General features: G+C 52.4%; 59 protein-coding genes. 27 read left to right on the plus strand and 32 right to left on the minus strand.

Annotated elements, in window-relative coordinates; all coding sequences use genetic code 11:
* Positions 1-455: 455 nt before the first annotated feature.
* Genes FYJ85_RS20300 through FYJ85_RS20370 form a run of 15 tightly spaced genes read right to left on the minus strand, consistent with a single transcriptional unit; the run spans position 456 to position 16,349 of the window.
* On the minus strand, positions 456-893 hold the full coding sequence (locus FYJ85_RS20300) for a hypothetical protein (protein ID WP_154420545.1): 438 nt from the start codon (positions 891-893) through the stop codon (positions 456-458).
* A 56-nt stretch (positions 894-949) separates the two neighbouring features.
* Positions 950-1,516, minus strand: coding sequence for a hypothetical protein (locus FYJ85_RS20305; protein ID WP_154420546.1), 567 nt, complete (start codon positions 1,514-1,516; stop codon positions 950-952).
* 28 nt (positions 1,517-1,544) lie between these two features.
* Positions 1,545-1,916, minus strand: a complete 372-nt coding sequence (locus FYJ85_RS20310; RefSeq protein ID WP_154420547.1) for a DUF2190 family protein — start codon at positions 1,914-1,916, stop codon at positions 1,545-1,547.
* A 10-nt stretch (positions 1,917-1,926) separates the two neighbouring features.
* Entirely contained in the window at positions 1,927-2,286 is a 360-nt protein-coding gene (locus FYJ85_RS20315) for a hypothetical protein (RefSeq protein ID WP_154420548.1), read from the minus strand.
* Complete coding sequence (locus FYJ85_RS20320; protein ID WP_154420549.1) at positions 2,287-3,099, minus strand: hypothetical protein; 813 nt, start codon at positions 3,097-3,099, stop codon at positions 2,287-2,289. It lies immediately after the preceding gene.
* Positions 3,099-3,590, minus strand: a complete 492-nt coding sequence (locus FYJ85_RS20325) for a phage upper tail fiber protein (RefSeq protein ID WP_154420550.1) — start codon at positions 3,588-3,590, stop codon at positions 3,099-3,101. Before FYJ85_RS20325 ends, FYJ85_RS20320 begins: the two co-directional genes overlap by 1 nt.
* The gene (locus tag FYJ85_RS20330) at positions 3,587-4,831 is read right to left on the minus strand and encodes an autotransporter strand-loop-strand O-heptosyltransferase (protein ID WP_206213352.1); all 1,245 of its coding nucleotides are present in this window, start codon (positions 4,829-4,831) and stop codon (positions 3,587-3,589) included. The genes FYJ85_RS20325 and FYJ85_RS20330 overlap by 4 nt, the downstream gene beginning before the upstream one ends.
* Entirely contained in the window at positions 4,831-6,774 is a 1,944-nt protein-coding gene (locus FYJ85_RS20335; protein WP_154420551.1) for an AIDA repeat-containing protein, read from the minus strand. Before FYJ85_RS20335 ends, FYJ85_RS20330 begins: the two co-directional genes overlap by 1 nt.
* A gap of 2 nt (positions 6,775-6,776) precedes the next feature.
* Positions 6,777-8,225 carry a hypothetical protein gene (locus FYJ85_RS20340; RefSeq protein ID WP_154420552.1) on the minus strand — a complete coding sequence of 483 codons (1,449 nt, stop codon included), beginning with the start codon at positions 8,223-8,225 and terminating at the stop codon, positions 6,777-6,779.
* On the minus strand, positions 8,225-8,596 hold the full coding sequence (locus FYJ85_RS20345) for a hypothetical protein (RefSeq protein WP_154420553.1): 372 nt from the start codon (positions 8,594-8,596) through the stop codon (positions 8,225-8,227). The genes FYJ85_RS20340 and FYJ85_RS20345 overlap by 1 nt, the downstream gene beginning before the upstream one ends.
* Entirely contained in the window at positions 8,586-9,326 is a 741-nt protein-coding gene (locus tag FYJ85_RS20350) for a hypothetical protein (RefSeq protein WP_154420554.1), read from the minus strand. Before FYJ85_RS20350 ends, FYJ85_RS20345 begins: the two co-directional genes overlap by 11 nt.
* Before the next feature lie 16 nt (positions 9,327-9,342).
* Positions 9,343-9,777 (minus strand): hypothetical protein, encoded by a 435-nt coding sequence (locus FYJ85_RS20355; RefSeq protein WP_154420555.1) that lies wholly within the window; start codon positions 9,775-9,777, stop codon positions 9,343-9,345.
* 5 nt (positions 9,778-9,782) lie between these two features.
* Positions 9,783-10,574: a hypothetical protein gene (locus FYJ85_RS20360; RefSeq protein ID WP_154420556.1), complete on the minus strand. Its 792-nt coding sequence runs from the start codon at positions 10,572-10,574 to the stop codon at positions 9,783-9,785.
* Positions 10,575-10,576: 2 nt separating this feature from the next.
* Complete coding sequence (locus FYJ85_RS20365) at positions 10,577-11,398, minus strand: hypothetical protein (protein WP_154420557.1); 822 nt, start codon at positions 11,396-11,398, stop codon at positions 10,577-10,579.
* Between the two features lie 13 nt (positions 11,399-11,411).
* Entirely contained in the window at positions 11,412-16,349 is a 4,938-nt protein-coding gene (locus tag FYJ85_RS20370) for a phage tail tape measure protein (RefSeq protein WP_154420558.1), read from the minus strand.
* A gap of 80 nt (positions 16,350-16,429) precedes the next feature.
* Here FYJ85_RS20370 and FYJ85_RS20375 point away from each other — a divergent pair, with 80 nt between their 5' ends.
* A complete protein-coding gene (locus FYJ85_RS20375; protein ID WP_154420559.1) occupies positions 16,430-16,708 on the plus strand; it encodes a type II toxin-antitoxin system RelE/ParE family toxin in 279 nt (92 codons plus the stop codon).
* A gap of 11 nt (positions 16,709-16,719) precedes the next feature.
* Positions 16,720-17,016, plus strand: a complete 297-nt coding sequence (locus tag FYJ85_RS20380; protein ID WP_154420560.1) for a HigA family addiction module antitoxin — start codon at positions 16,720-16,722, stop codon at positions 17,014-17,016.
* Between the two features lie 59 nt (positions 17,017-17,075).
* On the opposite strand, the gene FYJ85_RS20385 is transcribed toward FYJ85_RS20380, so the two are convergent.
* From FYJ85_RS20385 to FYJ85_RS20445, 13 genes are all read right to left on the minus strand, one after another.
* Positions 17,076-17,219 carry a hypothetical protein gene (locus tag FYJ85_RS20385; protein ID WP_154420561.1) on the minus strand — a complete coding sequence of 48 codons (144 nt, stop codon included), beginning with the start codon at positions 17,217-17,219 and terminating at the stop codon, positions 17,076-17,078.
* Positions 17,220-17,287: 68 nt separating this feature from the next.
* The gene (locus FYJ85_RS20390; protein ID WP_154420562.1) at positions 17,288-17,794 is read right to left on the minus strand and encodes a hypothetical protein; all 507 of its coding nucleotides are present in this window, start codon (positions 17,792-17,794) and stop codon (positions 17,288-17,290) included.
* Between the two features lie 54 nt (positions 17,795-17,848).
* On the minus strand, positions 17,849-18,286 hold the full coding sequence (locus FYJ85_RS20395) for a phage tail tube protein (protein WP_154420563.1): 438 nt from the start codon (positions 18,284-18,286) through the stop codon (positions 17,849-17,851).
* Between the two features lie 397 nt (positions 18,287-18,683).
* On the minus strand, positions 18,684-19,079 hold the full coding sequence (locus tag FYJ85_RS20400) for a hypothetical protein (RefSeq protein ID WP_154420564.1): 396 nt from the start codon (positions 19,077-19,079) through the stop codon (positions 18,684-18,686).
* 3 nt (positions 19,080-19,082) lie between these two features.
* Positions 19,083-19,319: a hypothetical protein gene (locus FYJ85_RS20405; protein WP_154420565.1), complete on the minus strand. Its 237-nt coding sequence runs from the start codon at positions 19,317-19,319 to the stop codon at positions 19,083-19,085.
* On the minus strand, positions 19,316-19,666 hold the full coding sequence (locus FYJ85_RS20410; RefSeq protein WP_154420566.1) for a hypothetical protein: 351 nt from the start codon (positions 19,664-19,666) through the stop codon (positions 19,316-19,318). The genes FYJ85_RS20405 and FYJ85_RS20410 overlap by 4 nt, the downstream gene beginning before the upstream one ends.
* Positions 19,666-20,190 (minus strand): DUF2190 family protein, encoded by a 525-nt coding sequence (locus FYJ85_RS20415; protein WP_154420567.1) that lies wholly within the window; start codon positions 20,188-20,190, stop codon positions 19,666-19,668. Before FYJ85_RS20415 ends, FYJ85_RS20410 begins: the two co-directional genes overlap by 1 nt.
* Before the next feature lie 41 nt (positions 20,191-20,231).
* Positions 20,232-22,304, minus strand: a complete 2,073-nt coding sequence (locus tag FYJ85_RS20420) for a phage major capsid protein (RefSeq protein WP_154420568.1) — start codon at positions 22,302-22,304, stop codon at positions 20,232-20,234.
* Positions 22,301-23,731 carry a phage portal protein gene (locus FYJ85_RS20425; protein ID WP_154420569.1) on the minus strand — a complete coding sequence of 477 codons (1,431 nt, stop codon included), beginning with the start codon at positions 23,729-23,731 and terminating at the stop codon, positions 22,301-22,303. The genes FYJ85_RS20420 and FYJ85_RS20425 overlap by 4 nt, the downstream gene beginning before the upstream one ends.
* 10 nt (positions 23,732-23,741) lie before the next feature.
* Complete coding sequence (locus FYJ85_RS20430) at positions 23,742-23,942, minus strand: hypothetical protein (protein ID WP_154420570.1); 201 nt, start codon at positions 23,940-23,942, stop codon at positions 23,742-23,744.
* The gene (locus FYJ85_RS20435; RefSeq protein ID WP_154420571.1) at positions 23,929-24,153 is read right to left on the minus strand and encodes a hypothetical protein; all 225 of its coding nucleotides are present in this window, start codon (positions 24,151-24,153) and stop codon (positions 23,929-23,931) included. The genes FYJ85_RS20430 and FYJ85_RS20435 overlap by 14 nt, the downstream gene beginning before the upstream one ends.
* The gene (locus FYJ85_RS20440; protein ID WP_154420572.1) at positions 24,146-25,864 is read right to left on the minus strand and encodes a DNA cytosine methyltransferase; all 1,719 of its coding nucleotides are present in this window, start codon (positions 25,862-25,864) and stop codon (positions 24,146-24,148) included. Before FYJ85_RS20440 ends, FYJ85_RS20435 begins: the two co-directional genes overlap by 8 nt.
* 148 nt (positions 25,865-26,012) lie before the next feature.
* A complete protein-coding gene (locus tag FYJ85_RS20445; RefSeq protein WP_154420573.1) occupies positions 26,013-27,005 on the minus strand; it encodes a helix-turn-helix transcriptional regulator in 993 nt (330 codons plus the stop codon).
* Between the two features lie 133 nt (positions 27,006-27,138).
* Here FYJ85_RS20445 and FYJ85_RS20450 point away from each other — a divergent pair, with 133 nt between their 5' ends.
* The 13 genes from FYJ85_RS20450 to FYJ85_RS20510 all read left to right on the plus strand — a co-directional run bounded on the left by FYJ85_RS20450 (position 27,139) and on the right by FYJ85_RS20510 (position 37,712).
* Positions 27,139-28,317, plus strand: coding sequence for a hypothetical protein (locus FYJ85_RS20450; protein WP_154420574.1), 1,179 nt, complete (start codon positions 27,139-27,141; stop codon positions 28,315-28,317).
* Complete coding sequence (locus tag FYJ85_RS20455) at positions 28,295-29,242, plus strand: hypothetical protein (RefSeq protein ID WP_154420575.1); 948 nt, start codon at positions 28,295-28,297, stop codon at positions 29,240-29,242. The genes FYJ85_RS20450 and FYJ85_RS20455 overlap by 23 nt, the downstream gene beginning before the upstream one ends.
* Before the next feature lie 257 nt (positions 29,243-29,499).
* Positions 29,500-30,024: an RNA polymerase sigma factor gene (locus tag FYJ85_RS20460; protein ID WP_154420576.1), complete on the plus strand. Its 525-nt coding sequence runs from the start codon at positions 29,500-29,502 to the stop codon at positions 30,022-30,024.
* Between the two features lie 73 nt (positions 30,025-30,097).
* Entirely contained in the window at positions 30,098-30,904 is an 807-nt protein-coding gene (locus FYJ85_RS20465) for a PD-(D/E)XK nuclease-like domain-containing protein (RefSeq protein ID WP_154420577.1), read from the plus strand.
* A 34-nt stretch (positions 30,905-30,938) separates the two neighbouring features.
* Positions 30,939-31,739: a ParB N-terminal domain-containing protein gene (locus FYJ85_RS20470; protein WP_154420578.1), complete on the plus strand. Its 801-nt coding sequence runs from the start codon at positions 30,939-30,941 to the stop codon at positions 31,737-31,739.
* Positions 31,736-32,554, plus strand: a complete 819-nt coding sequence (locus FYJ85_RS20475) for a ParB/RepB/Spo0J family partition protein (RefSeq protein ID WP_154420579.1) — start codon at positions 31,736-31,738, stop codon at positions 32,552-32,554. The genes FYJ85_RS20470 and FYJ85_RS20475 overlap by 4 nt, the downstream gene beginning before the upstream one ends.
* Positions 32,547-32,717 (plus strand): hypothetical protein, encoded by a 171-nt coding sequence (locus tag FYJ85_RS20480; protein ID WP_154420580.1) that lies wholly within the window; start codon positions 32,547-32,549, stop codon positions 32,715-32,717. Before FYJ85_RS20475 ends, FYJ85_RS20480 begins: the two co-directional genes overlap by 8 nt.
* Before the next feature lie 21 nt (positions 32,718-32,738).
* Positions 32,739-33,515 (plus strand): ATP-binding protein, encoded by a 777-nt coding sequence (locus FYJ85_RS20485; protein ID WP_206213353.1) that lies wholly within the window; start codon positions 32,739-32,741, stop codon positions 33,513-33,515.
* Positions 33,475-33,678, plus strand: a complete 204-nt coding sequence (gene nrdD / locus FYJ85_RS23380; protein ID WP_235903250.1) for an anaerobic ribonucleoside-triphosphate reductase — start codon at positions 33,475-33,477, stop codon at positions 33,676-33,678. Before FYJ85_RS20485 ends, nrdD begins: the two co-directional genes overlap by 41 nt.
* Positions 33,679-33,876: 198 nt before the next feature.
* Positions 33,877-34,353, plus strand: a complete 477-nt coding sequence (locus FYJ85_RS20495; RefSeq protein ID WP_154420582.1) for a DUF669 domain-containing protein — start codon at positions 33,877-33,879, stop codon at positions 34,351-34,353.
* A complete protein-coding gene (locus FYJ85_RS20500) occupies positions 34,350-34,751 on the plus strand; it encodes a RusA family crossover junction endodeoxyribonuclease (protein ID WP_154420583.1) in 402 nt (133 codons plus the stop codon). The genes FYJ85_RS20495 and FYJ85_RS20500 overlap by 4 nt, the downstream gene beginning before the upstream one ends.
* A complete protein-coding gene (locus tag FYJ85_RS20505) occupies positions 34,748-34,921 on the plus strand; it encodes a hypothetical protein (protein ID WP_154420584.1) in 174 nt (57 codons plus the stop codon). Before FYJ85_RS20500 ends, FYJ85_RS20505 begins: the two co-directional genes overlap by 4 nt.
* Before the next feature lies 1 nt (position 34,922).
* A complete protein-coding gene (locus FYJ85_RS20510) occupies positions 34,923-37,712 on the plus strand; it encodes a DEAD/DEAH box helicase family protein (RefSeq protein ID WP_154420585.1) in 2,790 nt (929 codons plus the stop codon).
* Between the two features lie 56 nt (positions 37,713-37,768).
* On the opposite strand, the gene add is transcribed toward FYJ85_RS20510, so the two are convergent.
* Positions 37,769-38,788, minus strand: coding sequence for an adenosine deaminase (gene add / locus FYJ85_RS20515; protein WP_154420586.1), 1,020 nt, complete (start codon positions 38,786-38,788; stop codon positions 37,769-37,771).
* 109 nt (positions 38,789-38,897) lie between these two features.
* On the opposite strand from add, the gene FYJ85_RS20520 reads away from it, so the two are divergent.
* The 7 genes from FYJ85_RS20520 (at position 38,898) to FYJ85_RS20550 (ending at position 43,504) form a co-directional block, all read left to right on the plus strand.
* On the plus strand, positions 38,898-39,038 hold the full coding sequence (locus FYJ85_RS20520) for a hypothetical protein (RefSeq protein WP_154420587.1): 141 nt from the start codon (positions 38,898-38,900) through the stop codon (positions 39,036-39,038).
* Positions 39,039-39,053: 15 nt separating this feature from the next.
* Positions 39,054-39,479 (plus strand): hypothetical protein, encoded by a 426-nt coding sequence (locus FYJ85_RS20525; RefSeq protein ID WP_154420588.1) that lies wholly within the window; start codon positions 39,054-39,056, stop codon positions 39,477-39,479.
* Positions 39,472-39,792 carry a hypothetical protein gene (locus tag FYJ85_RS20530; RefSeq protein WP_154420589.1) on the plus strand — a complete coding sequence of 107 codons (321 nt, stop codon included), beginning with the start codon at positions 39,472-39,474 and terminating at the stop codon, positions 39,790-39,792. Before FYJ85_RS20525 ends, FYJ85_RS20530 begins: the two co-directional genes overlap by 8 nt.
* Positions 39,782-40,057, plus strand: a complete 276-nt coding sequence (locus FYJ85_RS20535) for a hypothetical protein (RefSeq protein ID WP_154420590.1) — start codon at positions 39,782-39,784, stop codon at positions 40,055-40,057. The genes FYJ85_RS20530 and FYJ85_RS20535 overlap by 11 nt, the downstream gene beginning before the upstream one ends.
* On the plus strand, positions 40,026-40,457 hold the full coding sequence (locus tag FYJ85_RS20540; protein ID WP_206213354.1) for a BRO-N domain-containing protein: 432 nt from the start codon (positions 40,026-40,028) through the stop codon (positions 40,455-40,457). The genes FYJ85_RS20535 and FYJ85_RS20540 overlap by 32 nt, the downstream gene beginning before the upstream one ends.
* On the plus strand, positions 40,441-42,801 hold the full coding sequence (locus FYJ85_RS20545) for a hypothetical protein (RefSeq protein WP_154420592.1): 2,361 nt from the start codon (positions 40,441-40,443) through the stop codon (positions 42,799-42,801). The genes FYJ85_RS20540 and FYJ85_RS20545 overlap by 17 nt, the downstream gene beginning before the upstream one ends.
* 472 nt (positions 42,802-43,273) lie before the next feature.
* Complete coding sequence (locus tag FYJ85_RS20550) at positions 43,274-43,504, plus strand: helix-turn-helix domain-containing protein (RefSeq protein WP_154420593.1); 231 nt, start codon at positions 43,274-43,276, stop codon at positions 43,502-43,504.
* A 407-nt stretch (positions 43,505-43,911) separates the two neighbouring features.
* Here the strand turns inward: FYJ85_RS20550 and FYJ85_RS20555 are convergent, their stop codons facing one another.
* Positions 43,912-44,826 (minus strand): nucleotidyl transferase AbiEii/AbiGii toxin family protein, encoded by a 915-nt coding sequence (locus FYJ85_RS20555; protein WP_154420594.1) that lies wholly within the window; start codon positions 44,824-44,826, stop codon positions 43,912-43,914.
* Complete coding sequence (locus FYJ85_RS20560; protein ID WP_154420595.1) at positions 44,823-45,422, minus strand: type IV toxin-antitoxin system AbiEi family antitoxin domain-containing protein; 600 nt, start codon at positions 45,420-45,422, stop codon at positions 44,823-44,825. The genes FYJ85_RS20555 and FYJ85_RS20560 overlap by 4 nt, the downstream gene beginning before the upstream one ends.
* 87 nt (positions 45,423-45,509) lie before the next feature.
* Between FYJ85_RS20560 and FYJ85_RS20565 the strand changes: the two genes are divergently transcribed.
* Positions 45,510-46,742 carry a DNA modification methylase gene (locus tag FYJ85_RS20565; protein WP_154420596.1) on the plus strand — a complete coding sequence of 411 codons (1,233 nt, stop codon included), beginning with the start codon at positions 45,510-45,512 and terminating at the stop codon, positions 46,740-46,742.
* A gap of 186 nt (positions 46,743-46,928) precedes the next feature.
* Here FYJ85_RS20565 and FYJ85_RS20570 read toward each other — a convergent pair whose 3' ends face one another.
* Positions 46,929-47,504, minus strand: a complete 576-nt coding sequence (locus FYJ85_RS20570) for a winged helix-turn-helix domain-containing protein (RefSeq protein ID WP_206213355.1) — start codon at positions 47,502-47,504, stop codon at positions 46,929-46,931.
* Between the two features lie 110 nt (positions 47,505-47,614).
* On the opposite strand from FYJ85_RS20570, the gene FYJ85_RS20575 reads away from it, so the two are divergent.
* The 4 genes from FYJ85_RS20575 to FYJ85_RS20590 all read left to right on the plus strand — a co-directional run bounded on the left by FYJ85_RS20575 (position 47,615) and on the right by FYJ85_RS20590 (position 52,757).
* Positions 47,615-47,812, plus strand: a complete 198-nt coding sequence (locus tag FYJ85_RS20575; RefSeq protein ID WP_154420598.1) for a hypothetical protein — start codon at positions 47,615-47,617, stop codon at positions 47,810-47,812.
* Positions 47,813-47,947: 135 nt separating this feature from the next.
* Positions 47,948-50,269 carry a terminase gpA endonuclease subunit gene (locus tag FYJ85_RS20580; protein WP_154420599.1) on the plus strand — a complete coding sequence of 774 codons (2,322 nt, stop codon included), beginning with the start codon at positions 47,948-47,950 and terminating at the stop codon, positions 50,267-50,269.
* Positions 50,270-50,418: 149 nt separating this feature from the next.
* Positions 50,419-50,841, plus strand: coding sequence for a DUF2924 domain-containing protein (locus FYJ85_RS20585; RefSeq protein WP_154420600.1), 423 nt, complete (start codon positions 50,419-50,421; stop codon positions 50,839-50,841).
* Complete coding sequence (locus FYJ85_RS20590; protein ID WP_206213356.1) at positions 50,841-52,757, plus strand: recombinase family protein; 1,917 nt, start codon at positions 50,841-50,843, stop codon at positions 52,755-52,757. The genes FYJ85_RS20585 and FYJ85_RS20590 overlap by 1 nt, the downstream gene beginning before the upstream one ends.
* Positions 52,758-53,588: the final 831 nt, after the last annotated feature.

Here is a 53,588-nt window from a genome sequence, read left to right on the forward strand (position 1 = left end):
TATCTTACTCTTATTGACAGAATATGATGCATTGTTGCATCATATTGACTGTCAATTTATTAACAGGGAGAAAAGTGTCACCTGTTTTTTACTGAAAAACAGAACCATTTATTCCCGCACATGACAATCCGCACATCACCGCCATGCCGAGACCGAAGGCGATTGCGAGCGCGAGAACTGCAGTGATTTTCTGTTTTTTCGTGGTCATGGAAAAATCCTTTCTGTTAGTTAAAGCCCCATGAATGACACGGAGAGAGTTTTATGGTCGCTCCAGTTGGGAACGCCATGCCGAGTGGCTTCGATTTTTACGGCTCCCGCCGTTGAACCGTCTTCGCGGACAAGTTTGACATCGTCAGTCGGTGCGAAAAATTCCCGATAGACAATTTCCTGAGAACATCCGGCGGTCATTGCAAGAACGACCGCCCCGGCGATTGCGGCTGTGAACCGCCCAATTTTCACTCTTCACCCCTTTTCTTTTTGCACACGGCACACTCGCAGGGAGAACACCAGGCGGCCCAGCCGAACAGCTGGCAGATGTTCCCGAATCTGCGGGCATGGTTCATGACGATGTAGCGGAGCGGATTCCACCAGCTGTAATTTGCTTTCGCCACCGTGTAGCCGTTGGTTTTGAAGCGGTTGTTGGATTCGGTGAATTTCTCTTTCGAACCGTCCGACTCATGCCACTCGATGTCGTGTATAAAGGCCACGACAGCGAGGCTCGGATGCAGGGCGGAAATAAGCCCTCGCAGCCATTCGGGAAAGGAATCCGGCCCGATTCCATTGTAGATGCTGGCAAGTTCGGTGATTTTGTACTTGCGGATGATCTCGCGGTTTTCGAGCTGAAGTTCCTCCGCCAGAGCCTTCAGTTCCTTGATTTCTTTGAGACGATTCATATTCCTCCTGTGTTTTGTACTCCGCCACGATGGTCGGAGTTGCATCCCGGAATCCTTTATTCGACGGTTTGCCATTCCAGCGGCGGAACGAACACCCCATCGTCCTTGAGTTCGGCGAGATTCCCGCTTTCAGCGGAGAGATTTACTTCTGCCGCGATCTTGTAACCAGTGACCGTGACAGCCACACCTTTGCTTGCGGAATTGTCTGCTGTATAAGTGTCAACCAGATCGGTCAGGCGAACGAAAAGTTCATCTCCGTTGTTCATCGTGAAAAGAATCCCGATGTCCCCTTCAGACATTCCGGTGTAAATTCCATTGCCGGCTTCTTCCGCGCTGACCTCATGACGAACTGCCGCAGAGAGGAATTTATCTGTGAGATTTCCTCCGATGGTGATATAGGAGGAACCAGCCCAGATCCTTGCCTCGCCGGAGGCGTTCACATAGATGACTCCCGCTTCACCGGTTGCGGGAAAATCGGCGACCTGTCGAACGGGGAAGCTGAAGCGGATTGTCCCCTTATAAAGCTCTCCCGTATCGGTCAGGAAATAAAGGGCGTTTTCGTCTTTGGCTTCGAGAGCGGCATACTGAGCCGCCGTCGCGGTAAAAAAGAGAACTTTTGCCATGGTGATTCCTTTTGTTATGGCGTTGAAGTTAAAGCGGAAGCCATTCGGCATCCGCTCCGGACGATTCTTTTTGTGAATTTGCGTTGCAGTTCAAAAGCACTCGGACGTGTTCGGAGTCAGCGCTGGATTTTTCAATGGCAAGGCCAAGAACAACTCCAGTATGCGCGGCAGATCCGGAAGAAGAGTTCCAACAGACACTGTCGCCAGTGGAGAAAGTGACTCCCGCCTGTTTGATGATATCGAAAACCCCGGAAAGGGTAAGAGTTCCAAGTGTTCCTGCCTTGATCGGAATTCGTGTGATCCCAATCAGGTTGCCAAGGCACACGATTTCTCCCGCATCCATGTCTTGATTTGGGATATAATCCACCGCATCGCCTTTTTGAATATATTTTGCTTTCATGAGCACCTCTTCAGCTCAGGACACATTCCCGGAGCAGTTCTTCAACGTCCGGAATCTGGGATTTGAGTTGGCTGTAAATTGCTGCGAAATTCGGATCGGCAAGAGAAAAATCCTGTGCGAGATAAAGGAAATCCCTTTGCTCGTCACTCAATCCGGATTTTATGTTTTCCCACAATCCAAGTTCCATAAGTTTTTTTGCCACCTGATATTTGCTGAATACGAGCGAATCAAGCGGAGGCGTTTCCGGCGTGACAACCGGAAGCGTTTCAACCCGCACATATCCCATTGCAGTCATGGCGGCAACACCGATACTAGGGCCATGCCAGATTTCATAGGATGTCTGCGCTTCGTTCCATTTGATGTAATGCATTTACTCCTCCGAAAGGAATTTGATTTCTTCGGCACTCAAAACCGAACTGAAAGTCGCTGCCCATGCGACTCGTGATGTGATTCCATAAAATTCCTTTGTCGCATAGCTATGCCCTAGCCAGCAGGAATTGTAATCGGAAGTACAGGAGAACATGTTTCTATCCGAAGTCCAGGACGCACGGCTTTCTGACAGGATTTCTTCACCATTAAGATAAAGGCGGTGAATCCGCGTTGTCTGATCTACGCTTGTTGCAACAGTCAGCCATCGACCGGAAAGTGATTCCCGGGCATAAGCCTTCTTAATATTGCCGGCAGATCGCGTTACCGTACTCCCTGAGCCGAATTCTGAAGAGTTCTGAAAACAAGCATAAGACTTGATTCCATAAAATCGATTTTGCCCATCAATTTCAATGCTGCATGAGAGATTGGCATGATCCAGATAAGAAGTTCCTCCGTTGTGGCAGAATATAACGCGATAAGAAAAAGGATATTCTGTCACATTGGTCGTATCCGTCAGAAATGCCCGCATCATGAGCGTATGATGAGGTGTCCGGCCGCTGAGATTCGCCTTCAGATAGAATCGGGAACCGTAATTGCCACTGATAAAATCAAACGCATCTGACGTTGCCAGCGAATTGTAAGTCAGTGTCGCCATTCCATCGTCAATATCCCGACATCCAGTTTGTGCAGAATTAGGAACAGGAAAAATCTTGTCATTCATTGGGCTGAGTATGGAAAATCCATCTTCTGGGAAAATTGCAATGAAACAATCTTTTTCCCGAACTCGTGCCCGAATTCGATCCAGTAACGGCATCAGTAACACCTCCAGTCGACGACCAGCGCGGTAACCGCATCAGTTCCATCATTGAGTGTATCGTCCGGATCGGCTGTATCTCTGGCAATAGCGATCCGCCCGCTCAAGGGGGAAGATGGTGCGAGTGAACAGCGTGTTGCAGTTGCATTGACCGGAACCGTGAAACGTTCGGAGCCATGCGTCAGGACAACATTGCCGGTTATATCAGGATTGGCGGAAACAAGCCACAGCTCAATTCGGGAGATTTCTTCGGCAAAGTATCCGGAAAGCTCCATGGTATTGTTTGTATCAAGATACGCAACGACACCGTAAGTATCATGAGCAAACACACGTTTTACCAGGAATCGGTCAGCTTTCTCCCTGCTGACGTATGTCCGGGAACCGAGGCAGATGGCATTGGCATCTGTCAGGAAATAAACAGTTTCAGGATTCGGGGTTTCGATGGCATCATACTGGGCTTGCGTCAGTTTACAAAAAGTAATTCTGCTCATTGTGCAAGTCTCCTGATTTTATCAATGACCATTTTTGATGTAATGGCTTTCGAGCATTCGAATTTGTCCTTTGCCTCCTTTTTCCGGGGGCACCAGAGAAAATCGAAGTGGTTGAATTCACACCGCATGTCATTCCAGCATCCGTGACATACGGAAGGATTCAGCACCCGATACGGCGTGTAAAACTCATTGACCGGATCAGTAAATCCGGAAATCAGGATGACCGGGACATGGCAACACCACGCCAGCCAGGAAAGACCGGATGACAGGCCGATAAAAAATTCAGCGTCTTTGAGGAGGTTGATGCGTTCCTGCAATGGTCTGTCTCCTGTGAAATCTTCGCTTCCGTAGGGGATGTGATTCCAAACATAGTCCGATCCATACTCCGGCATTCTGTCAATGCAGAGGACGCGATACCCCTGTTCCTTCAGAAAGGCAACGACTTCGCGCCAGCCGGAAGGGTTGTTCCAGTATTTGCACTGGCTGGAAGCCTGTGACGCAATGCAGACATACTTCTCCCTGATCTGCCGGGGCGCGGAAAGATTCACTCGAGGAGGATCATCTCCGAGTTCATCATCCTCCAGACCGAGCAGAAGTCCCGCTGTCCGATGCAGTCCAACCGCTCTGAAATCAAACGGCTGATGATCACTATCTCCTCCAAAGAAAAGGCCGAGGTTGTAAGTCGCATAGGGCTTGAGCTTCGCGGCTTCCTCCTTTGTAATGAACGAGATTTCCGGATACTGATCTTTGAAAAGTTCCGCCATGCGAGGTTCCATTGAGCAGAACAGCTTACATCTGTGTTTATTCAGAAAGCGTTCAACATATGAGAACCAGGCAATACTGTCGCCCAGCGCCCCCGCCGGAAGCTGAATGAGGACATCTTTTCCGGATAGATTCAGATCATGCCGGAAGATCGGCTGCCCCAATTCCCCTTTACGGTAAATTTCAAGCGAAAAGCGAATGAAAAACTTTTTGACGCTTTCGATTGTACATCCGGGTTTAACATCCATACAGTAAAGCAGACAATCTGTGTCTAAATCCCGGAATACACATCGGAATTCACCGGTATCGGGGAATCTGACACGAAGTCCGTTGTTAAAATCAAAGAGGATGCCATCCACAGCCGGAACGGTTGGATTCTCCGGCGGAGGAATGAATGGCATATCAAGCATTTTCCGCTGAGGAAGCTCTACAACCGAAAAATCCGCATTGGGTTTGCATTGAATGGAAAAATCCTGCATTATTCACCTTCGTTGTTTGCATATTGGATGTATGCACCGTTTTCGGTGCTGATAACGGCCCCGGCGGCACTCGTTACAGCCAGTGCGCTGGCTCCGCTCGCAACAAAAAAGAGACCATTCGACTCAACTGAAACACTGGTCGCATAATTGTTGCGCGAAAGATAAAAGCTCGCGCCGCCTGCGACGGATACGGATGTGACATGACATTGACTTGAATGCAGAATCATGACAGCCCCTTCAGCAAGCTGGACATTTTCCAGATTGATGAAAGTCGACCCTGCAAGCAGAGCGCCGTTTCCAAGTGTTACGTTTGCAGCTTCACATGAACTCCATATCCACGCAGTTCCTCCTTCCGTAACATTCAAGCCTAACACCGAACAGTTCTGTCCGACAAAGAGGCTGCCAGAACTTCCGACGGAAACATTTGTGAGCGCACAGCTCTGATTAACACTTACCAGAGCGTTTTCCGTAACAGTGAGATTTTCTGCGCTGCAATAGTTTGAAATCCATGCTCTTGCGCTGGAGCCGACAATTCCGGAAATCAGATCGCAATATGCGACGATGAACATGCTGCAAAGCTCTGCTTTCACATTGGAAACCTGACACATGGAGTAAACCTCCAGACGTCCTCCAGTGGAAACAGTCACATTTTCAAATTCGCACCCGGAAGAGAGATTGAAACCGCCACCGCCAGACACAACAGCATTTCTTCCTGAACACCCGTATCGCATATAGCACCATGCGTTGGATGCCACAGAGATGTTCGTTCCGGCACATCCATTGGTAAACATCAGCCATCCGGAAACCAGCGTGGAGGTCATATTCCCGCGATTGGTGCAATAGCAAGACCCTCCGCGTTCCACCAGTGTGCTGAGAGCACGGCCGAAATTGGTAACGTATAACCATGCACTGCTTTTGACTGTGGTGCGGATAGCGGTTCCAAAAAAATCTGCAAACTGGCTTCCGCCAGACGAGATGACGGTATCCAATGCACTGCCGTAGGAATAAATAAACTGGCGACCGGAACTCATGATCGTGTTGTATTGTGCAACGGCTCCAAACGAAACATACTGGCTTCCGCCGGAGCTCATAATGGTGCTGATCGCAGAGGCATAATAATAGAGCTGCTGATCCTGACCTGAAACCAGAACATAGTTGCATGCGGTTCCGTTTGATGTGTAAAACGAACCAAACATGTTTGATCCTGTGACAAGCGTTTCGGAATCGTGCCCCCATACATGGTGGTAAATTCGCGCCCCTGAAGCAACGGTCACATCATAGCATTGCCCACCGGAGGATACCCCGAGAAACGCCCCCGGCATGACGGTGGTATGCGACAGATTCACACCACTGTAACACCAGAAGCTGGCGTTTTGCGTAATAGTGGTGTGCTGCACCTCAACTCCGACGGACTGTCCTGCATTGAAGTCTGCTCCGCTGGAAACTACGATGCTTTCAAAAGTCGCGCTTGTTCCTTGCCCGTAAAGTCCGCCGCCATAGGAAACGTGTGCATTGCAGACGCTCGCGTTGGAACAGACATAGACATATCCCCGTGAATGAATATTCATTCCGCTTCCCCAGCCACCCGGACTCACGGAACAGTATCCCTGCGAGTTCAGAATGGTTTCAAGCGCTGTTCCACCAGAGGATACAGCCAAAACGCCGTTGCTGTTTACCGTGGTGCTGGAAACGACTCCGCCGTGCTTTACATTTACAGACGCACCATAATTCACAGTCGTCCGGATTGCCGTTCCAGCTGATGAGACCTCCATTCGGCTGATTGCGCTGGAAACAAGATAACGGCCCTCCATGACCATTCCGCTTTGATTGCAGGAGCCGTTTCGGAGGAAGGTGAAGACACCTCTGGTGCCAAACACAGCTTGATTCGGATCATTGACTGTAGCTCCGGCTGCCATTTTATTATACTGATAAGGAATAATCATAATTACCCCTCATAGGAATAGGCATAATTTGCCTGAAAGCAGACGTTGTTGATCGCGCCGTCCTTGCGTAGAGCGCGAATGACAAACACATGATATGTCCGATTATTGTTGGAAAGTTCCAGCGTTTCGGGAATATGAATTCCTACCATGGAACAGTTCAGGCTTCCAAGCGAAACTCCGGTTACTCGAACACTGCATGGAACATGGTACTCCCACGTCAACATTTCATTCATTCCGATCGAATATGCCGATCCACCGACTTTCGTCTGGATCGCGGTAAATTCCAGTTCGATAGTACCGGAGCCGTTCACGCTGGTATTCTTCACAATAGGAGAATCCAGATAAAGAGTTTTGGGATTTGCCACGAGATACACCTTCTGAAATACGGGATCGGAGATTCCGCTCATTGTGTGTTCGTGCGCGGCAGGCGTGTAAGTCGACGGTTTATCTGTGATTCCGCTCCATGGTACAGAATCCGCCTTTGCTGAATGATCAGCTTCTTGTGAGGCATTTACTTTCCCGTCGTCATCAGTGTCGTAGACCGTTTTTACCATGTCGCCGACCCCTTGACCATCATCCCCAAGATATTTTACCCAGACAGCATTGCCGAAATCTTCTGCTCCGGGTTCTGGAATCTCTTCTGCGACGTGAATTTCCGCGCGGAATTTCAAGGCGTTGGATGGGGTGAGACTGAATCCTGTTCCTGCCGCGTCCGATGCATAGGCAACATAACAAAAGGAATCCTTTCCGGGATCGCCTTTAGGCCCCGTAAGCAGCTGGATCGGATCGCTCCAAACTCCCGCGTCATTTCCCCGACTTCGCAAACGGAGAAAAAGATCCGACGCACTTTGTTTATCGTGCCATTCGTCACCGGAAACGCTGAACTGACATTCTAAGCCGGCAGCGATCAGAGCGCGCACCTGTGCTTCTGTCAGATATTCTGTCGCAAGGTCAAGAGGATCGGATAAGCTCGTGATCCGGTTGCGAATCGTGAACGATTTCACCTGCAGGATAAAAATCAGCTCACCGGAAGCGTCATATCCGCAGAGTTCACCAGCAAGAGTGTTCTGGCTTTCGCGGGTTCCGAGCCATTCCGCCAGTTCTGCCGTGTTCATATGCGTCATCGGGATTGAGATCTCTGTATAAGAAAGTACCTCTCCGTCAATCTCTCCCTCGATCGAAGCAAGGGTGATTTTTTCATTGTCTCCGACAAGTTTATACGCAGTCGCCGCATCGAAGTCAGAGTCCATGGCCCAGCTCCAGCTTACCACCGAACTGAGATCTTCCATTGGGTAAGGTTCCGTGCCGTCGGAATTCGCGAAGAGGCGCATTTTCAAGCAGCAGGCTGCCCCTCGGACAAGTGTCGGGGCTGTGGCATTTTTCGCGTTGGCATAATCCCGGACTGCAGCAAGAGTTTCATTTGCCGCAACATAAAAAATGATGTTCTGCATCAACTTGTCTCCTTCTGATTTTCAAGCTGCACCAGACGATCCGCACACTCTGGATGGTCATTGCGGAATGCACTGCGGACAGCCTCCAGAAGTTCATTCCATCCTTCGCCGATTTCAGCATCACGGTTCTCCTCAATCAGAATTGCCAGATTTCGTGCAAGCAATGCTGTGTCACGATGTTCAAACATGAGATGGTCTGCCGCAAGTCGGAGTTGACCGGAAATAACGTCACGGTTATCGTCGGTGTATGTAAATTCGTGAAACAGGTTCCATGCCTTCACCGTGTGTTTTTTTGCGCAGGCGCTGCATTGATCGTAGGGCGAAGTGCGTGAAACGGAAATCCCGGATTTCCCATGGCAGTTACAACTCATTGAAATCTCCATTCCCCGACATTGAATAAGTCAGTTCTTCTGTTTCGGTAATGAAATGCTCCGCAGGAAGAGGAGACAGATTCACATCTGAGGCAGAAATTATTTTCCTTTCTTCAAAGCCAGCAACCCGTTTCGCGTAATAACAGTCATGGAAAAACGCACACTTATAGGCGGGGACGCCATCTGCAATGATTTCATGCAGCTGATGAAGTCCAGGCTTGTAGCTCCAGGAAAAAATTTCTCCACCTGGATATTGACCTGAAATCAACAGGCGGTTCGGTTCGAATGGATCATAGGAGACGCGATAGAGAAATTCAACGCCATGAAACGTGAGAATTATTCTGCGACATGGTTCCACGAGAAAAAGAGGTCCGCGACGACTTGCATAAGCAACGCAGTTCTTGTGAACAAAACCGACATCGGCAAATTGCTGGGCCATCACTTCCCCATGAAGCCCATACATCCTGTAAAGGCGGAAGCGCCGATCTCCCTTCCAGCCTCCGGCAATAAATGAGATTTTCCAAATTCCATCTTCAAAATCAGCACAAGGAGCACATTCCGTTGCATCTTCCGGAAGTCCGGTCCGGATTCGTTTCCATTTTTTTCCAGTGAAATGATAGAGTTTCCAGAGTCCGCCCACCGGAATGCAGCAGAACTCTTCCGCGCCGCCATCCGGTCGCACGGCGGCGAACGGCATGTGTGTAAAACGTGAATCCGTAAATTGAAACATGCTTCCTCCATGATGATTATCCGTTGGGGCAAGGCCATTCAATGCTTCCGTCTTCCCGGACGCATCCTTGCTGCAATTCCATGTATCCGTTATAGTTGTAGCCGGATACGAATTCGGCGGGCAGTCCGGTCAACTTACCGTTCCGGTCAATTGTCCCGCTGTTATAGATTGTGCCGGAACATGAGGCATCGGAATTGTTATGATGGGATTCTCCAACATCACGGATGCGCCAACGGCCGCCTGGCAGACCGACACGGTCCCCCTGATAGGCTCTCAAATCCCAGCGCTCTGTTCCATTGCTTTTGTTTGTAATTTTAGATGCGATGACTCGGGGACGGCAGCAGGGACAGACCCAGCAAACGATCAAACGTCCGTTTTTTCGTTTTTTGATGATTGTGCCGCTGTTCCGATTTTTCCATAGATACACGGCAACTGTTTGATTCTCCGCCATATCACTTACTCCGTTGTATCGCAGACTTCCACACTGAGAAGAATTGCCACGGGTACACGGAAAGAACAGATCGTTACAGAATCTCCACTGACCTCGCAACTCCCGATCGGGTAGTTGTATTGCCCCGGAGTGGCAAATTTGATTTCCGGGGTTGACCATTTCCCGCTGCTGTCAATCGTACTGCAGACGCACACAATCCCATTCTGTGCAGAGAGCTTCTTTTCTGCAACCTCAAGAAACTCCCCGTTACGTAAGAGATAGCCTGCGTTGACTGTCAGTTGACGATTTTCCGTATCATAGGATAGTGCAAAGGGCCCATCATAATTGTCCTGGCTGCTTGCGCCCAGAAGTACAATGCCTTTCCCACTGGATGCGAAGATAACTGGAGCTCCGGTCGTTCCCCGGGTGAAAACCTCCGGATTGGATTTGCTTGGACTTGCATACGCTCCACTTCCGGAAAGAGAAACCCGGGCGGGACCGCACAGAATGCAACTCCCCACTGCTTTCGATTCCAGATCATTGACGATTACTCCCCATGGTTTCAATGGATCGCTGAATGCTTCTGCTGGAACCGCGTCATCGCAGAGTTGACCGTTCTCGGAGAAGTTTACTGCACAACCGCTCTTCAAGACCGATGAAGAATTGTTGTAAACTTGAATCCGGATCATACCACCTGTGGCAAGCATCGGTTTGGCATTGAAACCGTTCAGCGTATTGACCAGACGGCGGACATTGTTGCTCAGGAGCGCATTGGGAATGAATGTGTCTCCTGCGCTGACATCAGGAAAATAAGCCATGATCACAACCCCAGTGCGCTGAACGAGGCGTATTCACAGACCTGATCGACGTAGATGCCCTCAACCTCGATTTTCGGGGCTCCGCCTGCTGCGACACTTTTACTGATTGCCCAGGCATACTCAAACCCTTTTTTGCTGACGCTGTGTTCACCGATTTTCACATTGGATTCATTGGGCTGAATGGCAAAATTGAATGTCACTGTCACTTTGCTGGCCTTTTTTGCGGGCGTCGAATAACTCATGCCGAGAAACATCACTTCTCCAGCCGACCAGCCCTTGAATGAGCCGGAATTGACCTTTCCGACCAGCGAAGCGACGCTTCGTTTGTAGGAGGTTGTCAGACGGCTGATCCGCATTTGCTTTGTGTAGGTCTCGCGCAGCTGAGCTGTGGGAATATCAACCCCCGCGATTTCACAGTCGTCACCGGATTTGCCGTTCCATCCGATCGCGCCGCCGGCATCCTTGTCGCCATACACTTTTTTCTGGGCAAGGCTGTAAAGGAGATGTTTTGTTCCGCCTCCGCAATCAAAGCTCAGCGTGGGGGATTCATCGTCATCATCGTCACTGTCAGGAACTGCTGAAACCTCTTCTTCCCGGTAGATGGCATTCACCCGGTAGGTCGTTTCATTTGCGCGCTCGTCAATTTCGATGCTTTCAAGGGGCAATTCCCGGCAGCTTGCCGGGGCGCTTGCCAGCACAGCGGCAAGAGCTTCGTCCTCATCCGCCGCATCAAAAACCAGATAGGGAATTTCCGCGCTTGTGTATTTCCCGTTTTTATCTATGCTTTTGGAATGTTCCGTATAACTTTGCTCCACTCTTGCCATGGAATCCGTCTCCTTATTTGTATGCCAGTGTCGTTGTGCCGGATGCGTTGTCCATTCGTTTCAGAAGCTTGTTCGTCTCTTTGCTCTGGCGCACCATCTGTTCTGTGGCGTTCGCTGTCCGTTCCGCCTCTGTCCCGCCTCCACCGAGCATCGCCTGCAATGCCGAAGCAAGAAAACTTCCGCTTACCTGAGTCCGTTCCGCAGCTCCGGCTGTTCCTTCCTGAGCCGAGCGCAGACGGTCGGAATATTTGTCCACCATCGACTCCGCACGGGTGTATGCGCTGTGAGCGTCATCGAGTTTTTTACGCTCGTTATCATCGATTTTGCCGTCCGCCTGCGTATCCTGAAGTTCCTTTTCAAACTGCGCTTTTGCCGCAGCCGCTTCTTTCTGATATTGAGCAATCAATCCTTCCAGCATCTGCTGTCCGGCGGCAGGATCGTTTTTCAGCGTTTCATCGATTTTTCGATCCTGCGCCGCTTCGGCCCGCCGATCCTGAATGCTCTGTTCGGACTCCTGAAAGCGCTCCTGATAGGAGGCAACATCATCCTTCATTTTCTGAGCGGCTTTTTCCCGCGCTTTGGCGATGCGGTCTTCCGCTGTCTGATCCGCTCCGGCGAGTTTCCCCTCCAGTTCCGCGATCTTCGCCTTGTCCTGTTCTTTTTCCGGCTTGGATTTTTCATAATCCAGCATCGTCTGAATCAGCTGTTTGTATTCGTCGCGAAGCGCAATGATGTCGTCGATCTCGTTTTCAAGTTCAGTTTTGCGTTCCCGTGCAAGCTGTTTGTCAATTTCGGCGACACGTTTTGCGGCTGCGTCCGCGTTGTCGGATGCCGCCTGGCGGCGTTGTTTTTCCGCCTCAACTTTTTCCTCCGTGGTCGCTGTTTTCCCTTCTTCTCCGGTTGTTGCGCCGGGCTTGCCTTCCTGAACCGCCTGACGGCGTTTCTGCAATGCCCAGATTTTCTGCCGATAAGCGGATGCTCGTTCTCCGTTGGCTTCGATTTTCTTCTGCGCTTCTTCCTGCCTGCCGGAGATCTGCGACCAGAGGTTGTGATTCCAGTAAGAGAGCAGTGCCTCATCTTCCGCCTGGAGCTCTTTGAGGTTGGCTTCCAGTTCGGCGATTTCCGCATCCAGCTCTCCAAGTGTCGCAGCTTTCATGGCTTCATTGAACTTGTCCTGCGCCGAAGCGGCAAGATTCAGTTTCCCGGTGATCGTATCGATTCCGAGCCCGAGGTCGTTGTAGGCTCCGTTCAGCGCATTGACGATGGTTTGCGCTTCCTGCTGTTCCGCTGCGGTCAGCTTTTCCTGTTCCGCCAACTGCTTGAGCCGTTCCAGCTGAGCAAGATGCGTCTCCTTCTGCGGATCGTTTCCGGTTTGAATGATTTGTGCGGCTGCGGTAAATTGCCTCTGTGCTTCCGTCAAGGCGACGATACGTCCCCTGGCCGTATCCACGGAAAGTCCGAGGTCGCCGTATTTTGCTCTGAGCTGTTCCAGCAGGGTGTTTGCCTCCGCAATGCCGGACGCGTCCAGCTTCGGCATTTGAGAAAGTGTCTGCAGACGGCTGACCTTGTCCGCATCCTCCGTCCCGGAGACTTTGATGGAAATCTCCCGGAGACTTGCAGCGACGCTGTTGAGCTTGACGATCTTTCCCGCAGTCCGGTCGACCGCAACTCCGAGATCGCCGTATTTCTTCGACAGTTCACCGATCAGTCGTTCCGCGTCATTCTGCTGATCCACATCCAGTGTGACTTCCAGTGACAACGCTTTCAATTCCCGCAACTTGTCAAGGTCGCCGCTGTCCTTGACAGAAAGCTCCATGGCTCCGATGCGGGCACTCTCCGCATTCATGGCTGCAATCTTTCCAGAGACCTTGTCCACAGTCATTCCCAATGAGCCGTATTTCGCTTCCAGCTCGGAAATCAGTCGCTCCGCCTCTTCCTGCCCCTGCACATCCAATTTTGCCTGAATGGAGAGGGCTTTCAGACGATTGAGCTTTTCGATATCCTCACTTCCGCGAACTTTGAATGAGAGGTCACTGATCGCTCCGGCTACGGTGTTCAGACGTTCAATCTGTCCCGTTGTCCGGTTTACAACCAATCCGAGATCGCCGTATTTTTTTGACAGTTCTCCGATCAGGCGTTCCGCATCATTCTGTTGCGGAATCGTCAGATCCAGCTCCATGGAAAGAGCTTTCAGCTGATCGAACTTCGGCAGGTCGCCTGCGTCAATTTTCGTTGAGAGTCTGATTCCCTCCAGACGCTCGGCTTCTTCCGATAATGCACGAATCCTTCCCCGTGCACGATCCACTTCCAGTCCAAGTGCGCCGTATTTGGCGGAGAGGTCTTCGATCAGAGCAGCCGCTTCATTCTGTTCGTCCAATTCAAGGCTGACTTTGACGGAGAGTTCCTCCAGGCGCGCCATCTTTTCCAGATCATCGGCGTTGCTCACTTTGAACTTCAGCTCGCCAAGTTTTGCCGCAGCACTGGAAAGAGCCGTAATTCGCATGGCGTTGTCGCTGATCGTGATCCCGAGGTCGCCGTATTTTTTCTGCAGCTTGGATGCCAGCATACGGGCTTCCGCCATCTCGGCATTCGTCAGTTTCTGCTTTGCCGCCAGCTGCTGGAGCCGTTCCATGCGGATTTCATCCGTTTTGCGGAGCTGGTCTCCCTTTTCCCGAAGCGTGCTCATCTTGTCCGAAAGCTGCGCGGTATAGGATCCGGCGCGTGAGAGATAGATGCACACACCAGCCAGAACCGCCCCCAGCGCAATCAGCGCAACCGCCACCGGGTGAGCGGCAATAAAGCTCATGACCGCTCCCAGAGCCAGCATTGCCGCAGCCGCGACCTTGGCTGCCGCCGCCAGCAGGAAGTTTCCCGCAGCAACTGCGGAAACCGAAACCACAGCTTTCAGATTCGCCGCCGTGAAAAGCGCGGTCACGGCAATTCCGGCTTTGCGGACCTGATTCAATGCCACAGTTCCCGCTGTGCAGAGCGCTTCCGCAACTGTTTGTGCTTTCACTGCGACAGTTGCCGCAATCGATGCGGCCGTATAGGACTTCAGAGCACTTGCCATGGCCGTCCATGCTGTTGCCAGTGCGCGTCCCGCCGCCATGGCTCCTTCTGCGACAGCCTGTGCCTTGAGTGCCGCTGCTGCCGCGATGGAAGAGAGTGTCAATCCCTTCAGGGCGTTCGCCATGGCCGTCCAGCCCGAGACCAACGCCGTTTTCACCGCTGCCGCCGCTTCTGCCGCCGCCTGTGCTTTCGTTGCAGCGGTTGCCGCGACGGCGGCGAGACTGAAGTTTTTCAGCGCACTTGTCATTGCGGTCCACTTTGCCGCCAGCGTCGACTGCGCGGCAGCCAGAACTTCGGCCGCCGCCTGTGCTTTGGTCGCAACGGCTGCCGCCAGCGCCGTGTTCCGGAATGAGGCAAGGGTTTTCGTTACGGCCTGCCATTTGGCTGCCAGTGCTGACTTCGCTGCCGCGGCGGCTTCGGCATTGCTCATCAGAATGATGCTTGCCCGCGCACGGTTCGCAGATGTCGAGGCAAGCCCCAAAGCCGCACAGAACTTTTCCGTACCGACCAGTGCCGGAATCGCCGTGTTGCGGTAGTCCGCGAACGACTGCGTCAACAGCGTAAAGGAGGTCTTGAGTGCTGTCCCCTGCGCAATGGCCACCCCCTGAAGGAAAGTGAAACCCTTGATCGCCGTCTGAACTACGGCGATTCCGGCAGCCGCCCCTTTGGCGGCGACTCCGATGGCAATCAGGACCACGGCAAGGCCGGCCGCGCCCACCACCGTCACGGCAAAGGCTGTCACCAGCCCCTGATTCGCCTCAATCCATTGGGTGAAGGCGTTGATGACCGCCGTCACCTTGACCACCAGCGGCTGGAGTGTCGAATTCATCGCATCGGCAATCGCATTCATCGCACCTTCCACTGCGGAAAGCAGAAGGCGGAATGCGCCGCCAAGCCCGGCATCCATCTTTTTGGCGGTGTCTGCCGCAACTCCTTCCACATCCTGGAGCTTGGCCAGCATCGCATCCAGTTCATCGGTATTCGCCGTCAGCGTCAGTCCGGCAAGTGATCCGCGAATATCAAAGATATCTTCCGCAAATGCCAGCTTTTCTGCGGTGGGCATGGTGCTCATTGCCTTGGCGATGTCCCGCATGATCTCCGCCATTTTGCGGAGATTTCCGTTTGCGTCGACTGTTTCCACACCCACGGAACGGAGCTGATCCTGAACTTTCACTTTGGCAAACTGCGAGAAACTCTTGCGCAGAGCCGTTCCGGCGAGAGATCCTTTGATGCCCATGTTCGCAAGAACCGCGATCGCCGCACTGGTTTCCCGAATCGACTCCCCGGCGGCGGCCGCCTGCGGTCCGCCCATTTTCAACGCCTCAAAGAGGTCAATCAGTGTCTGTGCCGAACTGTTCGCAGTGACCGTGAGAACATCGGCAACGTCACTCATCTGTGACGCTTCAATGCCGAAGATCCGCATGCTGTTCGCGGCGATGTCGCCAGCTTCCGCAAGTTCCGTTCCCGTTGACCGGGCAAGATTCAGCACCGCATCGATGGATGCCTGGATTTCCGTCGGGGAGAAACCCATTCGTCCCAGCGACACCATTGCATCCGCGGCCTGCTGCGCGGTATAGGAGGTGTCACGTCCGAGACGCTGCGCGGTCTTGGTCAATGCTTTGAAATCGGCGTCGGTCGCCTGGGTAACCGCCTGCACAAGACGCATGCTGTCATCGAAACCGGCGAATGACCGGGCCGCCATCACCAGCGGTGCGGCCATTGCGCCCGAGAGCATCAGGAGATCTTTCCCGACATTCGTACAGGTTCTTCCAAAGTTTTGCAGCTGAGCCTGGGCGCTCGTCAGATTCCGCTGAAGTTTGCTGGTCTCGGCGGTTACCTCGACATATGCCCGGCCTGCTCGGATATTGCTCGATAGGGACATTTTTTCTGCCTTTTTTGATTTTACGCCTTGCGTTTAACGCGAAAAGATATATATTGTGCCATGAAGAAAGGGGTTTCCACATGATAAAAAGTTTCAAATGCAAAGAGACGGAACAGTTGAAAGCAAGCGGGCGAAGCCGCAGATTCAAAGCATTTGAACGGATTGCATTGCGGAAACTGGATATGCTTGACGCAGTTGTCGTACTGGAGACTTTGCGGATTCCTCCAAGCAATCATTTTGAAGCATTGCATGGGGACCGCGAAGGACAATACAGCATCCGAATCAATCTTCAATGGCGTATCTGTTTCACGTGGCATGACGGCCATGCGTATGATGTGGAAATCGTTGATTACCATTAAGGAGGTGAATCATGATCCGAACAGAAAATCTTATTCATCCCGGCGAGATTCTCGCGGAAGAGTTCTTGAAACCGATGAACATCAGCCAGAACAAGCTGGCGATGGACATTCATGTTCCGACTCCAAGGATCAATGCCATTGTCAAGGGATCCCGGGCAATTACTGCGGATACCGCATTGCGGCTCGGCAAGTATTTCGGGACTGGTCCGGAGTTCTGGATCAATCTTCAGGCCAATTACGATCTCTGTGTCGCGGCGGCACAATCAGAAAAGGAAATCGCCGCTATTCCACAACTGGCTCTTGCCTGATTGTTTCTGCCCACTCGACAGATTTTCTGCCTATTTTTGCCGGAAGAACAGGCAGAAAATCACTTTTTGACAAAGACGTCCCGCAGAACGGAAAGTGGCGCTTTCAGGAAGGCCTTTTCTTTCACTGTATACGGGTTGAAATCTTCCGCCTTTACCGCCTTGTTCTTCTTCGGATCGCGCATCAGGTTGACGATGAGCGCCATCAGGCTTGCAGTCTGCTCCCATTCAAAGCGCCCCCGCGCATCCGCGAGGGCGGCGAGTTCCCGAAGCGTCAGGGGGTCGGGATTGACTCCGGCGATTCCGGCGAGACGGAGGATAAGATCGTCAATTGATTGAGGGCCTGATCGATTTTTTCGTCGAATGCCGGATCCTCGAGAAGTTCCGTCAGCGCCTGCTTGCTTCGCGCCTCGAAGCGGCGGCTTGCATCGAGGATCTTCCGGAACACCTTTCGCTTCGCCTCGGGGAAAAAATCAATGATCTCGTCCAGCAGAGCCGTCGCGGCAAGCTCAATGGCGTCGCCTGCCATGGCACGGCCGAATTCCTCATCGGTAATTCCTTTTGCATCCGCCTCGGGCTTGCAAACCGCAAAAAGCACATCGACCAGAAGAACGGGATCGGCCGCAAGACGTTCCAGCAGTCCGACGTTCGGCGTTTTCCCGCTCTCCATGGTGATGATGTTTGCCAGATCCACACCGCAGAGGGCGCGCACCCGTTTGATCGTGCCGACCGTGACCGAGAGCGTCCAGGTTCGGCCGGTATTGTCCGTGAATGTTTTCATGTGTCAGTTGCTCCTTGGATGATTGATTGCCTGCATACGGGGAAACGGATGCTCTTATCCGCCGACACCGCCTCCGCTTCCCTTGGTCCACTGGGGCGCACGTTCCGAGGCGGTCGGTTTGGCGGTGACGCTCACCGAAAGCGCTTCCTCCAGAGGCTGTTCAATCGAAAATCCGGTGATGGAGAAGTCCGCGTCAAGACCGGTTCCGTTGCCGTCCGTGACAAACAACGCCATCGGTGTGTTGTTGAAGTAGGCGTCGGCAAAGGCGTTGTAGTCCTCATCCTCCGTGTCATAGAGAATGTTGAACTCAAGCGACGCCTCTTTCAAAGTCGCGACCGAAGCACGCCACCCCTTCGTGGCCCGCGTCGTGACATCAGCCTCGCCTGACTCAAGATTCAAAGTCAAATCCTTGACGTTTTTGACCTCGGTCGAGCCGGTCGAACCGGCGGGGCCGCGCATCAGAATTGCATCAAGGCCCAGTACAATAGCCATAAAAAATCTCCTCTTTATTTTTTGACAGAATTTTCCCAGAGTGCCGGGAGTTTCGGAAGCGTCTTTTCCAGAGTCGGACCCATGAGCGGCCGTCTGGGATAGCGCCGTTTGCGGTAAATTCCGCCGAATTCATGCGCAGTCATCGCTGTTCCGATGAAGGATTCCGCCGGTCCGATTACAACGGACTGACGCTGTTTTTCCACACCGAACAGCAGCGATTGCTTCAGAAGTCCGCGCCGGGTGTTCGGCGGTGTGCCGGGCATGGATGCCTTCTGACTCTGTGAAACCCGGTTGCGGGCGGATTTCCGGATGTAAGCTCCCGCGCGCCGCAGTGCTGTTATATTGCCGCCTTGAACGGCAAGCAGGATCCGCCTGTCGTCAAATTCAATTCGGCATTTCACGGTTTCAACACTTTGAATACGAGTTCAATGACGCTGGTGAACTGCCCCCGCTCACGCAAATGCTCCGGACTGTAGATGGGGTTGTAGATGACCGAAACACAGGTTCCTCCGGCAAGTTTCCGGTTCAGGAAGCCGAGTCCGAGTTTTTCCGCAAAGCACAGCATTCCATCAAGCTCATCTTCCGTGCATCTTTTCAATATGCCGATCTGCACTTTCGGCAGTTCTTCATGTGCCGCGCGGGAAAGTGTCTTATACTGTGTTCCGGCCGGAACAACAACAATCCGCAGATCATCCAGATCACGCAGTTCAAACTCCGGGAAATAAAGCAGCTCGGCTTTATATTCCCTGAGTTCCTCCGCGACCGCGCGCGCCAGGTTCAGAATGTCGCTCACTCTTCACCTCCGTATGAATTCCATGATGATATTGCCAACCGCCGCGAGCAGCGCGATCAGCGCCGCCGCCAGCGATGAAAGCATCGTTTTCTGCAGATCCGCCGCAGGTTTGCACGGCGGATAGTGATGCTGTCCTTCGGAGAAATGCATACTCAGCATTCCCCGCAGTTCCGCGATATCCAGCCGCGCCTGATTGAGTTCATGCCACAAGTCGCGATGATCCGGGGTATCAGGCATCATGCACCTCCGATTTCCTTTGTGTGAATTCTCCGCAGAATCCGCCCGGTTCCGGACCAGCGCCAGACCGGCTCGCCGTTCGGCGCAAGAACTTCATAGCGGAGTCCGGCATGGAGAATCACATCTCCGCGCTCCGGATCATCCGGCAGATCCTCCGCCGCGATCAGAAAATCGCGCGTCTCCGTCCGGATGGTCACGCCGTATTCATTTTCCGCACGGAACAGCGTCCGCCCCGGCGTCGCCGGGATGTTCAACGTTTCGCCACCCCGGCGCTGGTAGACAATCGGAATCGAGAGCTCCCGGATCCGCTGGGATTCCAGCCATTCGGCTGCGTTTTCCAGCAGTCCCATTATTCGCTGGCGATGATGCCGACCGCGCGGAGTGCGGCAAGAATCGTGTTGGTTTTCTTCGTCAGCGAGGCAATCGCGTGTTTGCAGTCACACCCGCTTTCACAGGAGAGAACGGGAATCGTGTCGGACGGAGTTCCGCCCGAATTGTCGGTCAGATCCGTGATCGGATCGCCTGCGGCAAAGGTCGTCGCGAGGCTGTACGGGGCGTTGAGAAGCACACGAACCGTATCGTCGGCCGCCTCCGCAGCCGCAATGGCCTTGCCGAGGTAGTGGTTCGATCCGCTGACCGTGGTCGCCTTCTTCGCTCCCGCGTCCCAGTAGACCGTCGAGCCGGAAGGAATCGCGCCGTCCGCTTTCACAACATCGAACACTCCGACCACTGCAAGACTGCCGAGGGTATTGGCTTCGATATCGAGCCGGGCGATCCCGATCAGATCCGCGATGATGACCACATCTCCTGCGGCAACCGCCTCCGCCGGACGGTAATCAATGGCGTCACCCTTCTGAACATAGCGTGCAAGCATTGTAAAAAATCTCCTTGAATTTGAGGTTGAAGGTTAACTGCTTACGCGGCCCCGTTGGCTTTGACCATGCCGCGGTGATCCTGCTCGCGAACGCCAAGATCGAAATACACACGGAACCAGAGACCGAGGGTGTTGAAGTCCGTCTCGCCGCGCTCAACGGTCGGCGTGCGCTTCCCTTTCAGGAAGCCGATCTCCCAGGTATCGACCGTTTTCGGGTCGCCGAAGAGATACCACCCGGTCTGGCTGGATCCCTCGTAGGCGCTGTTGCCGAGGTACGGCGAACTGATCACCTGAAGATTTTCATCGGAAAGCACATTCAGCGCCGGACGAACCGCGTTGTCCGTGCCGCTCATGATGAGGGTCGCCCCCTGCGTCAGTTCGATCGCGAGATGCTTGAGCGCAGTCGGAACCAGCAGATATTTCGGTTCCACCGAGATCGGCTGACCATCGGCATCCACCTGATCCAGGAAGAGCTGGATCGCCTTTTTGAGCGAATCGGAACTCAGCGCCGAACTTGCGCCGGAGAGCAGGTTTTTGTGATTCGTGCTGAACAGCGCCTTGCCGTCCGCCTGCGCCGGATTCGAGAGAAGCCGGCTGAAAAACAGCTGATCGATCAGTCGCGCCGCCCGGTTGCCCATTGCCGTCGGCACTTTCATAAACGAGCTCAAATCATCGTTGATGATCATTTTGCGCGTCAGGCAGAACTTTTTCCCGTAGGTGTCGAGCTGATTTTTCGCGCTCTCTTCGATCAGTCCGCCGTCCTTGATCTCGCCGTCGGCGGCAATCGGAAGCAGGTCGCCCACATCCGTCAGGCGGAAGCGGTCGTTCTCCTTGAAGTCGTTGAGGTCGCCCGTGGAACACAGCTTCATGGCGATGATCGGCTGGGCCTCGTAGCTCTGCAGGAGTTTCTTGTTCGCCACGTTGCTCAGGATCCCCGGAAGCGAAACACTCGAGAACGCCGCACGGATCGTTTCATTGTCGAAGCCGCGGCTGTAAGGAATGCCGTCGAGTTTCATACATTCGATCAGGAGCTGCTTCAGCGGCATGTCCATTTCGGCCATCCCCGCTTCCACCGTTTTGGCCCCATAGGATTTCTCCAGCTGCTCGGCGCTCACTCCGACCCGGAGACACATTGCCGCTTCGATGGTCTTGCGCAACTCTCCGCCTTCCGGAGCGGTCTTCACGCTGATATTGACATTGGCGGCGGGACGTTCGGCCCGGATCGTTTCGAGCACCTTCTTCGTCACCACTTCCGGCGTCCAGCCTCCGGCAATCGCCTCCCGTTCAATTTCCGGGAATTCACCGTCGCAGATCGCCTGAATCGCACTGATGCGTTCACGTTCGGCTTTGACTGCGTTCTGAGCCGCTTCACGGGCGGTCGCCGCCACATCCCCGGCGGAGGCCTGAATCGCGGGCGGTGTCGCCTCCGCAGCCGCCTGTCCGGGCTTCTTTGCCGCGTTATCGGGTTTCTTTTCCGGTTCGCCGGGCTTGTTTGCCGGATTGCCGGGCTTCTGTTCCGGTTCCGGCTTTTTCTCCGGAGGTACAGCGTCATTCGCATTCGGGGCGCTCACGGCGGAAACACTCTTCGTTTCGGACTTGTTGTTCATAGTTTCTCCTTCCTGGTTGACAAGGTTGAATTTCGCATTCACTTTCATATTGGTGTGAGCATCCGCGCCCACGGCAACAACGGAAACCTCCCGCAGCGTCGATTTTTTGATATGGTAGAACGGGCCTTCGACTTCCTGACCATTCACCTCGCGGCTGCCTTTGACCAGCTCGCACTCTTTCACATCCGCACCGATGCTCAGCTGCCAGTCCGCTCCTGCCTTGCCCTGCGCGATGATATCGGCCGCATCCCTGCTGTCGGAGACGATCTCTCCGGTGATCTCCAGGGCATTGTTCCGAACTGCGGCAGAAATGAGTCCGATCCGGCTGTCCGTCTTGTTCTCGTGATTGGTCAAAAGCGGGACGCTTTCGGGAATCTCCATTCCGGCAAGATCGACCACAACAGGATGTCGCCACCCCGGCAGATTCATTTTCCCGCCGGAGTAGGCAACTCCGGCCACTTTCGGTTTCGCGCCGTTTGACGCTTCTATCAGCGTGAATTCACTCATATATCCTCTCTGGGTTCTGAACCGTCATCCGGTTCGGTTTGCTCTTCCGGTGATTTCGGGGATTCCGGGGACTCGGAACTGATCGGGATGCCAAGCTCCTTCATCAGTTTGATCTCTTTTGCCCGCTGCCGCAGAACGGACAAGTAATCCCGTCCGTCCTTGGCACACTCTGCCGCAAGAGTCGTTGTGTTGTTCGTCAGCCGGGTTTCCTGGGCGGTGGCTTCCTTCGACGGATCGACATGCGGGAAACCGTCCCAGAACCATGTGTGCCGCTCGTCCACCACTCGTCCGCCCGCTGTCAGGCGGTATTCCCGGAACCACACCTCAAAAATCCGGTTCAGAACTTCCGTTTCCCAGAACGACCGGTCGACAAGAATGCTTTTATGGTAAATCTGGTTGTCCAGTCTGCCGCTGGCGTAGTTGTGCCCGGAAAAATCTCCCGCCAGCGTGCCGTAGGTCGTCACCACACAACGGGCGATTTCGCTCAGAATGATCTTCACGAACTCCGCATGGTTCGCCGCCGGCTGTTTGGGGTCGAGCTGCCCCATTTTCCACCCGGCCGGAACCGTCAGCATCATGTTCCGTTCCAGCGGAATGGCATCCATGGGCTCGACTTCATCCGATTCGCCGTTCGGCGGAGCGTCCGTGTAGAGAATCGCCGCAAAATCCGCCGCGGCCTCCGCCGCTGAAAGCACGGCCAGATTGTATCTGCGCAGTTGGGCAAACAGCGGCAGTGCCGGTGTGATCTCGGGAACTCCTCGATGCAATCCCGGACGGTCCTGACGGTAAATATGAATCATGTATTCCGCCGGAATGTGGATCGCATCGTCCCCCGGCATATACCGGATGTCCCCGGGATGGTACTTCAAAACCCGGTAGTCCGTCGGATTTCCCCAGCGGTCATACGAGATCCCGTCGACACTGGTATCATCTTCGAACCAGCGCAGTTCACCGGAAACACGATCCGCCTCGATCAACTGCAGGTCCAGTTTCACACCGTGGCGGATTTTTGGATTCGTTGCCAGCACGGCAAACGCTTCGCCATCCTGACAGCGGGCCATTCGCATCGTCCGGAGTTTCGGAGCAAGACGAACGGCATCCGACCAGCGCATGAATGCCGTTTCCACAGCATCGTTGAACGTCTCGTCGGCGGATAGCATCTGCAGTCGCGGCCCCGTGCCGATGGTGTCGTTTGCGAGCATCTGCACCAGTCCTCTGGCGTAGGAATTGTTGGCAACTTCGTAGCGCGAGCGCATCCGCAGCGTCCTGCGCACTTCCGGCGCGGCCTCCATGTCCGCCGACAGATGATCCGCCGCCGACCAGTGGCGCCAGTTGTCCCGCGTCGTCTGCGCCGCATCAAACCGGGCACGGACAAGCTGCTTCGGAGGGGTTCTGCTCCGAAAAATAGATTTGAGTCTGTTGAACATCGATGGATCCTCACGCCCCTGAATGGCACAATTTGGTTATCTTCAGGCCGGAAGTCAGGGATTTTAGGGCCTTTTTCGACGCGAGATATTCATCTGCCGCAATCTGATCGGCAAGGGAATGCTGCTCGACCTTCTGTCCGTCCACTTCAGCAGACTTCGGCCCTGAGGCATTCCGCCGGATTGCCTCTTCCAGTGTTTCATTTTCCGGCATGGCAGCACTCCGGTTCATACTTCCCGCGATAGGATTCACATTCGCCGATGATGAACTCCGCATGATGATCGCATTTGTTGAGAAGCGCGCACTCAATTGCCGCAAACGCCTTCCGCATTCTGCGGACCTTTTTCTTCAGTTTGCGATACCGGTCAGCCAACTCGGCATATTGCGCCGAACACTCCAGGCATTCCACATCAGCTTCACTCATTGATTTCCTCCGTTTGTTTGAAATCAGCCTCACGTGAGGCTGATTTTGCGGTTTCTGCTGTGATATAATTTTCTCGTCCGTGCAAAATTTCCTCTTCCACCTTCTGAATCCGTTCCCCGATCCACATCATACAGTTTACTGCCATGGAGTTACCGCAGGCTTTGTATCTGGGCGCATCAGGACATTCCTCCTCGGATTTACCATTCCAGGGAATTCGCGTGTGATTGTCGGGAAACCCCATCAAGCGCTCGCATTCGAGGGGAAGCAGTTTGCGAACTGTCGGTTTTCCGGATGGCGTATAGGCGACTCCATGCACATCTCCGGCGGTCTGCGTATACATCACACCTTCTTCAGAAACCCCCATACCCGATCCCCCGGAACGTTCACCGGGCTTCATTTTGTCTCCATCAAGTGCGATTGCTTCGACAATGACGGTTTCCGCGCCGGGACCGCCTGCCGTAACTGTTTTTCCCGCTTTCGCCTCTGTCACATAAAGACCGCCGTTCGGGCGATCTTTCCGTCTGCCGTTCGCATCGCAGAAGGAAACGTGAAAACATTCTTCACGAGCTACCGCAGGTGTCACTTCCGTGCGCATCGTAGGGAAAACCTCATTCCAGAATCCCTGCAGATCACCTCCCGCATCGTTTTTAATGAAGCCGATGACTGTTTCCGGTTCCCGTGGAACTTCCTGCAGGAGCGGAAGATTGTTCCCGCCTGTCCCCATGCGGGCAACGATGGATTGTGACACTTCGACCGATTTTATACGGGAATCGGGAGCATGGTTTTCATAGCAAAGAAAATCCGTTCCGGCCTGTTCAATCACACATTGGAGACGCCCCTTGTCCGGCATGAACTGCTGATCACTCGTCCGCGTCAGTGTGCCCGCCTTCTGGGAACCGTCCCACCAGTCTGTCGAAGCAGAGCCTCCTTCAGAACCGGCGGAAGCGTTTTGCCTCTTCGTGCGGCGCGGCGGAGTATCCCCTCCGCACATTTCACCGTCAAATAGTACCTTGGCGGGATATTTCCACTGACCAGAATATCCGATAAGGAAGAGACGCTTCCGGCGCTGCGGGATTGCCCTCGGAAATTGTTCCACTCGGGTAAATTGAGAGTCAAGTACTCTCCATGCCACTCCGAATCCTCCCGGAGCCGGAGTGACGATTCCGCATTTTCTCCATCCGCTTTCAGGGACCGGGATATTCCATCCACAGAGCAGGGAAACAAATCGTCCGAAATCCTCACCTCGGCGGCTGGAAAGAGCAGCGGGGACATTTTCCCACACAACCCAGCGGACTCCAAGCTCAAAACACAGTCGTACAAAGTCGAGAGCGAGCACGCTTCGCTGACCTTCAAATCCCAGTCGTTTCCCTGCGATTGAGAGATCCTGGCAGGGGGTCCCCCCGACGAGCAGGTCGATATCTTCATTTACATCCTCTTTTTTTATTAGGGTGAAATCTCCGAAATTTGGAATCGTCCCGTCCTCCGGAAGAGCTGCGATCTGACGTCTCCACAATTCCCGTGTTTTCCGCTCCTTCTCGTTGTCTGCCATTGCCGGATCAAGCGGTCGCAATGGACGAGTCGCTTTGAATCGATGACACAGCACCGCTGATGGGAATGGCTCAACCTCGGCAAAAAAAACAGCTTTCCAGCCTAGAGGGCGCCAGGCGAGCGTTGCCGCCTCAACTCCACTGCAAATGCTGCCATATTCCATATCCGCATTTCCTTTCGTGCAGTTTTTTTACAACCAGTACATATGCAGGAAAATGGAAAACGTTCACGGTTTTTCGATTTTTTTACAAAAAAAATGCGTGCAACCACATTTTCGCGGTTGCACGCAATAGATACAGAATTCTGATTTATCAGCAGGAGTGTGCGTTTATCACATTTCGGGCAGCCTCTATAACCTTTTCCTTCAAGCTGTCAGGTTTCACGACAGTCAACTTCCCACTTTGTTCCAGTATTCGTTGCACCAGGATTTCCTGCGGTGCCACTGGAATTTTTATCAGCTTGAACATGGGATCATCGGTATCCCAGATGATTTCCTGATTTTCATGGAATGGATTGGAAAAAATGGAATCATGAATGTCTTTATGAAAACGCAACACCACGTCTTTCACCGGAGTTAAGGTAAAGCGGATATTGTTGTAAATTTCCGGATCCGGTTCAAACGTTTTCTGGATAACCTCAGCCCTTTGAATCCGATGGATCATAAAATTTCGTGGTTCATCTGCATTACATGCGCGCGCGTAGATATACCAGTTGTTATTACGGAAAAAAAGCGCATGAGGTTCAATGTCTCGCACCGAGGCGTTTCCTTGATAATCGCGATATACAATATGCAGAAGAAAATGATCCCGCCATGCCTGGTAAACTGGTTTAAAAATCGCAGGATCAACATTGCCTGTCCTGGCAGAGAAAAATTTCATTTGTGAAACGAATGAACATTTCTGCAGATCCGGATTGGCTACGTTCAATAGATAATCCACCGCACTGCAAATGTCACTCTTCAACGGTTCAGGGAATATATTTTCGGAAATCCGCCGTCCTACCAGCATCGCCATCATCTGCGATTCGCTTAGGTAAGCCGGATAAGCAAAATCCCAATGAATATCTTTCAGATAATATCCGTGGCGGCTGCGGTCATATTCCCAGGGACAATGAAACTCTTCCTTGAGGATTTTCAGATCCTGCCAGATTGTTTTTCGATCACAAGTAAGAACCATGGTTTCTGTCGTATCAAAAGTGGCTTGTTCAAAAGCTCTTCTGATTTTTGTATAGTTGGGATATTGCTGTTTCCGCATCATATCCACAATGCGAATCATTCGTTTCAGCCGATGTTCACTGACAACCATGTTTCCCTCGATTCAAATTTTTTTTAATTTTTTTTAGTATGGGGAGCATTATTCCCCATACCATATGATAATTTATCCTTCAAAGAGGAAAAGTCAACAAATAAAGTATATGGACAAAGAAAGGAGTAGTTCCATGAGAGCATATAATCCGATGACTGTGATCCGGCAGACTTCCAGATCTGTGTTGAAAGAGTTTTTCACGGAACATAGATGCCTGGAATGTCTGAACTTTGAAAAAGACAAACTCTATGAAATTCAGGATGCCTTTCGAACACTCCCGGAAGGACTCCTCAGAAAAGTGGAAATTGTCATGCGCAATGTCTTCAATCTTGCGGGAAATGAAGCTGTGATACTGCGGTTGCTGGACGAAGCAAAGACGCAGGACGGGGAATTCAATTCTGAAATTCAGCAATTCAAAAACCGTTACGACATGGCTTTTCATATCTATTTACATCATCGGACTCTCTGGGAAAAAGCCTGCACGTTTCTGCAGGTGGACAATCTTCCCGGCCGCCACTGGTGCCGCTGCCCGAATCTTCCGAAACAGACTCCGCGAACAGACCGGAACGCATGTGAGGACTTAGGACGTCAGATTTCCGCATTCTTCTGGCATAAGCAGGTTCGAGGGAAAAAATACCTGATCGAATACCAGAAAAGAACAGGGGATCTGCATTACTACTTTGTTTATCTGAGCGACTATGCAAACAGCTATGAAGCATGGAGTGAACAGAATTCCGAGCTGGAAAGAAAAAATGAAACCCGAGTCATCAATATGGTCTTTGCCTATGATATGCATTTCGGGACGCTGGACACCTATAATCTTGGAGGCACTAAAATTGCCATGGTTCTACAGAAGATTTTCTGCGATACAATTCTCGGCTATCATCTGGTGGACAAACAGATCCTGAAGAGTGCGTTTGACATTGAACGGCTCAAATACCGGAAGAACATTCCGATCGCGTTGCCTCATGTTGGAATTACCCGGGCATGGATCTCCTGCCTTGAATTCAATTATCAGGGGGCCGGCAAGCGGCGGACCCACCGAATGAGCCTGGATGATGTTGTCCGGGATGATGAAATCTACTCCGTAATGGAACATGATCTGAATCGGGAAAATGTGCCTTTGAATGTGATCGTAATTAAATTTGTCAGAATCATTCTGGAAATTGAATGGAACAACTGCAAACGGCGAATGACGATCGAATTGACACGGAACAGTTGCACCTTGAAGAGCAATGCCGATGAACTGAGAAAAATTGGAGAATATTTTATTCAGGAGAATGGAATCGATGTACAGCCAAACCTCTTTTGAAACCCTGTTGGCTTTTGGAAATGTAGCGGAGAACATCGACTTGGACTATTACGGGCTGGAAGTTAACCATCTGGTTCCGGAAGAATGGAACCAGCTTGGAATACTGCAAAAAAGACCGATTGACAAGTTTGTTCGCTGTCGTGGATGTGGAACGTTCATTCCCATATCAATCAGAGATTCCGGCGATGAAATCCAGCTTTGCGCGGATTGCCCGGAATGTGGTCCCTATGAACTTCTTCCAGAGGAAAAAGCAGTTTGGAGAGTTGATTTCACCCCGGTATTTGAATCTGCACGCAAGGCATTGAATTGTGCGGGGTTGGTGAATGAAATCGTCACGAATGCATTGTGGTCTCTGGGCCGGGCTCCGGTTAGCGGGCAGTCTCGTGAGATTTTTGCATGTGCTGGAATCAATACGGAACGCAACTCGGAAATACTGGGACATCTCCCGAAGGGAAAAACTCCGATTTTGCTGGTGCTGGGAGATTCTCCTCTGCCATGCAAACTTGGTTCTTTTCCCTCCGATCAGGTATTTTGTTTTTCACAGCTTGAAAGAATTGAGGATGGAAAGATCGTTTTTGAGACGTCTTGTCTCCATAGTCAGGGCATGACTCCGACCGTTTCGGGAACCTCCTCTCGAAAACTTTCTTCCGGGAAAAACAGCAAGATCGGCGATGTCATCATCAAACTGAAAGCTGAGCTGCGACAATTTATGTGCGGAGTTTATTCAGAGTTCTCACAAGCAGAACGTTCCGGGAAGGATCCTCGTTTTGCCGGGATTCGGCAAAATGAGCTGGCGGCAGCAGCCAATGTCAGTTCCGTCATGGTTAACCGAGCCTTGAAAAAAGATATGGAACTCAAAGCTCTTTTCGATGCCGCCAATAATCCCGGAGCTGCTTACGCTTACGGGAGACGGGTAATGAAGTAATCTGCCAATTGTTTTTTCACTGGATATCCGCATTCAGCCATTGATGCTGAGTGCGGATTTTTTTTGCTTCTGAAATGGGAAAAATTTCATTTGTCGTTTTTTCGTGAAATCGATTTTTGAAATTTTAATTTTTTATTTCGTTGATAACCAATGAGATATGGAATCAAAAGAAATTTCTGTCGTTTTTTCGTGAAATTTTCCTGACTGGTCGAACCCGACGCAATGGTGCGACGGGCGAAACCATCAGGAGCGCAGAAATGCCGAATGTTAAATTTGAAGATGTGTATGCAAACGCATACGTCCGGGAGTCCGTTGCTTACCTCGTCGCTACCACCATCAGACAGTATCCCATGCTTGCGAACAGTGAGAAGGATCTGGAACAGGAATTGTGGATCGCTCTGGCTCGGAAACTCCCGCGTTTCCAGTCCGCGAGAAGTTCGCTGAATAAATTCTGCCGGGTGATCCTGGAGGTCTCATTGAAGGAAATCCGCCGCAAACTTTTCTCCCGGCGTTCCATCGTGGCACGAACCTCCCTGGAGTTGACAATGGAAATGCAGGATTTCCTGACTTGGGATGGCCTTGAAAAGGCGATTCTGATCTTTGATGTTCAAAGCGTTCTGCAAAATCTCTCTCCCGAGCAGAAGGAAATTTGCGAAATGCTCATGGATGGATTCTCCATCAGACAGATCGCCCAGCGCATCAACATTCCGGTGGGAACCCTCTACAAACACCAGATCGCGGAATTGCGAGAAATTTTTACCCTCGCAGGGTTAAAAAAATAGGAAAAACCGTGAACGTTTTCGATTTTTCTGCATATGTACTGAGTGCTTACACATTCAACTCGAAAGGATAAAAATGAACAACACGAATTTCATCATCCATGAACCGGCGGACGAATATCACGCCCGCAGTCGCAGCGGAGAATTTATGTCGAGCCACCTCCTGGCCGACTTCCGGGAATCCCCGGCTCTCTACCGCAGGAAAGTTTCCGGGGAAATCACGGAAAGCGAATCTTCCGCATTCGTCATGGGACGTGCGGCGCACTGCCTGATTCTGGAGGGACGGAACGCCTTTGACCGCGAATATGTTGTGACCGACGGCCCGATCAATCCCCGGACCGGCGAATCCTACGGGCGCAACACCAAGGCGTTTGCGGAATGGGCGGCGACTCAGGAGCGCGAAATCATTTCCGGAAAGGACTTCAGCTTTCTCCTGAAACTGCAGCGCGGCGTCTGGCTGCACCCGCTCGCGTCGGAACTGCTGGCGGACGGAATCGCGGAAGGTGTGGTTCGGGCAGAGTATTGTTCCGTTCCCTGCCAGATCCGGATGGATTGGTTCAGTATGAAGTCCGGACTTGTTGATCTGAAAACCTGCGACAGTCTCCGCTGGTTCGAGTCGGACTGCCGTCGCTATGGCTATATCCAGCAGCTCGCGTTTTACCGGGCGATTCTCCGGATTGTGACCGGCAAAAACTTCCCCGTCCACATCATTGCGGTGGAAAAGAATGAACCGTTTTCCGCCGGGGTCTGGAAACTGACGGATGAACTGCTGGATCTGGCGGAACTTTCCAACAAAAGCGCCCTGGAGCGCTTCCGGGCCTGCTGCATCTCCGGAGTCTGGCCGACCGGATATGAAGATCTCCGTATCATTGACACACTCTGAATTCAAAAAACAGCAAACAGGAAAGGTGAAAATCATGAAGAAAATAATCACAAAAACGCTTGACATCACTCCGGATATGGCGGCCCAAATGCTGGAACGCAACACCATGAACCGGAATATCAGCCAGCTGAACGTTACCCGCTATGCCAATGACATGGCCTCCGGAGCCTGGGAACAGAACGGGGAAACCATCAAAATCGCAGAGGATGGAACGATTCTTGACGGACAGCATCGCCTCTGGGCGATCATTGAATCCGGAGTCACCGTCACAATGATCGTTGTCTACAATGTCAGGAAGGAAGCCGTCGGCTCCATCGACAGCGGAGTCACCAGACTTTTTCATCACCTCCTGAAAATCAAGGGATCCCAGCACCCGACCACGGCGGCAATGATCACAAAATTCGCCTGGATTTACGAGAACTTTGATCGGCAAATGCGTTCAAGTTCGGCAAAGACGGAAACCCGTAATTCGGTTCTGGAACCGTATTATGACGAGAACCGGGATTTGCTTGAACATGCCGCAGCGGTTGCGGAATGCGGCGCGCATCATTTCGTGAAGTCCCATATGGGATTCTGTTTCTATCTCTTTCTGAAGAAAAATCCTCAGAAAGCGGAAGAGTTCATCAAGCTGGTCAAGACCGGAGAAAATCTTTATACCGGGCATCCGATCATGACGCTTCGCAGCAAGCTGATTGATAATCGCATTAGCAAAAACAAGCTGACGGTTCGGGAAACTCTGGCATTCTACATCAAGGCCTGGAATGCGTTTCTGAAAGGCCGCGACCTCTCCGTATTCCGCTGGAACAACAGCGAAGAGCTCCCCGAGGTGAAATGATGGAAGAGAAAATTTCTCTGATGCCGACCATCGCGATCCACACCGCATCGCCTTTCAAAGATCTCTTTCCGATCAAGGAAAGTGTCCTGAACGAGATCGCGGAGGATATGAAGCAGAACGGATTTGATTTTGCCCATCCGATCATCATCTGGGCCGGTCACAAAGTCACAGTAGTGGATGGACATACCCGTCTTGCCGCCGCACAGAAAATTCATCTGAACAAGGTTCCAATCACTTTAAAGGAATTTGCTTCAGAAGAAGAGGCTCTCCAGTATGCCATCAAAGCTCAGAGTCATCGGAGAAACCTGACTGATGGCGAACTGCTGAACTGTATCAAGGAGCTGGATAAAAGAAAGAATTCGGGGCGTCCAGGAAAATCAGCCTCAGGTGAGGCTCATTCCAAAGGGAAATCGGCAGAACAAACAGCCGATCTTCTGGGAATTTCCAGGGCAAAAGTGGAACGTATTCGAACAGTGAATGATCATGCTTCCGATACCACAAAAGCTGCGGTCTTGGCTGGAAAAATGTCTATTAACAAAGCATACAATTCCACAATGAAAAAAAAGCAGCAGGAAAAGATGGGGAAAGATCCCTCTCTTGCTGGAGCCTCACTGCAGGATGTGAAGGAATCCCGCCTTGAAGCACTCAGGGTCAGCATTACCAAGATAATGAAGATACGTCTTGAACGGGAAGTTCAGGAATATCCGGAAATCGGTTATTCTCTTCAGGAACGCAATACCTTGAGCGAGGAACTTTCCACAGAAATTGGCAAACTGATTACAGAGATTTTACCAGGAGAACATGACAATGAATAACAATGAGGAAACCATGTGTTCAAGGCGACCGCAGGAAAAGAGCGAACTCGATGCGGATACGGAGTTGGTGCATTCCATCATGGCAAACATTCATGCCCGGATGAATGAGATACAAATCCGCAAACTGGTGAAAGCACTTCAGATTGAATTGGCAAACTGCTGAAAAGAGGAAAGGAAACAGATTATGAGCATGCTTGACAACATTCAAACCGGGCGGGAAAACAAGCCGCCTCGAATCATGATTTACGGCAGCGAAGGCGTGGGGAAGTCAACGTTTGGAGCATCCGCGCCGGGAGCGATCTTCATCCAGACCGAAGACGGTCTCGGCGAAATCGACTGCCGGAAATTCCCGCTTGCACATTCGCTTTCCGAGGTGATCGCAGAACTGACCGCGCTTCGGGACGAAGCTCACGAGTTCCAGTCCGTCGTTGTGGATTCCGTTGACTGGCTCGAGCGCCTCATCTTCGACGAGGTATGCCGCGAATTCGGTGTCCGTTCCATCGAAAAAGCCGATGGCGGCTACGGCAGGGGATATACCCATGCGCTGACTCACTGGCGCAAGGTCATCAGCCTGCTTCAGGAACTGCGTGACAAGCGCGGAATGATGGTCATTCTGGTCGCCCATGCGAAGGTCGAACGGTTCGAAGATCCGGAAAACGCCGCCTACGATCGCTACACACCGCGTCTTCACAAGCACGCTGCGAGCCTGATCGCGGAATGGGTCGACGCCGTTCTGTTCGCGAACAAGAAGTTCCGGGTGACGAAGGAAAACGCCGGATTCAACGGAGAACGCGCGATCGCCGCTCCCATCGGCGCGGATGGCGGGGAACGCATCATCCGCACGGTGGGAAGCCCCGCCTGCATCGCGAAGAACCGTTACGGTCTGCCGTCGGAAATTCCGCTCTCGTGGCAGGCATTCATTGAGGCATACACAAAAATCGAGGAGAACCATCATGAGTAAGTGCGGAGCCATCTGCGAGGTCTTCAGTCGCGTCTGCGGGTATTTTCGGCCCGTGACGAACTGGAATAAGGGCAAGCAGGAGGAATTCAAGGAAAGAAAGGCTTTCGAGGTGACAAAAAATGCACGAAAAAATCCGGACGGCAAATCGTCCGCTGGTGTGTGACGTCTGCGGCGGAATGATCCAGGTTGGGGAACCGTTCCGTGCTGTGCGGGATGAGTATTCGCCTGTTGAGTATCACGAACACATCCAGTGTCCCGGCACTCCGGCTGTCGCGGTAAGCAAACCGCCCCCGGAACCGCCGAAAATTACAGCATTCAATCACCACTGCCATTGCATGGCATAACATGGAAGGAAACACAAATGTCCACAATCAATTTCAACGCGAACGAAGTCGAACCATCGACCGGTTATGATCCGATTCCGGCCGGGAAATACCAGGCTGTCATCACCGAATCGGAAATGAAGCCCACTAAGACGGGAAACGGGCAGTATCTCCAGCTGGAATTCGAGATCATCGAGGGTGAATACAAGAACAGGAAGGTCTGGGCGCGGCTGAATCTGGAAAATGCGAACGCGGACGCGGTTCGGATCGCCCGGGCGGATCTCTCCGCCATCTGCCGAGCGGTGAATGTGCTTCAGCCGCGTGATTCGGTGGAACTGCACAATCTTCCGCTCACAATCACCGTGCGCTGCAAAAAGAATCAGGATGACGAGATCGTCAACGAGATCAAGGGCTACGGTCCGCGAACGTCTCTTTCCGGCGTTGCCGCAGCCAAGCCCGCGACGCCGCCTCCGCAGAGCGGTGCGAACTCCGCGCCCCCATGGGCAAGGAAATGACATTGGAACTGGAACTGCCGTGGCCGCCCAGCGTGAATCATTACTATCGGCATGTCGGTCCGAGGGTGCTGATCTCCCGTGACGGGCGGAAGTTCCGGGAGCGTGTGGTTGCACGTTTCCGGCAGGATCATACACGGGGATTTGCCGGTCCGGTGGAGCTGTTCATTGAACTGTATCCGCCGGACAATCGACGCCGGGATGTGGACAACTCTCTGAAGTGTCTCCTGGACACCTTCACACATGCCGGGCTTTACAATGACGACAGTCAGATCTGCAAGCTGACCGTCATCAAACGCGAACCGATGCCTCCGGACGGAATGGCTTATATAAGGATTTCAGAATGGAAGAACGAAGACAGAACGGCGGACGACGCAGGCAAATCGTCCAGGAATTCGTGAAGAACATCACCGACGATACCCGGCGACTGGTCTGTTTCCTCTATATGAACGGCTACAAAGACGGCGCGATCCGGAAAATCCTGAAGATTGACAGACAGCGTCTCGAGCAAATCAAAACACAGCTTGCCTTTGACCTGATCAAGGCGGGCATACGGAATTCGGAGGGCTGAAATGATCGTTCCTCGACCGTATCAGTCCGAGGCGGTTGAGGCTGTTTACGAGCATCTCCGCACAAAAGACAACAACCCATGCGTTGTGTTGCCCACGGGCTGTCACGCAAAAGATCACCCAATTTTGATGTATGACGGAACTGTCCGGAAAGTACAGGACATATCGGTTGGTGATATCATCATGGGCGCAGACTCAACCCCTCGGCATGTGCTTGCTCTGGCTCGCGGACGTGAACCTATGGCACGGATTACGCCAATCAAGGGCGAACCATTTGTGGTTAATATGAATCACATTCTGTCTCTGGTCAGCACAAACGAAGGGAAAGGCGATTTCACTTGTTACCAGAAAGGGGGCGAAATTACCAACATAACTGTCCGGGAGTATCTGACAAAATCGAAATCATGGAGGCATTTGAGGAAACTCTATCGCGTTCCGGTGAACTTTTCAATCCCGAAGAACTTACCGATTCCGCCGCACATTCTGGGATTGCTCCTCGGCGATGGGATAATGACTAACGCCATCGGATTGACCAGCGCGGAAGAGGAACTTGGTGATGAATTCAGTCGATATGCAGAAAGTATCGGCTGTTCAGTCCGTGTTACCGAAAATGACCGGAATGTGCCGACATACTATGCTGTCGTTGCAAAGGGAGCGAAAAATCCTCTCTTTGAAATACTGCACCAGCTGGGTTTGCGCGGGCATTGCGCTCATAACAAGTTCATTCCCAAGGAATATTTGACCGCTTCCCGATCCGACAGATTGCAATTGCTGGCTGGACTTCTTGACAGTGACGGCTTTTTCGACGGTCATTGTTTGGAAATCACCACACAATCCCGGGAACTTGCCGGTGATATTGTTTTTCTTGCAAGAAGTCTTGGATTCATGGCGAACTGTCATGAGAAATATTGCGCCTGTCAGACCGGAGCCGGTGGCTGGTACTACCGGGTGCATATTTCCGGCGATTTGTCGCCGATCCCATGCCGTAGAAAACGGCATGTCTTTCATGTTCGCCAGCAAAAGAAAAATGTACTTCGTACAGGTTTCTCGGTAGAAATCTTATCGGAGGATGATTTTTATGGATTTGAACTGGACGGTGACCATTTGTATGTTGATGGAAACTTTGTAGTCCATCACAATACGGGCAAAAGTCTGGTTCTCGCTCAGATCGCAAAGGATTCCGTGGAAAAATGGAATGGACGCGTGCTGATCCTTGCCCATGTCAAGGAATTGCTGGAACAGAATGCCGACAAGATCCGCAAACTCTGCCCGGAGTTGAAGATCGGCATCTATTCCGCCGGACTCAGGAGCCGCGACACCACGGAGCAGGTCATTGTCGCCGGAATTCAAAGCGTATACAACAAGGCTTGCGAGCTGGATGCCTTCGATCTTGTGGTTGTAGATGAGGCCCATGCAATCAGTAGCGAAGGAGATGGTATGTACCGAACCTTTCTGGCCGATATGAAGATCATCAACCCACACGTCCGGGTGATCGGGCTGACGGCAACACCCTTCCGGCTCAAGGGCGGGCTCATCTGCAAGCCGGAGAACATCCTGAACGAGATCTGCTATGAAGCGGGACTCAAGGAAATGATTCAGCAGGGGTATCTTTCCCCGCTGATTTCCCGGGCGGGCCGCGCGGAGGCGAATCTGGCAAACCTGCACATCCGTGGCGGTGAGTTCATCAGCGACGAGGTCGCCGCAGCAATGGACAACGAGGCGCTGGTGACATCCGCCTGCAGGGAGATTGTGGAACTGACCCGTGACCGCAAGTCTGTGCTGATTTTCACCGCTTCGGTGGATCATTGCAAGCATGTTGCGGAAAAAATCCAGGCGTTTTCCGGCAAGGAGTGTGCGATCGTGACCGGTGATACGTCGCCTGCCGAACGGGCTGAAATCATCGCCCGGTTCAAGGGGGAATTCATCCCGGCGGATCTTTTCGGAACACCGAAGCCCCCGCTCAAGTTTCTGGCGAACGTCAACGTCCTTACGACTGGCTTCGATGCGCCGAACACGGATTGCGTTGTAATGCTCCGCCCGACGAATTCGCCGGGATTGCTGATTCAGTGCGCTGGACGCGGGACGCGCCTCAGTCCGGAAACCGGAAAAAGTTCGTGCCTTTTTTTGGACTACGGGGGCAACATTCTGCGGCACGGTCCGCTCGACATGATCAAGGTCAAAGAGCCCGGCTCCGGGAAAGGCGGTGATGCCCCGGCGAAGAAGTGTCCGCAATGCCTCGCGCTCATCCACGCCGGATATACGGCGTGTCCTGAATGCGGGTATGTGTTTCCGCCGAAGGAAAACAATGACAAGATGACGCAGACGGCATCGTCCGCCGGTGTGATTTCCGGACAGGTGGATTATACCGATTACGAGGTGCTGGATGTGTATTACTGCGTCCACGAAAAACGGGGTGCCGATCCCGACGCCCCCAAAACCATGCGGGTGGATTATCAGGTCGGCTTCAACGAGTTCAAATCGGAATGGGTCTGCCCGGAACATACCGGCTATGCCCGCGGCAAGTTCGAGAAATGGTGGCACGAACGCGCCGCGCTCGGCTGCCCGATGCCGAGGAGCGCGCGGGAAGCCGTTTCGCTGGCCAACGAGGGGCTTCTGGCGGCTCCTGAGAGCATCACCGTTAAAACGATCGCGGGAGAACGTTTCGAGCGTGTAACGGGCTTCCGGTTAAAAGAGCGTCCCGTCATGCGAGAACCGGGAGAGGACCTGGAACCCGGCGAAACGTGGACATCCCCCGCACCGCCTGACGATCTTGAAGACGATATCCCGTTTTGATTGTCGGAATATTATTTTATTCAGCTTATGGAGGTTTTACTTTTGCAGTTTTGTGCTTAACTATACAATGCAGTTTTGATTTGATTCCGCCATTTTTCCTTTTGTTCTTTTGGAAGAAATGAGGCATCAATCCCATTGATTGCCAGTTGAAATATTTCATTAGTCGTCAGATTCAGAGCCTGATGGACTGCTGCCCAGTTATCACTGGCATAGCCTAGGAAATAAGCGGGATCATCCGAATTGATTGTCACACATAATCCACGGGAAAGCATTTGCTTCAGAGGATGTTCAGAGAGATTTTTGACAACATTCAAACGAAGATTGGAAATGGGACACATTGTCAGCGGGATGCGCTTTTCCACAAGGGTTTGCATCAGATCTGGATCGTGTATGGCGGCATTGCCATGATCAATACGGTCGACATTGAGTTCGACAGCCTCATGGACATATGCCGCTGGACCTTCCTCTCCAGCATGGACACAGATACGGAATCCCCGCTCTCTGCATGCATCGAAATATGGTCTGAAACGCGATGGCGGATTCCCGTTTTCTGCTCCGCCCATGCCAAAGGCAGCAATCTGATGATACCATGGAGTCAGCTCATCCAGTGCTTGCAAAGCCTCTTCCACGGGACGAGTCCGCATTACAGTTCCCATGTAAAGGCAGGAAATACGTTCTTGCATATCATGAACAGCACTGAAAACAGCGCGCATGATAGCATGAAGAGGCAGTTTTTCTTTTCGGAAAATTTGTGGATTGAAGAAAAATTCTGTATGGACTACCCCATCAGCAGAAGCTCTTTGAAGATAAGCATGCGTAAGATCGTAAAAGTCCTGTTCTGTGACTAGAACCTCGCACCCCTTATAATAGACGGCGAGAAAACCGGAAAGATCACGAAACTTGCACGCTTCATACAGGCACTTCGGATTTTTCCATGGCAGAGAGATATGATTTCGAGCTGCAAACTTGAAAAGCATTTCCGGTTCGAGTGTGCCTTCCAGATGAACATGCAAATCGGTTTTGGGTAATTTTACAAAATCGTAATGTTGAGTGGATTTTATTGATAACAGAGTCATATACACATGCCTTTCCCTAATGTAATATAACTCAGGTTTTCATTTTATCCAACCTTCAACATAAGACATGAAAGGGGAAAAGACAGAGGCTTGATTTTGAGGAGAGAGCATGAATGCAGCAAAGATTTTCCCGATCATCCTGATCGCACTGGACGTCGGCGCAGCGATCGTTTACGCCTGCTGCGGCGACTGGAAACACATGACATACTGGCTTGCGGCCGCCACACTGACCGCGACTGTCACATTTTAACCCTGGGAGATTTCCATGTCTACACGAGGACTCATTGCAATCGAGGCCGCCGACCGGAGCTGCCGCTCCATTTACGTTCACTTCGACATGTATCCTTCCGGCGCGGGTGTTTGCCTGAATGCACACTACAACACGAAAGAGCGCATCGAAGCTCTGTTTGCGCTCGGTGATCTCTCCGGCCTGGGCGGGCGTTTGTCGAACGACGATCCTGAACCCGATGCGCAGGATGTCTGCCACGCCTACCACCGGGATTATGGCGAGGAATTGTGTCCGCCCCGGGTCTGGGCTGACGCCGGTGAAATGCTCGCCCGGGCGGAGGATGCTTACTGGGCGGAATATGTGTATCTGTTCCGCGACGGCAAGTGGTATGTGAATACGGCCTACTGTCCGAAAGAGTGGCGGCTGGTCGAAGAGGTGCTCAAGGAGCGGAACAATGGCTGAAATCGAATGGAAAATCACCGAACAGATGCTGAGTCAGGAGCTGGTCAGCACCGATAATCGCTGGCACATTTCCAAGACGCAGAGCGGGGATGCCGACGCGGAGTTCTTTCTGACCAACTACGACCTGCTTCTGAGTCCGCACGGGACAGGGAGGGATTACAGGGAGTGCTTTGAGTCGTTCATCGCCGATTGCGACGATTACATCCGGAAAGTCATCGCGATTCGTGACGAGGCACGGATGCACATGGAGAAACTGCTGAAAGCTGCGGAGTCTCTTGAAAATCAGAACAGGGAGTCCTCGCATGAACATTGAAATCGCGCTGGCGCAAATCTTTTCCGAGGTCGAGAGAGCCGAAAAACTGCATCCCGACTGGCCGACAAACCCGATTCATCAGGCGGCCATCGTAACGGAAGAAGCGGGAGAGCTTTTGCAGGCAAGCCTGAATCACAATGAACGCAGGGGATCGAAAAAGGCGATGATCACGGAAGCCATCCACACGGCGGCAAGTGTGATCCGGTTTTTGAAAAACATCAATGAGGAGTCCGATGAATCCTTTCACAACGTATCAGTTCCGTAAAATGCCGGTCCGGATTGTGCGGAAGAGCGATAAAAATTACTTCGTGATCCGCGACATCTGCAACATTCTCGGCTGGAGCAATCCCAACCGGGAACTGGCAAAACACACCGAAAACGTTCCGCTTTATGAACGGATCCGGACACCCGGCGGACTGCAGGTCGTCCGGCTTGTCCCGCGCGCGGACGTTGAGAAACTGCTTGCCGCAAACTCTGGACACAAGGCTCTGCTTCTGGAACGCTACCTGAGAAACGAAGTATTTCCCAAGCTGGACGCGGAGGAGAAGGCAGCGGCGCAGGTCAGAGCTCTGATCGTGGGATTCATTTCCACGATGCACACACTCATGACGGAACAGTATTTCGCCGACAAATATCATGGAGAACGCAATGACCGACGCAAATGAAATCACCCATGCTCTGCGCCTCTGGTTTCAGGCCGGAGACGTGTTCGAGGTGCGTGTACTGGACGCGGTCAGCGCCGATTACCGGCGGGAGCATATCGAGTCCGGTTATTTCGATTACGAGCACATCTCCGCCGTCCCGGAGGCGCTGAAGCGCCTGCTCTCCTTTCGCGGAGTTTATGTCACGGTCAATCCGGTCAATCCCGATCTGCTTGCCCGCGCGGTGAACCGTCTGCGTCCGGCGGGGCGGAATCCGACGACCGCCGACACAGATATTGTCCGGCGGCGCTGGCTTCTGATTGACTGTGATCCCAGACGCGCCTCCGGCGTGTCCAGCTCGAATGCGGAACATGAATCCGCGCTGGCCAAGGCACGCGAGATCCGCGACGGGCTTTCCTCCCTTGGCTGGCCCAAGCCAGTGTTGACCGATTCTGGCAATGGGGCACAGCTGATGTACCGGATCGACCTCCCGGCGGACGACGGCGAGCTGGTGCGCCGGGTGATCGGCGAAATCGCAAAGGCCTCGTCCGAACAGGTCGCGATCGACACGTCGGTTCACAATCCGGCGCGGATCTGGCGGCTTCCCGGGACGATGAACTGCAAGGGCGACTCCATCCCGGAACGTCCGCACCGTATGGCCCGGATTCTGGAAGAACCGCAAGATATTGTGCCTGTATCCAAGGAGCAAATGCAGGATATTGTGTCGCATCAGAGTGAAGACACTCAAACAGACGTTCCGGATGACGAGTGGAAACACACAATGCCGGCGTTTGATCTGGACTCCTGGATCGCGCAGTACTGCCCCGAACTTGGTTCTCCGCAGCCGTGGAAGGGCGGACGCAAGTGGATCTTCCCCGTCTGCCCGTTCAACGAGGCGCATACCAACAAGTCCGCCGTTCTGATTCAGGAACCGTCCGGGGCGGTGGCATTCAAATGCCATCACAACGGCTGTTCCGGCAATGACTGGCGCGCCTTGCGTGAACTTCGCGAACCCGGATGCTACGACCGCCGGGAGGAAGCGAACTCCGATGTGGATCTGAGCGGAATCTTGAAGCCGAACAGGATCGAAAAGCAGGAAAAGGAGGCTCCTCTCTTTCCCAATCCCGGACCTGTGCCGGACAAGCTGTTGTCGATCCCCGGATTCATTGATGATGTCGTCAAGCTCTCGATGCAGTCGGCTCCGTATCCGAACCGTGTTCTTTCGTTCACCGGCGCACTGGCGCTCCTGGCGTTTCTCGTCGGGCGAAAGGTGCAGGACAAGCGCGACAATCGGAGCAACATCTATCTCATCGCGCTGGCAGACAGCGGAACCGGCAAAGATCATCCGCGCAAGGTGAATTTCAATATCGCCTTCCGCGCGGGAGTCGCCGGGGCGATCGGCGATGCCTTTGCTTCCGGAGAAGGACTGGAGGATGCCCTGTTCATGCACCCGTCCATGTTGTTTCAGGCGGATGAGTTCGACTGTATTTTCAATACTTTGAAATACAGTAAAGACAACCGGGCGGAATCCATCAACGAAAAACTGTTGAAGTTCTATGGCGCGTCCAACACCATCTATCCGCTGCGCAAAAAAGCATCAGCGAAGAAAAAAGACGGCACTGTTCATGAGATCGCGCATATTGTGAATCCGAATCTGGTTCTGCTGGGAACCGCGATTCCGCAGTATTTCTATGAATCGCTTTCCCGGCGTGTGCTTGAAAACGGGCTGGTCGCCCGGTGCATCATCGTGGAAGCGGGCAAACGTGGCGAAGCCGGGAATCCCCAGCCGATCACGCCTTCGGACTCGCTGATCCGCGCGGCAACCTACCTCGCGAATCTCGATGTGAACGGCAATCTGACAAACGAGTATCCAAAGCCGCTGATCATTACGGAAACGCCCGAGGCAACTGCCGCGCTCCGGGAAGTACAGCTCGAATGCGACCGGCGTTACAACTTCTATGAAGCACAGAACGAAGGAGCCGCCAAGGCATTGTGGGCGCGCGCTCATGAAAAGGTGTGCAAGCTCGCCATGCTGCACGGCATCAGCGGCAATGTCTATAACCCGCTGATCACGGAGAAATCCGTGCGATGGGCGTGGAAGTTCATTGATCATCTGACGCAGCGGATGCTGTATATGGCTGACCGCTATGTCTATGAAAACATCTTCGATGAGAAATGTCAGAGAGCAATCCGCAAACTGCAGGAGCATGGCGGCCGGTTGTCGCACAGCAAACTTCTGCGGCTTTTGCACGAGTCTGCGGACTCCATGAAGAAAATCGCAGAAACCCTGCAGGAAAAGGGCACTGTTCAGGTAGAATATGACTCTTCAGTCAGACCTGCGGCAAAAATATACCGGCTCGTGGAATGATTCACAAAAAACAATGTGAACGGTCCAGGGCTTCCCGGAAAAAAAGATGCAAAATGCCGGGAAAAGTGAAGGAAAAAAGTGTGAATAGCAGAATGAAAAGAGAAGAACAGAAAAAAATAATAATATATATATTTACCCTCAAAATATATTATTTTTCTTCTGTTTTTTTTAGCTTTTCACCACTTCACAGCTGTTCCCGGACTTCTTTCTTTTTTTCATTTGCATATAAAGAGCCGTGAAAGCCGTGAACAACATTTTTGAAAGGATTTTTATGAAAACAGAAGATCGGCACATTAAGACATGTTCCGAATGCAAATTTTTTGATTCCAGAGGCAAAGGCTCCGGCAGTATTTGCCGCCGCCACGCACCGTCAACTGTCAGGTATGCACATTCCCCGTACATAGAGTGGCCGGTCGTCAAGGAAGATGACTGGTGCGGTGAGTTCAAACACAAAAAGTAAAGGAAAACAGCCATGTCCGTTTATGCTAACGCGGCAGATGTGCTGCCGTCCGAACTGCTCAAGGCGGTTCAAAAGCATTGGCGCGGTCTGCTTTATATCCCTCCGGTGAACTACAAGTCAAAGGCAGACAAGAACTTCGTGCAGAACATGGTTGCCTCCGGCACTCCCATCGGCGAGGTCGCAGATATGATCGGACTCACCCCACGGCGGATTTATCAGATCCAGAAGAAAAACCGGGAATAGCCGATGCACTCATGAGCCTCCGTCACTTTTTCGTCACTTTTGTCGAAATGACGGAAGAATCCGTCACTTATTTTAAGGGTATTTCCAGCCTCATAGAAGCACAGAGACTTCGAGGGGTCGAAAATGAGGCGGCGAGGCTTATGCGCATTCCAGAGTCAACGGTTCCCCCCTTGAAAGGGATTTTTCGAGGGCGCGCGGAAGGAGTCGGCGTTATAAGCAGACTTGCTTGCAGGTGATAAAATTTTTATGCTCGTTGATTATCAACGACTTGCGATCCACTCCGACAGTGCGCCTACACGCCCCCGGACAGCCCTCTTACGCGCGCGACAGGAGGTTCTCCGGGGGCTGTATAGCGGGTCGGAATCGAACGCGACAGCGGGGCTGTCTGCCCCATTTCCGGCGAGGACTTATTCCCAGCCTTGCGCCGCTTTCCACTGAGTGGGCGTATCGGTGCGCGGCAGAAGAACTGGGAGCAGAAAGCTCTTGATTCGCAATGCCGCATCATAAAAATTCCCCGGATTTTCGCGGAGTTGGTTTTTGCGGATGAATGCGTTCCATTGGGTTTGCTTCATTGGAGACATCATAAACTCATCCGAGAAACATTCAGGAATGGAACCAGGCAACGGGATATTACGTCGCTTAAAGGTGTTGCAGAGTGCCAGCCTCAAAGTTTTGTAGTCAAAATTGAAAAGCTCAGAAAGGAGCCATATGTCATAAAAATCTTTCATTCTGCTGTTCGCGAAGCCTTTGGTAATCATTGCTTCGGCTTTTTCTGCAATAGAAGTTTCTTTTGGATAAATCCTCAATTTGGGAGAAAGTCCTCCCAACAATACGGGAAAATATGCTGTTTCTGCTGCCGGGGTAATTGCATCACCAATGCCGATATCAAACTGAAGGGGAATTCGGGCATTTCCAAGAAAGGCATTCAAGACAATTCGCGTTCCGCCATATTCTGTGTCTTCCCGAATGGTAGATATCGTTATGGAGTTTGCATCATAGCTCATGCCATCTTCCAAATGACCCGGTAATGAGCAGAGTTGCCGGAAAATGATTTTTAAATGTTCTTCATCTGCTTGGCCGAAACACAAAAGATCGGAATCAATTGTGGGGCGAAAGCTCCAGCCGTTTTGCCAAATAATAAAAAGATTTCCACCTTTCAGAACGAACTGAGCTGCATATGCAGAAACGCTCAACCGATAAAGAAATCTTTCTGTGGCATAGCGAATCAGAAGATGGTTGAAAAAATATCCTTTTTGTTTCGCCAGATTTTTAAGTCTGGTAAAAATAGAATGCGCATAGTTGGTTGGATTCGGCTTACTCATGACAGAATCAATTCCTCATAAGGGCGGATAACGTTTTTTACTCGGCAGATTTCTGCGGCATTGTGAAGTTCAGAAGGCGTGAACATCTTTTTTCGATATCCCTCTTTCAGAGCTTCCAGAGCAACGTCCAATCCGATTTTATTGCGGAATTTGAAACAGTCGGCTACTGTTTTGGCAGCGGAAAAAACTTTGAATTTGAGTCCATTGAGTTCTCGTTCCTCAATCCCATAAGAATAAACTGCATCAGTCAGTCGTATGCAGTGAATGGGAAATTGCACGGAAGGGATTCGTGCCCCCTGCCGAATTGCGATCCAGAGGGTATTTGCCAACTGAGTAGTGAACTCATGAATTTGAAGTGCGGAAATCAGGCAAACCACAAAGTCCGTCTTTTTACGAACCAGCAGTTCTATTTCTGGATATTGGGTTATTTCCGTTTCAGGAGGAGTGTAAATCCCGCGACAAGCGCGTTCTAATTTACCTTTGCGACAATAATGAGCGAGCATTTGCGCTGAAATACCTGCCGTGTGCGCTTCTTCCGCTGTAAATGGCTTTTGCTGTTGCAGCAGTTTTTCGATTTTTTCCTGAGCTGGAGTCATAATCAATCCATTTTTTATTTTCTGTCATTAAATATAAATCTTTAATGACACTTTTTCAAATAAAAAAATCAACAAAAGGAGAAAAAGATGCAAATCATCAACATGAAACTCTCGGAGATCCATCCGTATGAGAAGAACCCGCGCTTCAACGACGGCGCGGTGGAGGCGGTTGCCAACTCGATCAAGGAGTTCGGCTTCCAGCAGCCAATTGTCGTGGACAAAGATTTCGTCGTGATTGTCGGCCACACAAGGCTGAAAGCGGCGGAACAGCTCGGCCTCACGGAAGTTCCGGTGGTGATCGCGGAAAACCTCACGCCGGAACAGGTGCAGGCGTATCGAATCGCGGACAACAAGACCGGCGAGATCGCGGAGTGGAACTACGACCTGCTGCCGATCGAACTGCGCGATTTGCAGGAAAAGGATTTTGACCTGTCGCTCCTCGGATTCGACACCGATGAGCTTGACCGTCTGCTGAACGGAAGTTCCGAAGAAAATGTGGTTGCCGAGGGAGAGACGGATGCTGACGCCGTCCCGGATGTCCCGGAAGAGCCGGTCAGTCAGCCGGGGGTGATCTATCAGCTCGGCAAGCACCGGCTCATGTGCGGCGATTCCACCAGGGCGGCAGATGTCGCCCGTCTCATGAGCGGCGGGGAAGCGGATCTCGTTTTCACCGATCCGCCGTATGGCGTCAGTTATCGCGGAGTGAACAATCCGGGCGGCCGACTGTGGGAGGTCATTGAAAACGACGATCTGCGCGGGGAAAAACTTTCGGAGTTCCTGCTTGCCGCATTCAAAAATCTGAAAGCGAGCCTCCGGGAAAAGCGGGCGTTCTACATCTGGTATGCCAGCAGCAATCATTTGCAGTTTGAACACGCCATCATTGATGCCGGACTGAAATCCAAACAGGTATTGTTCTGGAACAAGGGAATGATCCTTGGTCACAGCGATTACCATTGGGCGGCGGAACCGTGCTTTTACGGCTGTCATGAGGGCGAGAACTGCGAGTGGTTCGGCGACCGCTGTCAGACGACGGTCTGGGACATCAAGCGGGACAACACGCGGGAATATGTGCATCCGACGCAGAAACCGACTGCGCTGGCGATCAAGGCGATTTTCAACTCTTCGAAGGCGGGCGAGACTGTGCTGGATCTGTTTGGCGGCTCGGGCAGCACGCTGATCGCCTGCGAGCAGACAAACCGCGTCAACTGCACGATGGAGTTCGATCCGAAATATGTGGACGTGATCCGCCGCCGCTGGGCGGAGTTCGTCCATGGCGAGGGCTGTGACTGGCAGGCGCTTACTCCGGCGGTCGAAGAATAAAGCCCACAACGAAAGGAATGTTACAAGGATGGGGGGGCGCGGATTGCACCCCAAGGTTGAAGAACGACGATGTCAGTGGTGGGGCTATTTGGGGAACCTCCGAAGCCATAACCCGGAGCACTTTTTGGAAAAAGGAGGGGAATCAGCAAGGGTACTCATGCTGTGAGTACCCTCTTCAGTTTGCTGTCAGCTGTTGAACTCGAATGCGCCCCGGCGGGCGGCACTCTTGCGGACGCGCGGGGTCTCCTTTTCCTTGATCTCGCGGAAAAATGCGGAGTAAAGGCTCTGCTCCGGAGTCTTTGCTCCATTCGGGCTCCAGAGACCTTCTTCGATGACTTGCGCGAGGATCTCTTTCGTGTTGAGCGGCGTCCGGCTGTGCTTGAGAACCTGCAGAGCCGCATTCAGGAGTGAGAGTTTTTTCTCCGGCGATCCGCCGGATTCCGGCGCGGGATTGGGCGTGTCCACTTCCTCTTCCGCTTCCGGCGCAGCGGATTCCGCCTCCTGTTCCGTTGCGGGAGCCGCTTCTGACGGGATCTCCGCATCGACTGCTTCCGTCTCCGGTTCCGTTGCCGGGACCGCCTCCGGCGCTCCCGGTTCGGCGATGACCCGTTCGATTCTGGTGACGATGAACTCGCGGTCGCTGCCGACCTTTTTGACTTTCCAGCCGTTCGCGGTGATCTCGGTTACGACGACCTCGATCTCATTGCGTCCGACTTTCACCATGACGATGGTTCCGACTGTGATGTTGCTCGTGTCGCACATGCTTACCTCCTTGTGGTTGTTTGAGTTGCGACTTCTTTGCTTCGCTGGTGCATATACAACCATGACTTGCGCCACTTATCCAGTCGCAATCTGAAAATAAAGGCAAATAGATGGATAATTCTTTGAAAATCACTGCATTGCAGCCTGAAGTGCTGGTGAGATTGCTGAAACAGGCCGGATCCCGGACCGCTTCTCCGGAGATGATTGCCGAGGATCTTGCTTCCGGTGCGCCGCAGAATCCGGACGGCACGATCAACCTGATTGAATATGCCGCCTGGCTGGCGAAGGAGGAAAATGATGAGTTGTAAAAATACCTTGCTCGCAGATATGAGTACGGCGAAGCCGCACGGAATATCGGAGAGCCGGGGTCCCCGCAAAGTACCCGAAGCCGCGAAGCGGACCCGAGGCCCGTGGCCGAAGGGTGGCAACTTTGGGGGGATTCTATGATCAATCCGAGTAACATGCGCGTGGTGGACGTCGCGCGGCTTCTGAACTCCACGTCGTTCGGATTTGTTCTGGCGCAGGCGCGGCTTTACCGCGAGTTCAACCGCGTCGGTTTCCGGATCGGCTCCTCGGAGAATCCGCGCAACATCAACCTTCTGAAATACATTGCCTGGATGTTCGACCGGAAACACACTCCGGAGGAGACGTCCGGCGCGCGCAGCTATGAGGATCGGCGCAACGCCGAGCGCGACCGTCAAGCGGAACAGTCGCTTGCCGGACGCGACATCGGCCAGCTCCCGGAGGTCGTGAATCCCGACAGGAAAGCCGCCTGCGAACGCAATTTCCAGCTTTTCTGCGAGAGCTATTTCCCGGAGACCTATTCTCTTGCATGGTCGCCGGATCATCTGAAGGTGATTGAGAAGATTGAAACGGCGGTTCTGCGAGGCGGACTCTTTGCTCTGGCGCTCCCGCGCGGTTCCGGGAAGACGACAATCACGGAAAGCGCGGCGCTCTGGTCGATGCTCTACGGTCACCGCGAGTTTGTGGTACTGATCGGCGCGACTGAATCAGCGGCTCTGGAGCTTCTGGATTCGTTGAAGACCGAGCTGGAAGTCAACGAGCGTCTCGCCGAAGACTTCCCGGAGGTGTGCTATCCGGTGGCACAGCTGGAGGGGATCGCGAACCGGTGCGCCGGACAGCTCTACAAGGGCGAGCGCACCCGCATCACCTGGACAAGCAACGAGATCGTTCTGCCGACCGTCGAAGGAAGCAGGGCTTCCGGCATCATCGTCCGAGTTGCCGGCATCACCGGACGTATCCGTGGTATGAAGTTCAAGCGGAGCGACGGTCGGAACGTGCGTCCATCACTTGTTGTAATCGACGATCCGCAGACCTCGGAATCCGCCGGATCGCTGGAACAGACACGCAAGCGGGTTCGTGTGCTTGCCGGAGACATCCTGGGACTTGCCGGTCCGGGGCAGAAAATCTCCGGGATCATGCCCTGCACGATCATCCGCCCGGGCGACATGGCCGACATCATCCTCAACCGAAACACCCATCCGGACTGGAACGGCGAAAAGACCCGAATGGTCTACCGCTTCCCCACGAATATGAAACTGTGGGAGGAATACGCCGAGATCCGGGCGGAAGCTCTGCGCACGGAGGGCAATTTCCAGAAGGCGACGGAGTTTTATCTGGCGAACCGGGAGGCGATGGATGCCGGTGCGGAAGTGAGCTGGGAAGCCCGCTTCAACCACGATGAAGTATCGGCGCTTCAACACGCGATGAATCTGAAGTTTCAAGATGAAGCAGCCTTTATGAGCGAGTATCAGAACGACCCGCTCCCGGATGACACGGCGGACGACTCGCTTCTTTCCGTGGACGAGATCTGTGCAAAGATCAACGGACTTGCCCGACGGCGCGTCCCGCTGAAATGCGATCGTCTTACGATGTTTGTCGACGTCCAGAAAGCGCTGCTTTTCTATGTGGTAATCGCATGGGCGGAGGACTTCACCGGCGCGGTCATCGACTACGGCTCATGGCCGGATCAGCACCGGCACGAGTATTCGCTTGCCGATGCGAATCCGAGCATTCAGACGCTCTTCCCGAAAGCGGGCTTCGAGGGAGCCCTGTACGCCGCGTTGTCCGCGCTGACCGATGAATGTCTCGGGCGCGAGTGGGAGCGCGAGGACGGGGCTGTCCTGAAAATCGAGCGCGCTCTCGTGGATGCGAACTGGGGACAGTCAACCGATGTCGTCTATCAGTTCTGCCGTCAGAGTTCCCACGCAGGAGTGATCCTGCCGTCGCATGGCAGATACGTCGGAGCATCCTCGAAACCCATGACCGAATACCGCAAACAGCAGGGCGACCGGCTCGGATTCAACTGGATGATTCCGAATGTCGCCGGGAAACGGGCGATCCGGCATGTCATCTACGACACGAACTACTGGAAGAGTTTCATTCACGCGCGGCTCGCAGTTCCCGTCGGCGACAAGGGGTCGCTCACCCTCTACGGACGGATCCCCGGGGCTCATCAGCTCTTCGCGGAGCATCTGACCGCCGAATACCGCGTCAAAACACAGGGGCGCGGCCGCACGGTCGACGAGTGGAAACTCAAGCCTCAGTCGCACGACAACCACTTTCTGGACTGCGTCGCGGGCTGTGCGGTCTGCGGCTCCATGCTCGGCGCGTCTCTGCCCGAGACGCTTCCCGCGAAGCTCGACCGCAAGCCGATGATCCGCCTTTCCGACAAACGCCCTGGCGGGATTCCCCCGAATGGCAGACTCAAACTTTCTGAACTCAGGAGACAGAAGAATGGATAAAAAGGCATTGGAAAAAATCGCAGAAATACTGGCGTCCGCAATTATGCGGAAAATCTTGGGAAATTGAACTCAGAACGATTTGCTATCCGCCTCGATGGGAGCTTTATATACGGACAGCGGAATCTGAAAAAAAGCAAGGAGAATTCTGTATGAAAACGGCTTGCAAGTCGACTAATATTCGTGTGGAGCTTGCACGGCTTCAAGTCATGGAGCTTCACGAGTTACGGGAAAAATGGCGCGAGCTTTACGGGAAAGATGCGCCGGATTGCGGAAAAGTATTCCTCCGGAAGCAGCTGGCCTTTCGTATTCAGGAACTTCGTTATGGAGGAATCAGTGAAACGGCGCAATCCGTTTTAGAGAAAATCGGGGAAATGCCAAAGGTTCGGCCGAATCCAGGCGGCGTGATTCCCGGAACTCGGTTTGAGCGGGAATGGAAAGGGACGATTCATGTAGTGATCGCCACCGATACCGGATTTGAATACAACGGTCAGAATTACCGTTCCCTCTCCGGAGCGGCATTTGCCATTACCGGAACGCAATGGAACGGCAAGAAATTTTTCGGAGTAAAATAATGGAAGAAATCATCAGATGCGCATGTTATACCAGAAAATCCGTGGAAGATGCCACCCTTGACCGAGACTTCAATTCCCTGACCTCGCAGCGGGAAGCATGCGAGAGTTACATTGCCAGTCAGAAATGCCGTGGGTGGGTTTGTCTTCCGGAACGTTACGACGACGGAGGATTCTCCGGCGGCAATATGAACCGGCCGGCCATGACCAGGCTGAAGGCTGATATCGAGGCAGGAAAGATCGATATGGTCGTCTGTTATAAGATTGACCGTCTTTCCCGCTCCATCATAGATTTCGCAGAACTCCAAAAGTTCTTTGAAGAGCACAACGTTCATTTCGTTTCCGTGACACAGGACATCAACACTTCCAACAGTTCCGGACGGATGCTCTTGAACATTCTCATCACATTTGCCGCATTCGAACGGGATCTGATCATCGACCGAGTGAAAACCGCAATCGATGGCGGGAAAAAAAGAGGGAAATTCTGCGGTGGAGTTCCCATGATGGGATATCGTTCCGATCCGCTGACAAAAAAACTGCAGATCGATGAAGAGGAAGCCAAAACGGTCCGGCTCATTTTTGAAAAATATCTGGCGCTTGAATCGCTGAAGCAGACCGTTCATGAAGTCAACCGCCTCGGATTGACTTCCCGGGCATGGACTTCCGCCAGCACGGGAAAACTTCACGAGGCAAAAAAGTGGACGACTGCATCCATACACCGGGTGTTGTCGAATCCGATTTACGCCGGATACGTCAGGCATTATGATTCCATCTACGAAGGCGAGCATAAAGCAATCATTCCTCGTTCGGAATGGGAAAAGGTTCAGGCGCTGATGAACTCGCATGGACGAAACCGGCGAGGCGGTTATCGAAAACAGTATCATGCCTTCGATGGGCTTGTCCGCTGCGGACACTGTCGCTGTGCCCTGACTCCAACCTATGCCAAAAGGCATGGGAAAAAATATTACTACTACATCTGCCAGAAGACCATCAAGGATCCGGATCATACCTGCCCGCTTTCGCGCATTCCCGAGGGCAATCTGGAACAGGCTGTTCTTGGCCAGCTTGCCGCACTTTTCCGCGCGCCGGCAATCTTGCGGGCGACTCTGGCGGCTGTTCGATCCAAGGAGGAACTGCTCCGCAGGGATTTCGAGAGAGACTGCGAAATTCTCCAGAATCAGCTGAAGGAACTTAAAAAGGCCTCTCTGGAAAAAGAAACCGATTATGAAGAGATCAAAAAAGTCGCTTCGGAACTCGCGGAGGTCAAACGGAAAAAGAGTCTGCTTCGGGATGTGGTCTCCGAAGAAACGGTTATTGCAGCGTTAAGCGATGTTTCCGGACTTTGGGACTTCATGTTTCCCGCCACAAGGACGGAGTTGCTGCGACTGATCATCAGCAACATCGAGGTGTTCTCCGACAAAATTTCCCTCACGTTAAAAGTCGAAGGATTGAAAAATCTTGCCGAAGAGATGGCCGTAAGCGGTTATTTTCATTCCGAACATACAGCATCGGAAAAACTGCCGGAAACACAGCAGACAGTGTTGTCCGATGGTTCCATACGTCTGACGATGAAACTGGAAACCAAAAAAATCAATGGGCATCGCCATGTGGTCATCCCCGCCCCCGGGGCAGAACGGCTGAAGCAGACCTCGCTTCTGCGGGCTATTCGCAATGCCCAGAAATGGCTGGCAATGCTGATGAACGGAGAGGCAAAGAATTTGACGGATCTGGCATCACAGCTTGGACTCAAGCCTTCCTATGTCTCAAGAATTCTTTCTTTGAACAATCTTGCTCCTGATATCGTGGAAGCGATTGTCGAGGGGAATGAGCCGGATGGACTTTCCATCGAAAAAATCTCTCGGAACATTCCCGAAGACTGGGCTGAGCAACGGAAACTCTTCGGCTTCCCAGCACTGTGATTTCAATTTCAAGCGGTTTTGTGTAATGCGAAACCGCTTTTTTATATTCCGAGAATAGTGCACACACCAGCAGGAAAACGAAAGCGAAAGAAACAAGTCAATGCCGGGTTCGGAGGTATTTCAAGCTGAAATGGCATTTCGGTAAACAGCAATTCCCGTATAGGAAAATATGCGCAATTTTTTGGATGTTATCAAATCAAATTGTTGGAAAGCCCATTTCACACTTGAGAATTTACGCAGAGCCGTTGGCTAATACATTGATTTCTTTAATAATCTGCGCCTGTCTCAAAAAGTTGAACGGAATTCCTCAAGAAAAAAAAGAGTATTTGGGATTTTGAAATAAAAAGTGTCTAAAATACACTCACTGCACTTCTCTTTTACAGCACGATATCAACATCTAATATTTTACTTATTGAATTCGCAATCATTGTAATGTCTTTATAATTCCCCGATAATATAAATTTGTTGTCTCCAAATTTATCAACCAACAAGATGGAATATGACGGTAATGTCGTAACTGGATAGGCAGGAATTTCTCTTTTTTTTATCGTTATATAACTAACTGAACTAAATTTAATTAAGGCTCTGTCACAACAAATGGTTGATTTTTGACGAGAAATAGCGTATAATAATAGTAAGAAACAGTACCACCGAAGGAGGTAATTGGATATGCCTACTATCAAAGACGCATTAGATATTATCGGTGTGCTAAGTTGCAGGAAAATGGTTTGAAGAGTTTGTAAAAACGGGTAACACTTTTCTCTGAACAAGGAGGAAGGTGTGAAATGAAAGCTGCACCGGAAACAGGGCCGAATCGGAGTGGAACCCGTT

The sequence above is a fragment of the Victivallis lenta genome, assembly GCF_009695545.1.
Lineage (GTDB): Bacteria > Verrucomicrobiota > Lentisphaeria > Victivallales > Victivallaceae > Victivallis > Victivallis lenta.

Coding starts and splice junctions, on each gene's coding strand:
- FYJ85_RS20520 (WP_154420587.1), top strand. CDS start 38,898: ATGAATGCAGCAAAGATTTTCCCGATCATCCTGATCGCACTGGACGTC.
- FYJ85_RS20310 (WP_154420547.1), bottom strand. CDS start 1,916: ATGAAAGCAAAATATATTCAAAAAGGCGATGCGGTGGATTATATCCCA.
- FYJ85_RS20470 (WP_154420578.1), top strand. CDS start 30,939: ATGAAGAAAATAATCACAAAAACGCTTGACATCACTCCGGATATGGCG.
- FYJ85_RS20580 (WP_154420599.1), top strand. CDS start 47,948: ATGATCAATCCGAGTAACATGCGCGTGGTGGACGTCGCGCGGCTTCTG.
- FYJ85_RS20330 (WP_206213352.1), bottom strand. CDS start 4,831: ATGCAGGATTTTTCCATTCAATGCAAACCCAATGCGGATTTTTCGGTT.
- FYJ85_RS20325 (WP_154420550.1), bottom strand. CDS start 3,590: ATGAGCAGAATTACTTTTTGTAAACTGACGCAAGCCCAGTATGATGCC.
- FYJ85_RS20445 (WP_154420573.1), bottom strand. CDS start 27,005: ATGGTTGTCAGTGAACATCGGCTGAAACGAATGATTCGCATTGTGGAT.
- FYJ85_RS20525 (WP_154420588.1), top strand. CDS start 39,054: ATGTCTACACGAGGACTCATTGCAATCGAGGCCGCCGACCGGAGCTGC.
- FYJ85_RS20350 (WP_154420554.1), bottom strand. CDS start 9,326: ATGTTTCAATTTACGGATTCACGTTTTACACACATGCCGTTCGCCGCC.
- FYJ85_RS20360 (WP_154420556.1), bottom strand. CDS start 10,574: ATGGCTTATTTTCCTGATGTCAGCGCAGGAGACACATTCATTCCCAAT.
- FYJ85_RS20475 (WP_154420579.1), top strand. CDS start 31,736: ATGATGGAAGAGAAAATTTCTCTGATGCCGACCATCGCGATCCACACC.
- FYJ85_RS20560 (WP_154420595.1), bottom strand. CDS start 45,422: ATGACTCCAGCTCAGGAAAAAATCGAAAAACTGCTGCAACAGCAAAAG.
- FYJ85_RS20535 (WP_154420590.1), top strand. CDS start 39,782: ATGAACATTGAAATCGCGCTGGCGCAAATCTTTTCCGAGGTCGAGAGA.
- FYJ85_RS20465 (WP_154420577.1), top strand. CDS start 30,098: ATGAACAACACGAATTTCATCATCCATGAACCGGCGGACGAATATCAC.
- FYJ85_RS20550 (WP_154420593.1), top strand. CDS start 43,274: ATGTCCGTTTATGCTAACGCGGCAGATGTGCTGCCGTCCGAACTGCTC.
- FYJ85_RS20370 (WP_154420558.1), bottom strand. CDS start 16,349: ATGTCCCTATCGAGCAATATCCGAGCAGGCCGGGCATATGTCGAGGTA.
- FYJ85_RS20410 (WP_154420566.1), bottom strand. CDS start 19,666: ATGGGACTGCTGGAAAACGCAGCCGAATGGCTGGAATCCCAGCGGATC.
- FYJ85_RS20340 (WP_154420552.1), bottom strand. CDS start 8,225: ATGCAGAACATCATTTTTTATGTTGCGGCAAATGAAACTCTTGCTGCA.
- FYJ85_RS20565 (WP_154420596.1), top strand. CDS start 45,510: ATGCAAATCATCAACATGAAACTCTCGGAGATCCATCCGTATGAGAAG.
- FYJ85_RS20405 (WP_154420565.1), bottom strand. CDS start 19,319: ATGATGCCTGATACCCCGGATCATCGCGACTTGTGGCATGAACTCAAT.
- FYJ85_RS20315 (WP_154420548.1), bottom strand. CDS start 2,286: ATGCATTACATCAAATGGAACGAAGCGCAGACATCCTATGAAATCTGG.
- FYJ85_RS20435 (WP_154420571.1), bottom strand. CDS start 24,153: ATGAGTGAAGCTGATGTGGAATGCCTGGAGTGTTCGGCGCAATATGCC.
- FYJ85_RS20300 (WP_154420545.1), bottom strand. CDS start 893: ATGAATCGTCTCAAAGAAATCAAGGAACTGAAGGCTCTGGCGGAGGAA.
- FYJ85_RS20430 (WP_154420570.1), bottom strand. CDS start 23,942: ATGCCGGAAAATGAAACACTGGAAGAGGCAATCCGGCGGAATGCCTCA.
- FYJ85_RS20575 (WP_154420598.1), top strand. CDS start 47,615: ATGGATAATTCTTTGAAAATCACTGCATTGCAGCCTGAAGTGCTGGTG.
- FYJ85_RS20375 (WP_154420559.1), top strand. CDS start 16,430: ATGATAAAAAGTTTCAAATGCAAAGAGACGGAACAGTTGAAAGCAAGC.
- FYJ85_RS20530 (WP_154420589.1), top strand. CDS start 39,472: ATGGCTGAAATCGAATGGAAAATCACCGAACAGATGCTGAGTCAGGAG.
- FYJ85_RS20425 (WP_154420569.1), bottom strand. CDS start 23,731: ATGTTCAACAGACTCAAATCTATTTTTCGGAGCAGAACCCCTCCGAAG.
- FYJ85_RS20480 (WP_154420580.1), top strand. CDS start 32,547: ATGAATAACAATGAGGAAACCATGTGTTCAAGGCGACCGCAGGAAAAG.
- FYJ85_RS20545 (WP_154420592.1), top strand. CDS start 40,441: ATGACCGACGCAAATGAAATCACCCATGCTCTGCGCCTCTGGTTTCAG.
- FYJ85_RS20585 (WP_154420600.1), top strand. CDS start 50,419: ATGAAAACGGCTTGCAAGTCGACTAATATTCGTGTGGAGCTTGCACGG.
- FYJ85_RS20355 (WP_154420555.1), bottom strand. CDS start 9,777: ATGGCGGAGAATCAAACAGTTGCCGTGTATCTATGGAAAAATCGGAAC.
- FYJ85_RS20495 (WP_154420582.1), top strand. CDS start 33,877: ATGTCCACAATCAATTTCAACGCGAACGAAGTCGAACCATCGACCGGT.
- FYJ85_RS20415 (WP_154420567.1), bottom strand. CDS start 20,190: ATGCTTGCACGCTATGTTCAGAAGGGTGACGCCATTGATTACCGTCCG.
- FYJ85_RS20305 (WP_154420546.1), bottom strand. CDS start 1,516: ATGGCAAAAGTTCTCTTTTTTACCGCGACGGCGGCTCAGTATGCCGCT.
- add (WP_154420586.1), bottom strand. CDS start 38,788: ATGACTCTGTTATCAATAAAATCCACTCAACATTACGATTTTGTAAAA.
- FYJ85_RS20485 (WP_206213353.1), top strand. CDS start 32,739: ATGAGCATGCTTGACAACATTCAAACCGGGCGGGAAAACAAGCCGCCT.
- FYJ85_RS20555 (WP_154420594.1), bottom strand. CDS start 44,826: ATGAGTAAGCCGAATCCAACCAACTATGCGCATTCTATTTTTACCAGA.
- FYJ85_RS20385 (WP_154420561.1), bottom strand. CDS start 17,219: ATGGCGCTCATCGTCAACCTGATGCGCGATCCGAAGAAGAACAAGGCG.
- FYJ85_RS20380 (WP_154420560.1), top strand. CDS start 16,720: ATGATCCGAACAGAAAATCTTATTCATCCCGGCGAGATTCTCGCGGAA.
- FYJ85_RS20420 (WP_154420568.1), bottom strand. CDS start 22,304: ATGAGTGAATTCACGCTGATAGAAGCGTCAAACGGCGCGAAACCGAAA.
- FYJ85_RS20320 (WP_154420549.1), bottom strand. CDS start 3,099: ATGCCGTTACTGGATCGAATTCGGGCACGAGTTCGGGAAAAAGATTGT.
- FYJ85_RS20345 (WP_154420553.1), bottom strand. CDS start 8,596: ATGAGTTGTAACTGCCATGGGAAATCCGGGATTTCCGTTTCACGCACT.
- FYJ85_RS20440 (WP_154420572.1), bottom strand. CDS start 25,864: ATGGAATATGGCAGCATTTGCAGTGGAGTTGAGGCGGCAACGCTCGCC.
- FYJ85_RS20590 (WP_206213356.1), top strand. CDS start 50,841: ATGGAAGAAATCATCAGATGCGCATGTTATACCAGAAAATCCGTGGAA.
- FYJ85_RS20395 (WP_154420563.1), bottom strand. CDS start 18,286: ATGGCTATTGTACTGGGCCTTGATGCAATTCTGATGCGCGGCCCCGCC.
- FYJ85_RS20510 (WP_154420585.1), top strand. CDS start 34,923: ATGATCGTTCCTCGACCGTATCAGTCCGAGGCGGTTGAGGCTGTTTAC.
- FYJ85_RS20450 (WP_154420574.1), top strand. CDS start 27,139: ATGAGAGCATATAATCCGATGACTGTGATCCGGCAGACTTCCAGATCT.
- FYJ85_RS20500 (WP_154420583.1), top strand. CDS start 34,350: ATGACATTGGAACTGGAACTGCCGTGGCCGCCCAGCGTGAATCATTAC.
- FYJ85_RS20335 (WP_154420551.1), bottom strand. CDS start 6,774: ATGATTATTCCTTATCAGTATAATAAAATGGCAGCCGGAGCTACAGTC.
- FYJ85_RS20570 (WP_206213355.1), bottom strand. CDS start 47,504: ATGTGCGACACGAGCAACATCACAGTCGGAACCATCGTCATGGTGAAA.
- FYJ85_RS20365 (WP_154420557.1), bottom strand. CDS start 11,398: ATGGCAAGAGTGGAGCAAAGTTATACGGAACATTCCAAAAGCATAGAT.
- FYJ85_RS20460 (WP_154420576.1), top strand. CDS start 29,500: ATGCCGAATGTTAAATTTGAAGATGTGTATGCAAACGCATACGTCCGG.
- FYJ85_RS20390 (WP_154420562.1), bottom strand. CDS start 17,794: ATGAAAACATTCACGGACAATACCGGCCGAACCTGGACGCTCTCGGTC.
- FYJ85_RS20455 (WP_154420575.1), top strand. CDS start 28,295: ATGTACAGCCAAACCTCTTTTGAAACCCTGTTGGCTTTTGGAAATGTA.
- FYJ85_RS20540 (WP_206213354.1), top strand. CDS start 40,026: ATGAATCCTTTCACAACGTATCAGTTCCGTAAAATGCCGGTCCGGATT.